Annotated in this window: 54 protein-coding genes and 2 pseudogenes (1 of these 56 only partly in view); 19 read left to right on the top strand and 37 right to left on the bottom strand. The window is 73.7% G+C overall.

Annotated elements, in window-relative coordinates:
* Both ABZY31_RS23740 and ABZY31_RS23735 read right to left on the bottom strand, forming a co-directional pair.
* A protein-coding gene (locus ABZY31_RS23740; RefSeq protein ID WP_356413444.1) for an MSMEG_6728 family protein crosses the window boundary here: on the bottom strand, positions 1–368 show its 5' portion. The gene continues 112 nt to the left of window position 1, outside the view; 368 of the gene's 480 nt are visible here — the first part of the coding sequence; the start codon lies at positions 366–368; its stop codon lies off the left edge, out of view.
* Positions 369–507: 139 nt separating this feature from the next.
* The gene (locus ABZY31_RS23735) at positions 508–1,863 is read right to left on the bottom strand and encodes an APC family permease (RefSeq protein WP_356413442.1); all 1,356 of its coding nucleotides are present in this window, start codon (positions 1,861–1,863) and stop codon (positions 508–510) included.
* 175 nt (positions 1,864–2,038) lie between these two features.
* Between ABZY31_RS23735 and ABZY31_RS23730 the strand changes: the two genes are divergently transcribed.
* A complete protein-coding gene (locus ABZY31_RS23730) occupies positions 2,039–2,722 on the top strand; it encodes a hypothetical protein (protein WP_356413440.1) in 684 nt (227 codons plus the stop codon).
* A gap of 65 nt (positions 2,723–2,787) precedes the next feature.
* On the opposite strand, the gene ABZY31_RS23725 is transcribed toward ABZY31_RS23730, so the two are convergent.
* Genes ABZY31_RS23725 through ABZY31_RS23715 form a run of 3 tightly spaced genes read right to left on the bottom strand, consistent with a single transcriptional unit; the run spans position 2,788 to position 5,417 of the window.
* On the bottom strand, positions 2,788–3,408 hold the full coding sequence (locus tag ABZY31_RS23725; RefSeq protein WP_356413438.1) for a hypothetical protein: 621 nt from the start codon (positions 3,406–3,408) through the stop codon (positions 2,788–2,790).
* Positions 3,405–4,673 carry a hypothetical protein gene (locus tag ABZY31_RS23720; RefSeq protein WP_356413436.1) on the bottom strand — a complete coding sequence of 423 codons (1,269 nt, stop codon included), beginning with the start codon at positions 4,671–4,673 and terminating at the stop codon, positions 3,405–3,407. The genes ABZY31_RS23725 and ABZY31_RS23720 overlap by 4 nt, the downstream gene beginning before the upstream one ends.
* 3 nt (positions 4,674–4,676) lie before the next feature.
* Complete coding sequence (locus tag ABZY31_RS23715) at positions 4,677–5,417, bottom strand: ATP-binding cassette domain-containing protein (RefSeq protein WP_356413434.1); 741 nt, start codon at positions 5,415–5,417, stop codon at positions 4,677–4,679.
* A gap of 205 nt (positions 5,418–5,622) precedes the next feature.
* Between ABZY31_RS23715 and ABZY31_RS23710 the strand changes: the two genes are divergently transcribed.
* From ABZY31_RS23710 to ABZY31_RS23700, 3 genes are all read left to right on the top strand, one after another.
* Positions 5,623–6,183: a GNAT family protein gene (locus ABZY31_RS23710; RefSeq protein WP_356413432.1), complete on the top strand. Its 561-nt coding sequence runs from the start codon at positions 5,623–5,625 to the stop codon at positions 6,181–6,183.
* 128 nt (positions 6,184–6,311) lie between these two features.
* Positions 6,312–7,145, top strand: a complete 834-nt coding sequence (locus tag ABZY31_RS23705; RefSeq protein ID WP_356413430.1) for a YhjD/YihY/BrkB family envelope integrity protein — start codon at positions 6,312–6,314, stop codon at positions 7,143–7,145.
* A 91-nt stretch (positions 7,146–7,236) separates the two neighbouring features.
* Positions 7,237–7,425, top strand: a complete 189-nt coding sequence (locus ABZY31_RS23700; RefSeq protein WP_356413428.1) for a DUF6381 family protein — start codon at positions 7,237–7,239, stop codon at positions 7,423–7,425.
* 93 nt (positions 7,426–7,518) lie between these two features.
* Here the strand turns inward: ABZY31_RS23700 and ABZY31_RS23695 are convergent, their stop codons facing one another.
* The 4 genes from ABZY31_RS23695 to ABZY31_RS23680 all read right to left on the bottom strand — a co-directional run bounded on the left by ABZY31_RS23695 (position 7,519) and on the right by ABZY31_RS23680 (position 10,027).
* Entirely contained in the window at positions 7,519–8,613 is a 1,095-nt protein-coding gene (locus ABZY31_RS23695; RefSeq protein ID WP_356413427.1) for an iron-containing redox enzyme family protein, read from the bottom strand.
* The gene (locus tag ABZY31_RS23690; RefSeq protein ID WP_356413425.1) at positions 8,610–8,942 is read right to left on the bottom strand and encodes a CDGSH iron-sulfur domain-containing protein; all 333 of its coding nucleotides are present in this window, start codon (positions 8,940–8,942) and stop codon (positions 8,610–8,612) included. Before ABZY31_RS23690 ends, ABZY31_RS23695 begins: the two co-directional genes overlap by 4 nt.
* Positions 8,926–9,618: a HemK2/MTQ2 family protein methyltransferase gene (locus tag ABZY31_RS23685; RefSeq protein ID WP_356413424.1), complete on the bottom strand. Its 693-nt coding sequence runs from the start codon at positions 9,616–9,618 to the stop codon at positions 8,926–8,928. The genes ABZY31_RS23690 and ABZY31_RS23685 overlap by 17 nt, the downstream gene beginning before the upstream one ends.
* Before the next feature lie 160 nt (positions 9,619–9,778).
* A complete protein-coding gene (locus ABZY31_RS23680) occupies positions 9,779–10,027 on the bottom strand; it encodes a DUF6479 family protein (protein ID WP_356413422.1) in 249 nt (82 codons plus the stop codon).
* Between the two features lie 146 nt (positions 10,028–10,173).
* Here ABZY31_RS23680 and ABZY31_RS23675 point away from each other — a divergent pair, with 146 nt between their 5' ends.
* Both ABZY31_RS23675 and ABZY31_RS23670 read left to right on the top strand, forming a co-directional pair.
* A complete protein-coding gene (locus ABZY31_RS23675; RefSeq protein WP_356413420.1) occupies positions 10,174–10,473 on the top strand; it encodes a WhiB family transcriptional regulator in 300 nt (99 codons plus the stop codon).
* 60 nt (positions 10,474–10,533) lie between these two features.
* Positions 10,534–11,679: a YihY/virulence factor BrkB family protein gene (locus tag ABZY31_RS23670; protein ID WP_356413418.1), complete on the top strand. Its 1,146-nt coding sequence runs from the start codon at positions 10,534–10,536 to the stop codon at positions 11,677–11,679.
* A gap of 158 nt (positions 11,680–11,837) precedes the next feature.
* On the opposite strand, the gene ABZY31_RS23665 is transcribed toward ABZY31_RS23670, so the two are convergent.
* Genes ABZY31_RS23665 through ABZY31_RS23655 form a run of 3 tightly spaced genes read right to left on the bottom strand, consistent with a single transcriptional unit; the run spans position 11,838 to position 12,921 of the window.
* Positions 11,838–12,104: a DUF4235 domain-containing protein gene (locus ABZY31_RS23665; RefSeq protein ID WP_356413416.1), complete on the bottom strand. Its 267-nt coding sequence runs from the start codon at positions 12,102–12,104 to the stop codon at positions 11,838–11,840.
* Complete coding sequence (locus tag ABZY31_RS23660) at positions 12,101–12,511, bottom strand: DUF3618 domain-containing protein (protein ID WP_356413414.1); 411 nt, start codon at positions 12,509–12,511, stop codon at positions 12,101–12,103. The genes ABZY31_RS23665 and ABZY31_RS23660 overlap by 4 nt, the downstream gene beginning before the upstream one ends.
* Positions 12,508–12,921 (bottom strand): phage holin family protein, encoded by a 414-nt coding sequence (locus ABZY31_RS23655; protein ID WP_356413412.1) that lies wholly within the window; start codon positions 12,919–12,921, stop codon positions 12,508–12,510. Before ABZY31_RS23655 ends, ABZY31_RS23660 begins: the two co-directional genes overlap by 4 nt.
* On the opposite strand from ABZY31_RS23655, the gene ABZY31_RS23650 reads away from it, so the two are divergent.
* A complete protein-coding gene (locus tag ABZY31_RS23650; protein ID WP_356413410.1) occupies positions 12,855–13,541 on the top strand; it encodes a WhiB family transcriptional regulator in 687 nt (228 codons plus the stop codon). The two genes, ABZY31_RS23655 and ABZY31_RS23650, sit on opposite strands and share 67 nt — an antisense overlap.
* On the opposite strand, the gene ABZY31_RS23645 is transcribed toward ABZY31_RS23650, so the two are convergent.
* From ABZY31_RS23645 to ABZY31_RS23625, 5 genes are read right to left on the bottom strand one after another with little or no spacing between them, the layout of a single operon-like run.
* Positions 13,499–14,245, bottom strand: coding sequence for a metallophosphoesterase (locus ABZY31_RS23645; RefSeq protein WP_356413409.1), 747 nt, complete (start codon positions 14,243–14,245; stop codon positions 13,499–13,501). The two genes, ABZY31_RS23650 and ABZY31_RS23645, sit on opposite strands and share 43 nt — an antisense overlap.
* On the bottom strand, positions 14,242–14,496 hold the full coding sequence (locus tag ABZY31_RS23640) for a hypothetical protein (protein WP_356413408.1): 255 nt from the start codon (positions 14,494–14,496) through the stop codon (positions 14,242–14,244). Before ABZY31_RS23640 ends, ABZY31_RS23645 begins: the two co-directional genes overlap by 4 nt.
* A complete protein-coding gene (locus tag ABZY31_RS23635; protein ID WP_356413406.1) occupies positions 14,493–15,173 on the bottom strand; it encodes a nucleotidyltransferase family protein in 681 nt (226 codons plus the stop codon). The genes ABZY31_RS23640 and ABZY31_RS23635 overlap by 4 nt, the downstream gene beginning before the upstream one ends.
* Before the next feature lie 59 nt (positions 15,174–15,232).
* Positions 15,233–17,617 (bottom strand): phosphoketolase family protein, encoded by a 2,385-nt coding sequence (locus tag ABZY31_RS23630; protein WP_356413404.1) that lies wholly within the window; start codon positions 17,615–17,617, stop codon positions 15,233–15,235.
* A complete protein-coding gene (locus tag ABZY31_RS23625; RefSeq protein ID WP_356413460.1) occupies positions 17,614–18,624 on the bottom strand; it encodes an NAD-dependent epimerase/dehydratase family protein in 1,011 nt (336 codons plus the stop codon). The genes ABZY31_RS23630 and ABZY31_RS23625 overlap by 4 nt, the downstream gene beginning before the upstream one ends.
* A gap of 293 nt (positions 18,625–18,917) precedes the next feature.
* Here ABZY31_RS23625 and ABZY31_RS23620 point away from each other — a divergent pair.
* A pseudogene (locus tag ABZY31_RS23620) lies at positions 18,918–19,908 on the top strand (glutathione S-transferase C-terminal domain-containing protein).
* A 42-nt stretch (positions 19,909–19,950) separates the two neighbouring features.
* On the opposite strand, the gene ABZY31_RS23615 reads toward ABZY31_RS23620, so the two are convergent.
* The 4 genes from ABZY31_RS23615 to ABZY31_RS23600 all read right to left on the bottom strand — a co-directional run bounded on the left by ABZY31_RS23615 (position 19,951) and on the right by ABZY31_RS23600 (position 24,432).
* Positions 19,951–20,643: a hypothetical protein gene (locus tag ABZY31_RS23615; RefSeq protein WP_356413403.1), complete on the bottom strand. Its 693-nt coding sequence runs from the start codon at positions 20,641–20,643 to the stop codon at positions 19,951–19,953.
* A gap of 3 nt (positions 20,644–20,646) precedes the next feature.
* Entirely contained in the window at positions 20,647–21,702 is a 1,056-nt protein-coding gene (locus tag ABZY31_RS23610) for an SCO0930 family lipoprotein (RefSeq protein ID WP_356413402.1), read from the bottom strand.
* A 127-nt stretch (positions 21,703–21,829) separates the two neighbouring features.
* Positions 21,830–23,278, bottom strand: coding sequence for an NADH-ubiquinone oxidoreductase-F iron-sulfur binding region domain-containing protein (locus ABZY31_RS23605; RefSeq protein ID WP_356413400.1), 1,449 nt, complete (start codon positions 23,276–23,278; stop codon positions 21,830–21,832).
* Positions 23,275–24,432 carry a hypothetical protein gene (locus tag ABZY31_RS23600; RefSeq protein ID WP_356413398.1) on the bottom strand — a complete coding sequence of 386 codons (1,158 nt, stop codon included), beginning with the start codon at positions 24,430–24,432 and terminating at the stop codon, positions 23,275–23,277. The genes ABZY31_RS23605 and ABZY31_RS23600 overlap by 4 nt, the downstream gene beginning before the upstream one ends.
* Positions 24,433–24,788: 356 nt before the next feature.
* Here ABZY31_RS23600 and ABZY31_RS23595 point away from each other — a divergent pair, with 356 nt between their 5' ends.
* Positions 24,789–25,952 (top strand): helix-turn-helix domain-containing protein, encoded by a 1,164-nt coding sequence (locus ABZY31_RS23595; RefSeq protein WP_356413397.1) that lies wholly within the window; start codon positions 24,789–24,791, stop codon positions 25,950–25,952.
* 143 nt (positions 25,953–26,095) lie between these two features.
* Here the strand turns inward: ABZY31_RS23595 and ABZY31_RS23590 are convergent, their stop codons facing one another.
* Positions 26,096–27,475 carry a DUF1996 domain-containing protein gene (locus ABZY31_RS23590; RefSeq protein ID WP_356413395.1) on the bottom strand — a complete coding sequence of 460 codons (1,380 nt, stop codon included), beginning with the start codon at positions 27,473–27,475 and terminating at the stop codon, positions 26,096–26,098.
* A 9-nt stretch (positions 27,476–27,484) separates the two neighbouring features.
* Positions 27,485–28,162, bottom strand: a complete 678-nt coding sequence (locus ABZY31_RS23585) for a DUF4142 domain-containing protein (protein WP_356413458.1) — start codon at positions 28,160–28,162, stop codon at positions 27,485–27,487.
* A gap of 297 nt (positions 28,163–28,459) precedes the next feature.
* Between ABZY31_RS23585 and ABZY31_RS23580 the strand changes: the two genes are divergently transcribed.
* Together ABZY31_RS23580 and ABZY31_RS23575 are read left to right on the top strand one after the other, a co-directional pair.
* Positions 28,460–29,086, top strand: a complete 627-nt coding sequence (locus tag ABZY31_RS23580; RefSeq protein WP_356413393.1) for a hypothetical protein — start codon at positions 28,460–28,462, stop codon at positions 29,084–29,086.
* Between the two features lie 80 nt (positions 29,087–29,166).
* Positions 29,167–29,838, top strand: a complete 672-nt coding sequence (locus ABZY31_RS23575) for a DUF6445 family protein (RefSeq protein WP_356413391.1) — start codon at positions 29,167–29,169, stop codon at positions 29,836–29,838.
* Between the two features lie 41 nt (positions 29,839–29,879).
* Here the strand turns inward: ABZY31_RS23575 and ABZY31_RS23570 are convergent, their stop codons facing one another.
* Positions 29,880–32,150, bottom strand: a complete 2,271-nt coding sequence (locus ABZY31_RS23570; RefSeq protein WP_356413389.1) for an ATP-binding domain-containing protein — start codon at positions 32,148–32,150, stop codon at positions 29,880–29,882.
* A 155-nt stretch (positions 32,151–32,305) separates the two neighbouring features.
* Positions 32,306–32,677 (bottom strand): SH3 domain-containing protein, encoded by a 372-nt coding sequence (locus ABZY31_RS23565; RefSeq protein ID WP_356413387.1) that lies wholly within the window; start codon positions 32,675–32,677, stop codon positions 32,306–32,308.
* A gap of 190 nt (positions 32,678–32,867) precedes the next feature.
* On the opposite strand from ABZY31_RS23565, the gene ABZY31_RS23560 reads away from it, so the two are divergent.
* Both ABZY31_RS23560 and ABZY31_RS23555 read left to right on the top strand, forming a co-directional pair.
* The gene (locus tag ABZY31_RS23560) at positions 32,868–33,473 is read left to right on the top strand and encodes a dihydrofolate reductase family protein (RefSeq protein WP_356413385.1); all 606 of its coding nucleotides are present in this window, start codon (positions 32,868–32,870) and stop codon (positions 33,471–33,473) included.
* 87 nt (positions 33,474–33,560) lie between these two features.
* Positions 33,561–33,935 (top strand): restriction endonuclease, encoded by a 375-nt coding sequence (locus ABZY31_RS23555; RefSeq protein WP_356413383.1) that lies wholly within the window; start codon positions 33,561–33,563, stop codon positions 33,933–33,935.
* Positions 33,936–33,955: 20 nt separating this feature from the next.
* Here the strand turns inward: ABZY31_RS23555 and ABZY31_RS23550 are convergent.
* The 3 genes and pseudogenes from ABZY31_RS23550 to ABZY31_RS23540 form a co-directional block, all read right to left on the bottom strand.
* Positions 33,956–35,167 (bottom strand): annotated as a pseudogene (locus ABZY31_RS23550) (Gfo/Idh/MocA family oxidoreductase); the annotation flags it as partial.
* 180 nt (positions 35,168–35,347) lie between these two features.
* Entirely contained in the window at positions 35,348–36,313 is a 966-nt protein-coding gene (locus tag ABZY31_RS23545) for a 2-oxoglutarate and iron-dependent oxygenase domain-containing protein (RefSeq protein WP_356413381.1), read from the bottom strand.
* Between the two features lie 73 nt (positions 36,314–36,386).
* On the bottom strand, positions 36,387–37,424 hold the full coding sequence (locus ABZY31_RS23540; RefSeq protein WP_356413379.1) for a PHP domain-containing protein: 1,038 nt from the start codon (positions 37,422–37,424) through the stop codon (positions 36,387–36,389).
* Positions 37,425–37,575: 151 nt separating this feature from the next.
* Between ABZY31_RS23540 and ABZY31_RS23535 the strand changes: the two genes are divergently transcribed.
* The gene (locus tag ABZY31_RS23535) at positions 37,576–37,947 is read left to right on the top strand and encodes a cupin domain-containing protein (RefSeq protein WP_356413377.1); all 372 of its coding nucleotides are present in this window, start codon (positions 37,576–37,578) and stop codon (positions 37,945–37,947) included.
* Here ABZY31_RS23535 and ABZY31_RS23530 read toward each other — a convergent pair.
* The 8 genes from ABZY31_RS23530 to ABZY31_RS23495 form a co-directional block, all read right to left on the bottom strand.
* The gene (locus tag ABZY31_RS23530; RefSeq protein WP_356413375.1) at positions 37,929–38,363 is read right to left on the bottom strand and encodes a PaaI family thioesterase; all 435 of its coding nucleotides are present in this window, start codon (positions 38,361–38,363) and stop codon (positions 37,929–37,931) included. The genes ABZY31_RS23535 and ABZY31_RS23530 overlap by 19 nt on opposite strands.
* 57 nt (positions 38,364–38,420) lie before the next feature.
* Positions 38,421–40,436, bottom strand: a complete 2,016-nt coding sequence (locus tag ABZY31_RS23525; protein ID WP_356413374.1) for an NADPH-dependent 2,4-dienoyl-CoA reductase — start codon at positions 40,434–40,436, stop codon at positions 38,421–38,423.
* 198 nt (positions 40,437–40,634) lie between these two features.
* Positions 40,635–43,661: a glycoside hydrolase family 38 C-terminal domain-containing protein gene (locus ABZY31_RS23520; protein WP_356413372.1), complete on the bottom strand. Its 3,027-nt coding sequence runs from the start codon at positions 43,659–43,661 to the stop codon at positions 40,635–40,637.
* A gap of 62 nt (positions 43,662–43,723) precedes the next feature.
* Positions 43,724–44,584, bottom strand: coding sequence for a carbohydrate ABC transporter permease (locus ABZY31_RS23515; RefSeq protein WP_356413370.1), 861 nt, complete (start codon positions 44,582–44,584; stop codon positions 43,724–43,726).
* Positions 44,581–45,402, bottom strand: coding sequence for a sugar ABC transporter permease (locus ABZY31_RS23510; protein ID WP_356413456.1), 822 nt, complete (start codon positions 45,400–45,402; stop codon positions 44,581–44,583). The genes ABZY31_RS23515 and ABZY31_RS23510 overlap by 4 nt, the downstream gene beginning before the upstream one ends.
* 185 nt (positions 45,403–45,587) lie before the next feature.
* A complete protein-coding gene (locus tag ABZY31_RS23505; RefSeq protein ID WP_356413369.1) occupies positions 45,588–46,910 on the bottom strand; it encodes a sugar ABC transporter substrate-binding protein in 1,323 nt (440 codons plus the stop codon).
* 337 nt (positions 46,911–47,247) lie between these two features.
* The gene (locus tag ABZY31_RS23500; RefSeq protein WP_356413367.1) at positions 47,248–48,168 is read right to left on the bottom strand and encodes a serine/threonine dehydratase; all 921 of its coding nucleotides are present in this window, start codon (positions 48,166–48,168) and stop codon (positions 47,248–47,250) included.
* An 85-nt stretch (positions 48,169–48,253) separates the two neighbouring features.
* Entirely contained in the window at positions 48,254–48,910 is a 657-nt protein-coding gene (locus ABZY31_RS23495) for a TetR/AcrR family transcriptional regulator C-terminal domain-containing protein (RefSeq protein WP_356413365.1), read from the bottom strand.
* A 193-nt stretch (positions 48,911–49,103) separates the two neighbouring features.
* Here ABZY31_RS23495 and ABZY31_RS23490 point away from each other — a divergent pair, with 193 nt between their 5' ends.
* From ABZY31_RS23490 to ABZY31_RS23470, 5 genes are all read left to right on the top strand, one after another.
* Positions 49,104–50,804 (top strand): ricin-type beta-trefoil lectin domain protein, encoded by a 1,701-nt coding sequence (locus ABZY31_RS23490; RefSeq protein WP_356413364.1) that lies wholly within the window; start codon positions 49,104–49,106, stop codon positions 50,802–50,804.
* 308 nt (positions 50,805–51,112) lie between these two features.
* Positions 51,113–51,433, top strand: a complete 321-nt coding sequence (locus ABZY31_RS23485) for a hypothetical protein (RefSeq protein WP_356413362.1) — start codon at positions 51,113–51,115, stop codon at positions 51,431–51,433.
* Positions 51,426–52,457, top strand: a complete 1,032-nt coding sequence (locus ABZY31_RS23480) for a polyprenyl synthetase family protein (protein WP_356413360.1) — start codon at positions 51,426–51,428, stop codon at positions 52,455–52,457. Before ABZY31_RS23485 ends, ABZY31_RS23480 begins: the two co-directional genes overlap by 8 nt.
* 86 nt (positions 52,458–52,543) lie before the next feature.
* Complete coding sequence (locus tag ABZY31_RS23475) at positions 52,544–53,755, top strand: oxygenase MpaB family protein (protein ID WP_356413358.1); 1,212 nt, start codon at positions 52,544–52,546, stop codon at positions 53,753–53,755.
* Between the two features lie 147 nt (positions 53,756–53,902).
* A complete protein-coding gene (locus ABZY31_RS23470) occupies positions 53,903–54,964 on the top strand; it encodes an alpha/beta hydrolase-fold protein (protein WP_356413356.1) in 1,062 nt (353 codons plus the stop codon).
* 17 nt (positions 54,965–54,981) lie between these two features.
* Here ABZY31_RS23470 and ABZY31_RS23465 read toward each other — a convergent pair.
* On the bottom strand, positions 54,982–55,155 hold a 174-nt coding region (locus ABZY31_RS23465), incomplete at its 5' end, for a putative Ig domain-containing protein (RefSeq protein WP_356413454.1).

Here is a 55,155-nt window from a genome sequence, read left to right as displayed (position 1 = left end):
GACTGATGGCTCCGGTGGAAGTCCGGCGCGCCCAGCCACGGCGGCAGGTCCCCGTCGGCGGCCAACTGCTCCTGTGTGCGGGGGGCGCCCCCCGGCCGCCAGGCTCCGAAGTCCTCGACCAGGGTGACGGCGCAGGTGTCGGCGCGTCCCTCGGCGGTCCAGGCCCCGCAGATCTGCAGCCCGTACCGGACGAGTGCCTCCTCGTAACCCGCCCACATCCGCACCGCCGGGTGCCTGCGCCATCCGTAACCCGGGACGACCAGACCGCGCAGCACCTGCACGGCCTCGACCCGCTGCTTGCCGAGCCTTCGTCCGTCCAGCACGGCCGCCGAGGCGTCGAACGACGGAAGCGGAAGGAACGTCTGCACAGGTCTTCTCCCTTGCATTCCACCTGCGGTGCGCCCCGCGACCCACTGCCACGAGCCCACAGTGCGAGCGTGGCAGAAGCGCCGGAGTCACGCTCCCGCACGCGCGGGGCGACAGCGCTCCGACGGCCGCGGCAGCAGGTCAGTGGCCGTCCGGGAGGGGTACTCCGTCCGCCGCCGGGACCCGGCGGCGGCGCTGCCACAGGACCAGAACGCCGAGGGCCGCTCCGACACCCATCAGGACCAGGCCCCGCACCCAGACCCTCGACTCGATCTGCGTCGCCAGGGCGAGGCACGACAGCGCTCCGAGTACGGGCACGGCCGTGGGGGCCCGGAAGTGGGGGGAGGCGGCGGAGCTCTCGCGTCGCAGGACGAGGACGGCGGTGTTCACGGTGAGGAAGACGGCGAGGAGGAGCAGGACGAGGGTGCCCGCGAGGACGTCGATCTCCCCGGTGGCCGCGAGCAGCGCGGACACGGCCGTGGTCGCGGCGATCGCTGTCCACGGAGTACGCCGGACCGGGTGCACGCGCGTGAGGAAGGCCGGGAGGAGGCCTTCCCCGGCCATCCCGTACGCCAGGCGGGAACTCATGATTCCGGTGAGCAGTGCTCCGTTGGCCACCGCGACCAGCGCGATGAAGGCGAACAGCTTCGGCGGCACGGCCCCGGCGGCACGGACGACTTCCAGCAGGGGCCCGTCGGAAGCCGCCAGGGTGCCCGTCGGCACGGCCGCGGAAGCCGCCGCGCCGACGGCGGCGTACATCAAGCCCGCGGTGGCGAGCGCCCCGAACAGGGCCCGCGGGTAGGAACGGGCCGGGTCTAGGGTCTCCTCGGCCACGTTCACCGATGTCTCGAACCCCACGAACGAGTAGTAGGCGAGCACCGCTCCCGCCATCACCGCAGCCACGGGTGATGCGGAGTCCGTCCCGAGCTGCGTCAGCCTGCCGACATCGCCGTCGCCCCGTACGACGACCCATGCGCCGAGTCCCACCACGAGGAGCAGCCCACCCGTCTCGACCAGGGTGGCCAAGGTGTTCACCCGGGTGGACTCGCGGATGCCGCGCGCGTTCAGAAGCGCCAGGAGGGCGAGGAAGACGACGGTGACGAGGACCACGGGCAGCGAGACGAGGGCGGTCAGGTACTCCCCGGCAAATCCGCGGGCGAGCGCCGCGACGGAGACGATGCCGGCCGCCAGCATGCAGTACCCGGCGAAGAACCCCACGGCGGGGCCATAGGCCCGGGTGGCGTAGTACGAGGCTCCGCCGGCCCGCGGGTACTTCGTGGCGAGCTCCGCGTACGAAGCGGCCGTCAGGAGCGCCAGGAGGAGGGCCACCGTGAGGGGGACCCACACGGCGCCCCCGGACTTCGCGGCGACCTCGCCGATCAGTACGTACACGCCCGCGCCGAGGACGTCTCCGAGGATGAAGAAGTACAGCAGGCGCGTGGTGAGCACCTTGCGGAGCGGCTGCTGCACACCGGTGCCGGCGGAACGGGAAGGCATGGGGGCTCGTCTGTTCTGTCGTGGGCCGGAAGGAATGGGGGCGGCGGGATGTCGGTCCGCCACTCCGGTCGGAACCATGGGTCTCCTGGCCGCGGAAAGCCGTTCCAAACGGGGGGCACCGACAATCGATCTCTGACATCGCAGCCCCGGCCCGCCGTCTCGGCAGAGGACTCCAGTGACCGACTCCGACCTGACCGCACTCACCCGCATCTGCCCCCCGCCCGCCACCGCGCCACGCCCCGTCGACTGGGCCGCCGTCGAAGCGGCACTGGACATGCGGCTCCCCCCGGACTACAAGACGCTCGCCTCCACCTACGGCCCCGGCCGCTACGCCGACTACCTCAGCGTCTTCCACCCGCACGGGGTCACCGAGTGGGTCAGCCTCACCGGACCCGTGCCCGCCACGGTCCGCGCGCAACTCCAGCAGGACCACGACGGCGGCACGCACCATGTGCCCTACGAGCCGCGGTTCCTGTGCGCCATCGGAGTCACCGACAACGGCGAGTACCTCTTCTGGATCACCGGACCGCAGGCCGCGCCCGACCAGTGGCGCATCGCCGTCAAGGAGGCCCGCGCAAGACGCTGGTTCACCTACGACGGCAACCTCACCGCCTTCCTCGCCGCCGTCCTGAGCGGGAAAACCACCGTCCCCCAATTCCCCGAGGACCTCCTCGACACCCCGCCCGCCTTCACCCCATCAGCCGCCCGCCCGTACGCACTCCCGCAGACCCCGGTCAGGGACCCCGTGGACACGGACACCATCCGGGCCTGGGCCAAGGCCAACGAATACGAGGTCCCCCTCCGCGGCCGACTTCCCGCGGGCGTCCTCCACGCGTGGGAGGAAGCGCATCCGGCCTGACCAACAGCGCCCTCGACGCACGCGGGCCACCGCGAACTGTTGCGCATAGCACGGACGAGGGATTGCTACCGCCAGGGGGTCAGGCGTGGCGGGAGGACCGTTCCGGGTGGGCGGAGTGCGCTGAGGCTGCAGCCGAGGGCCAGGGCGGCGCCGGTGGCGGCGAGGGCCGGGACGGAGTGGGGTTCGTGGAGGACCAGTGCCCACGGTTCGGCGCCGCCTGTGGTGCGCCGGCCGGCGGCCGCGCAGAGCAATGGGAAGGCAGCCGTCAGAGGCGCGGCGACGCGGTGGCCCACGAGGGGGTTGAGGATGAGCGCGATGCCGAAGTAGACGGCGGTGTTGCGGCCGACCGAGGCGGCGATGCCGGAGCCGGCGGAGTTGCCCGCGAGGTGCGCGGCTGCGGAGATCGCGAGGACCACTGCGGTCAGGGCTGCGGCGAGGGCGGTGTCCCAGCGGTGAACGGGCCGCACCGCGGTGGCCTCCACCGGTGATCCGGCGCGGCCTGTACCGCTGAGCCACATGACGGCGGGCAATACCGTGACCAGCTGTGCCAGAACGAAGTGGCCCGCTTGGCCCGTCAGTACGGGGACCGGAAGTTCGATGTTGCCGATGACGAGACCGGCGAGGGCTGTCAGCAGGGTGCAGGCGGTGAGGACGGTGACGGAGCGGGAGCGGAGCCACCAGATCACCGGGCAGCCCCGGGGATGTCCAGGCGCGGGGGCTGGTCGCAGGTGCTCAGGGCTTGGCGGTTCACTTCGTACCAGGCCAGCTGCGTCTGGCGGGGCTGGTCGAGGACGCTGCGGACGAGGGCCGTTTCCCGGGGGTTCGTGCGCCCGGGGTTCGGCGGAGTGTGGGTGGCGATGGCGATGACCCAGGCCATCAGCGGGGCGCGTGCCGGGTAGGCGGCGAACGTGCCGGTGGCCCTCGCACAGGCCGGGAGTGGCGGGAGAGCGGTACCGGCCAGGTTGGCGGCGACATCCTCGGGGGTGGGGTTCTCGTTGATGCCGAAGACGGCGGTGTCGGCGGCGGGTGCGGCTGTGCGGTTCTGGGTCAGGGTGGCGGGTACCGGCAGACCGGCCTCGGTGAGGCGCGTGGCGTACGTGCGGGTCTGCTGGATGATCGCGGCATCGTCGGCGACTTCCGGCCACAGGCAGATGTGCGGGCGGGCCTCGGCGTCGCAGACCAGGTCGGAGGCGTCGCGGGCGCTGACGGGTACGTAGCCGAGCGGCTTGGCCAGGGCGACAGCGCCCCCGGCACCCGCGGTAAGAAGGACGAGTGCGAGTGCTGCGTGACGGGCCGACCGGCGGTGCATGAGGGTCAGGGCGGCAGCGCACACGCCGCCGGCGAACAGGACCGCGGCCCAGATGGCCGTCGGGTCGATGACGCTGCCGATGGAGCAGCAGCTGCCGAAGCCGCCCGCGACGAGTTGGCGCGGCCAGGCCGCTGCCCAGGAGGCCGGAAACGCGGTGAACGAGAAGCCCGCGAGGAGGGCGATCGGGGCGGCGGCGATGCCGGGCAGGAGTGAGCCCAGTACGTAACCGGCCAGGGTGGTGGCGGCGAGGAGCAGTCCCAGGGCGGCCGCCATGCCCAGGTGTGAGAACGGGGGCACGGCGCCGGCGGCCGTGGCGGAGATGGCCAGAGCGATACCGAGGCCGACGACGCCCATCATCCACACGGGAACGAGGACGGGAAGGGCGATCGCGACCGGGCCACGGACGGGGGCCTGGTCCAGGATCCGTCCGCGCCTGAGCCGAGCCGCTTCCCACGCGGCGCTGCCGGCGCACACGGCAGCGGCGAACGGCAGCACCGTGGAGGCTTTCCCGAGCGCCGAGGGACCGTACCCGCGGGTCACGAAGCTGGTCAGTGTGTCGTTCAACAGCAGACCAATGAACGCGGCAAGGAGGACGGCCATGACGGTGGCGGAGGACGAACGGAGCAGTGTGCGGGTCGGCATCGCTCAGATCTCCTGCCCGACGAGCCGCGTGTAGGCGCTCTCCGCCCGCTCCCGGTCCCCGGTGGCATCCGGGGCGAGCGCCTGGAAGGCGGCGGGGCTTCCTTGGAAACGCACCGTGCCCTGATCCAGGACGATCACCTCGGCGTAGAGCGCTGCGAGGTCTTCCGTCTGGTGTGTCGAGACGAGCACCTGGACCGTCGGGGACAGTTCTTCGACGAGGTGGCGGAACATCTGCCGCTGTTGCGGGTCCAGTCCGGCGGTCGGCTCGTCCATCAGGATCAGCTCGCTGCGGTGGCACAGGGCGCCCGCGATGCCGGTCCGGCGCAGCTGTCCGCCGCTGACCCGGTGACTCTTGGTGTCCGCCAGCTTCCCGAGGCCGACCCGCTCAATCGCAGTAGCCGATGCCTCCCAGGCCGCGCCCCGGCTCATTCCCTTGAGCCAGCCCGCGTACGCGACCTGCTCCCGCACGGTCAAGCCCGGGACGGACGTGATCTGCTGGGGTATCCACGCGACGCTTTTGCGGTACGCGGCCTGTTTGCGCCCGCCAGGGCGCAACCGGTTGAACCCGAGCGCCCCGGCCGTTGGGGTCAGTTGGGAGGCGGCGAGGCCCAGCAGGGTGGACTTGCCCGCTCCGTTCGGTCCCAAGAGGACCGTCGCGGGCGCGGCGACAGTCAGCGATAACCCGCTGAACACCGGTGTTCGCCTGCCGTACCGGAACGTGATGTCATCGAATTCCAGAGCCATTTGTGCGACGCGCAATCCGCCACCCCTCGGCCGAGCGGGGGCGGCATGTCGTAGAACCATGGACCGGAGGGGTCTGTTGCCGACCGGGTGTTACGCAGTCGGCCGCCGCGCAGCACCAAGTCAGCCTGTAGATAACGACGTTGAGCGCCTCAGATCGGATGCGGTGGGGCCGTGCACCGCACGCCGCCGCGTGATCGAATGAGGGATGACATCGTTCTGGACCGGCGAGCGGGTGCGGCTGCGTGGGATCGAGCCCGGCGACTGGGAGGCGTTCATGCGCTTCGCCGTCGAGGAGGAGGGGTTGGGGGACGTGCTGCGCCCGCCCCGGTCCGCCGAGGGGTTTCGTGCCTGGGCGAAGGAGCAGGCGGTCGCCCCGTCCGACGGCGACTGTTTCCGGCTGGCCGTCGAAGCCGTCGGAACCGGGGAGATCGTCGGCACGGTCGGCTCGCACCACGCCGAACCGCGTGCGGGGTGGTTCGAGTACGGCGTCACGATGGGCGCCGGCCACCGGCGCAAGGGGTACGCAGCGGAAGCCGTGGTGATGTTGCTGCGCTTCATGTTCGCCGAGCGGCGCTACCACAAGTGCGGGGCGCGGATCTTCGCCCACAACGAGGCATCCCTGGCACTTCACCGGCGGCTCGGCTTCGTCGAAGAGGGGCGCCTCCGCGATCACGTGTTCTCCGGCGGCCGACACCACGACCTCGTCGTGATGGGCATGCTGGCCGGCGAGTTTGCGCGCCTGCACGCGGTGGATGGACGTGGCTGAGTCGAGCCTGACGGGGCGCGGAACCGTCGGTTGACCCGGGCCGGGGCTAGCGTGGGGGGAGCAGCACTGGGAGTGGCCATGTCCGTCGCGGCGATCTTGTACCACCCGCCCGAAGGTGCGCTGCGGAGATGACCGGGGCCGAGCGGTCCGGGTCCGGGAGTCCGTCGCCCCTCGGGCGGGTCGGCAGTGCGGTGCGCCGGGTGCGGGCCGGGCGGCGCTGGGGGCGGGTGCGGTCGGTGAAGCTGTGGCAGCGCTCGCTGGGATTCGCCGCGCTCGGGTTCCTGACGTTGGTGCCGCTGCTGGTCGTGGTCTCCGCCGCGGACGCCGGTGGCGGGCAGGGGTTCGCGCAGTGGCTCGGGGACGGGCTCGGGGTGTCGCCGCCCGCACGGCGGGAGATCGGACGGCTCTTCGCGCTGCCCGAGCAGGCCTGGCGGACCACGACGGCCTTCGGCCTCGCTGTGCTCACCGTCTTCGGCCTGTCCTTCGCGACCACTCTGCAGAGCGGTTACGAGCGGGTGTGGGACCTGCCGCCCGCCCGCTGGTGGGCCCGGTGGCGGCACGTGCTGTGGCTCGCCGTGCTGGTTGGCGCCCTCTACCTGTCGGCCTTCTCTCCGCCCTGGCGGAACTCGCCCGCCCGCGGCTTCGTCACGGTCGTCATCGGCGTCCTCTTCTTCTGGTGGTCACAGCGGCTGCTGCTCGCCGGGAGGGTCTCCTGGTCCGCCCTGTTCCCCGGGTCGGTGGCCACCATGCTGGGGCTCCTGGGCCTGCGGGTCTTCTCCCGGCTCGTCTTCTCGCCGCTCATCGCCTCCGGCGCGGTCACCTACGGCCCCTTCGGCACGGTCCTCGTGGTGCAGTCCTGGCTGGTGGGCGTCGGTGTCGTCGTCTTCGGCGGCGCCCTCCTCGGGCGGCTGCTCCACGACGAGATCCAGCGCCGCGCGAAGTCGGCGGATCTTCGTGGCTGAAAAGAGACCCCTCCGGCCGTCCACGGTGGCGGGCCCACTCCGGTCCTGTTTGGCTTGGGGGGAACGGACTCCCCCGAACCGAGGAGCGGTCATGAGCGACCAGAACCAGCCGAGCGAACAGGCCCGGCAGATGCGGGACAAGGCCGAGCAGCTGGAGCAGGCGGCGCAGCGCGCGGCGGACCCGGCGGAGCGCCGGCGGCTCACGGACAAGGCCCTGCACATCCGGGAGAAGAGCGAGCAGGAGAACGGCCCGGGCAGCGCGACCATGGACCCGATGTAGGGCCGGCCGCGGGGGCCTCAGGCCTCGGACCGTGCGAGCCCTCAGCCCCCGGGCTCCGGTCGCGCGGCCCCCGGGCTCCGGTCGCGCGGCCCCTCAGGCCTCCGGCAGGGGCCCCCGCAGCGCGCTGCGGCCCTGGTCCCAGGCCCCGCGCAGGTGGTCCGCGAGCCGGTCCTCCAGCAGGCCGGTCGCCGCGCAGCCGAAGGCCACGTCCGCCTCCAGCTCCGGCTCGTCGGCGAGCAGACCGCCGATGACCTCGTGGCGTACGACCTGCTCGTGGACGGCGTCGGCCTCGACGTGCTCGGCGTAGAAGTGCTCGGCGGCGGGCCCGGCGCCGCAGCGGCGCATGGCGTGCGCGAGCCGCCGGGATCCGGGCGACGAGGTGACCTCGACGGACGCGAAGTGGCCGACGAGGGCGCCGCGCAGGGCCCGGTGCAGCCCGAAGAGGGACATCAGGTTGACGGTCGCGAGCAGCGGCGCCGGGGCCAGGTCCAGGTAGCGGCCGTACGCCGGGTCCAGGCCGAGATCGGTCATGAGGTCCGCGAAGAGCCGCGCGTGCACGCGGTCGGCGCGGCCGGCGCCGAACTCGTCGTACTCGATGGCGACCATCGCGGCCTTGGCCCGGCCGGTGAGCCGGGGGATCACCCAGGCGTGCGGGTCGGCCTCCTTGAGGTGGTAGAGGGAGCGCAAGGCGGCGTATTCGCGCAACTGCCAGAGCTCACCCTCCGTTTCGAGGCGGTGGCTGAGGCTGCCGGAGAGGTCGACCGGCTCGACCAGCAGCGGGGCGAAGGCCTCCTCGACGGAGCGCGGGCCGTCGGCCAGGTCCGACCGCAGGGCGTGCAGGAAGCGGGCTTCGGCGTCCCGGCGCAAGCGCAGCAGGTCGGGATCCCATTCGAGCTCGTCGTCCACCCCGTCGAAGCCGCGGTAGTGCAGTTCGTACAGGAGGTACAGCGCGAGCTGGAGGTCCTCCCCCCAGGGGTCGGCCTGGAGCACGGCGCCCGGCGTGTAGGCCACCGGGCTGCCCGAGCGCAGGGCCCGCGTCACGGCGCGCGACAGCTCGCCCCGGGCCTCGGGGAGGCGGGGGCCGGCGGCGGGGCGCGCGGTGGCGGTCGCCGTCGCGGTCGGACCGGCCGCCGTCGGCGTACGCGGGCTCGTGGTCGGGCTCGGGGCCTGGCCGTGGGGTGGCATCACGGGTTCCTCTCCTGGGTCCTTTCCGGGGGCCGCTCTTGATGGTGCTGCCGGCGCTGCGGGGTGTTCCGCTCCTCCGGCGGCGCGGCCGGCCGTTCGCGGCGGCGGTGGCTGGTGTCACACCAGGGGTAGGTGCGGCTGCGTCGGCACGTGCACACCGCGACCTGGAACCGGTCGGACCGGGCGACGCTTCCGTCGTCCAGGACGATCTCGACCGGGCCCTCGATCAGGACCGGTCCCTCCCGGTCCACGGACACCCGGCGGGCGGGTGCCCCCGAGGTGCCGGAGGCGGCGGTGTCGGGGCCGGCGGCGGTGTCAGAGGTTCCGGGCACGGATGACCACCAGCTCTTCCCATTCCTCGGCCGCGGCCGCCAGGCCGCGCCGTTCCAGCCACGCGCGCCGCGACCGCAGGACCGGGCCCCACGGTACGGAGGCCCGCGCCGCGATCTCCCCGTCCAGCCCGCTCCGGGCCAGCCGGTCCAGGGTCTCCTCGGCCCCGGACATGGCGGAGTGCACCATGAGCAGGACGCCGCCGGGCCGCAGCATCGCCGGGGCGCCGGCGCAGATCCGGTCGATCACCCCGCGCCCGTCGGGACCGGCGTCCCAGGCCCGCTCCGGGCCGCGCTCGGGAAGCCGCTCCGCCGGAGCGGGGACGTAGGGCGGGTTCGTCACCACGACGTCGTAGCGGCGGCCCGCGGTGCGGGCCTCGAAGTCGCCGTGCACGACGCGCAGGGGCAGCCGGTGACGCAAGGCGTTCAGCCGGGCCGTGGTCACGGCCGTCCAGGAGACGTCCACGGCCGTGACCCGGGCGCCGCGCGCGGCGGCGGTGAGGGCGAGCGCGCCGGTACCCGTACCGATCTCCAGCACGTCCGTGCCGGGCCCGAGGTCCTCCTGCGCGAGGGCTTCGGCGAGCAGCCGCGTGTCCGCCTGGGGCTTGTAGACGCCCGGCGGGGCGATCAGGGCGGGGGGCAGCGCGCCCCTCGTCAGTGCCGTACTCGTACGGGTCACCTCGTACCTCCTGGATCGGGGCGCGGCCCGCGCCCACGGGCGGCTTTCCTGGACGACACGCAGCGCATGCCCCCGGCGGGGCGCCTCATCCCGCCTCCGATGATCTTCGGAGGATCAGACGGAATTCCGGGCGGCCCGTCGGCCGTCCGTCCGCCGGACGTCACGCGCGCGGCCCCTCCCGGCCGTCGCCCCGGCCGTCGCCCCGGGCGCCGTCCGGGGTCTGCCAGGAGTCCTCGCGCTGCTGGGCCACGGGATTCTGCTCGGTCGGCCGGGCCGGGGCCGCGCGCCGGGCGTTGCGCCGGGCGCCGTACCAGAAGGCGCCGATCAGCAGGACGACCACGACCACACCGGCGAGGACGAGGAAGAGGGAGCTTTGGCCTTCGGCCGCGAGATGTTCGGTAGCAATCATGACGCGCGCCTACCCACGATCCGCCGTCTTACGAGGCCACACCCCCGGACGACACGTTTCAGACGGGCCGCAGCGGCCAGACGAGCGTACGGACTCGCGCAGTAGCAGTACGCGCCACGACGGCCGGTGGTAGGAGAACGATGGGAATGGCGAAGGTGTCGCATCTGCCCGGGCGGGCGGAACACCACTGGATATGGCAGATGGACGCCGCGTGCCGCGGTGTCGGCTCGGAGGTGTTCTTCCACCCCGAGGGCGAACGCGGCCAGGAGCGTGCCGAGCGCGAGGAGGCGGCCAAGGCGGTGTGCGCGGCCTGCCCGGTGCGCGCCCGCTGCCTGGAGCACGCCCTGCGCGTGGCGGAGCCCTACGGCGTCTGGGGCGGCCTCTCGGAGAAGGAACGCCGCTCGGCCGTCGGCTCGGCGGACCAGGCGGACACGGCGGCGGCCTGACCCCAGGCCCGGTGGCGCCCGCGGTGACATGAGTTCCGCAGAACTGGAAATCCGCGGGGTATGACACGCATCGCGAAACCACACCGTGAGGGTGAGCAGGAGAACCCGGGGCCGGGCGGGCACGCGGCTGCGCCACCGGGGGCTCCGGACAACCGGACGGTCGGCCCGCCCGGCGAGCCGACCGGCTCCGACCATCGGACCGCCGAGCCGGGTGACTCCCGCGAGCGGATCGGCGACCGGATTGAGGCGGCCGAGGAGCGCGGTCCCGATCGGCCGACCGAGCTGCCGCGGCGGTCCTGGTGGGCCGTACTGCGGGGCACGGTGCGGGAGTTCTCCCGGGACGAGCTGTCCGACCGCGCGGCGGCCCTGACCTATTACGGGGTGCTGGCGCTCTTCCCCGCCCTCTTGGTGCTCGTGTCCGTACTGGGCATGACCGGTGAGTCGGCGACCCGGGAAGTGCTGGACGCGCTGCGCCGCGTGGCTCCCGGGGCCGCCGGGGACGTGATGGGCGACGCGGTCGGGCAGGTACAGGGCCGCAGCGGGGTCGGCTCGGTCGTGGCGGTCATCGGTCTGGTCGTGGCGCTCTGGTCCGCCTCCGGCTACACCGCCGCGTTCATCCGCGCGTCCAACGCAGTCTACGACGTGCCCGAGGGCCGCCCGGTCTGGAAGGTCCTCCCGCTCCGCCTTGCGCTCACGGTCACGCTGATGGTGCTGGCCTGCGCGAGCGCGCTCATCGTCGTCTTCACCGGGGCCCTGGCCCGTCAGGCGGGCGACCTGCTGGGCGTCGGCGAGAGCGCGCTGACGGTGTGGTCGATCGCGAAGTGGCCTGTGCTCGTGCTCCTGGTGACGGTGATGATCGCGCTCCTGTACTGGGGCGCGCCGAACGCCAAGGGCCGCGGCTTCAAGTGGGTGACCCCCGGCAGCTTCCTCGCCCTGCTGATCTGGATGGCGGCCTCGGCCGGATTCGCGTTCTACGTCGCGAACTTCGCCTCCTACAACAAGACCTACGGCGCCGTCGCCGGTGTCATCGTCTTCCTGGTGTGGCTGTGGCTCAGCAATCTCGCCATCCTGCTCGGGCTGGAGTTCGACGCGGAGATGGCCCGTCAGCGGGCGATCTCCGGCGGGCTGGCCAAGGGGGAGGAACCGTACGTCGAACCGCGCGACACGCGCGCCTGGACCGACGAGGACCGCCGCCGCATGGAGTGACCGTCGTGCAACGAACCAGGTGAAGGACCGCGGGCCCGGGGATTCCCGGGCCCGCGGCATGCCCGGGACTGCCGCCCCGCGGCACGCAACCGGCGCCGGTCCCCCCGCAGCGGGGGGACCAGCGCCGATGTGCGGTACAGCGTGCGGTACAGCGGATCTCAGCCCGGCCAGGTGCCCGTCAGGCGGCGGGTGGCCACGGCTCCGGAGCGGTCGACGGCGGCCTTCACGACGGCGAAGATCGCGCCCTGGAGGCCGGCGGCGATGAGGATCTCCTTCCAGGAGCGGTCCTCGTCGGTGGCGTCGGGGGCGTCCCCCTCCCCCTCGACCAGCTTCCAGACCTGCTTGAAGGCCATCCCGGCCAGCATGCCGCTGAGCGCGCCGAGGGCGAACCCGACCGGCTTGTACGCGACCTTGGACGCCTTCACTTGCGCCCCCGCGCGCGGCGCACGAGCAGGAACACGAGCACGGCGCCGCCGAGGGCCAGCAGCGGGGTGCGGTTGGTGCGCGCCGCGGCCACCGCCTGACCGGCCGTGTCGAGGACCGGGTCGGGGGTCTTCTCCTTCACCCGCCGCGCCGCGTGCTCCGCGCTCTCCCGGAGCTGGCCGGCGACCACCGCGGCCTTCTCCACGGCCTGGTCCTTCACGGCCACCGCCTTCCCCTTGGCCTCGGCCGTCTTCTCCTTGACCTGCGCCGTCTTCTCCTTGGCCTGCGCCTTCACATCGGCCTTGTGGGCGAGCGCCTCGACGGTGCGGCCCAGTTCCTCGCGGGTGTGCTCGATCTGGTGGCGCAGCTCCGCGGCGGTGGCCTCGTCGCTCTGCGACTGCTCGGTCATCGGTGTGTCCTCTCCTTGATCTCGGCCACGTCGGCCTTGACGCTGTCGATGGTCCGCTCGGGTACGGGCGGGCCGGCCCGCGTGATCCGCTTCTTGCCCACGCCCGCCAGTACGGCGGCGAGTGCCGCGAGCAGCGCGGCGAGGATCAGGGCCGAAGCCCACACCGGCAGCACCAGGGCCAGGGCCGCGATCGCGGCCGCCGTCACCGCCTGCGCCGAGAGGACACCGAGCAGGCCCGCGCCTCCGAGCAGGCCGCCGCCCTTCCCGAACTGTCTGCCCTTCTGTCCCAGTTCCGTGCGGGCGAGCCTCATCTCCTCGCGCACGAGGGTGGAAATCTGTTCCGATGCCCGCGAGACCAGCACGCCCACCGAGTCGTCCGCGGGGCGGGACTGTCGTTCAGCCGTACTCACGATGCGCACCCTTCTCTCCGTCTGCGTCGTCCTACCGGGGACCGCAGGTGACCGAAGGGGGGTCCGGACCCAGGGCGTGTGCAGCCCCGGGACGACCCGCCGTCCTGCCTTTTTCCGTTCGCGTGCTCGCGGCGGAGCGCGTCCGCCGCCTCCCGCGCGCCTGCCCCCGGCTCCGCGACTCATTCACCGGGCGGGGGTGGGCGTTTCAAGAGGGCGCGACGGGCCAGACGAGGGCGAGTACGGGGACGTACGCGACGTGGCGAAGGGAGCCCGGGGTGGGGCACGTGTCTCGTCCGCCGGAAGCCGGTGGAGGCCAGGGGCCGTGGCGGGAGCGGGCCGAGTGCCGTCGCCTCGGCGCGCGCCCGTTCTTCCGCGCGCGCCTCGACGCGCCGGCCGCTTCCCCCTCCGCCGTCGCCGCCGCGAAGGAGGTGTGCGCGCTGTGTCCGGTGCAGCCGCAGTGCCTGCGGCACGCCTTGCGCAGGGGCGAACCGGCCGGGGTGTGGGGCGGACTGGACCCGCGGGAACGCCGCCGCCTGCTCACCGCGCACGCGGAGGGCCCCGGCGCACCGCCGCCCGGTCAGGGGCCGGCGGCCGCCTCCCGGGGACTGCGCAGGTGGTAGACGGCGAAGGCGTTGCCGATGACGGGCATCGCCACGTTCCGCACCCGGATCCCGCCCGCCGTCATCCCGTGCTCGGTGCCCGCGTGCGCGTGCCCGTGGACGGCGAGGTCGGCCCCCGCCCCGTCCATCGCCTCGGCGAGGAGGTAGCTCCCGAGGAAGGGGTAGATCTCCAGCGGTTCGCCGGCGAGGGTGTCCGGCACGGGTGCGAAGTGGGTGAGGGCGATGCGCAGTTCGCTGCCGTCCTCCTCCAGCGCGCACAGGGCCCGTTCCAGGCCTTCCGCGCAGTCGCGGGTGTAGCGGATGAAGGCCTTCATCTCCGGTTCGCCGAACTCGCTGCCGCTGCGTCCGGCGAAGCCGCCGCAGAAGCCCTTGGTCCCGGCGACGCCGACCCTGGTCCCGTCGATGTCCAGGGTGACCCCGGTGCCCTCCAGGACGTGCACGCCCGCGGCGGCCAGCTCCGCCGTCACGGCCTTCTCCTGGTCGCTCTGGTAGTCGTGGTTGCCGAGCACCGCCACCACCGGCACGTCCAGCCCCGTGACCTCGGCGGCGACCACCCGCGCCTCCTCGACGGTGCCGTGCCGCGTCAGGTCCCCGGCCAGCAGCAGGAGGTCCGCCCGCTCGCCCAGGGTGTCGAAGGCGGGCCGCAGGGTCCCGTTGCTGCCGGGGCCGAGGTGGATGTCCCCGACCGCGGCGACCCGGATCACCACAGCTCCTCGGAGTGGTCGGGCGGTACCGGCCGGCAGACGGTGACGTCCTCGCGCCACTCCACTCCGGCGAGTTCCTCCGCGGCGATGCGCAGCACCTCGGCCCGGCACTCGGGGCTGGTGACGCTGCCCCGGACCATGGCGCCCGCCCCGTGGACCTCGACGCGCACGCCCAGTTCCGCGAGGTCCTCGCGGGCCAGCCGGTCGTACAGGCGCCCGATGCGGTACTCCGTCTGCTCGCGGCCGGTCATGACCTCTCCTCGGTGGCGGTGTCCGGAGCGGGCTCCCGGTCGCCGATGACCCGGAGCCTCTCCAGGAGGTGCAGGAAAGCGTCCGGCAGCGGCTCCGCCCGGTACGCCCGGTCCAGCCGGTGCCAGTCGATCTGCTCCCGCAGCATGCGGGCCATGGGCAGGAGGTCACCGAAGTCGCAGTAGTGCTCGCAGAGCGCGGCGAGGCGGCTGTCCATGAGGTCGGTGGGGGCGAGGACGGGCATCCACACCGAATCCACCGCCTTGAGGTGGGCGCGCTCCAGCAGTTCGGTGCTCACCGGGCGGCGGGCCAGTTCGAAGATCAGGTCGATCTCCTCGCCGCCCGAGCGCCCCTTGACCAGCCAGTCCTCCGGGGCGCGGCGCATCTCGATGCCGCCTGCTTCCAGGGCCTTGACCGCCGCCTCCGCGTCCTCGGGCCGGACGCAGAAGTCGGTGTCGTGCTGGAAGCGGGCGGGCAGGCCGTGCGCGAAGGCGGCCACGCTCCCGGCGAGCGCGAAGGGCAGCCCGGACCGCTTCAGAAGCGCGGCCACCAGTTTGGTGGTCTCCAGAATGGCCTGGGTGTGGTCCTTGGGCAGCGGGCCCGCGGCGGGAGCGGGCGGGCTCAGTCCGGGCGGCGGGGCCTGCCCCGGGGGTGCGTGCGGCGTCTCCACGGTCGTCATGGGAAGCGGGTACCCCCCACGCACGAGCGAAACACTCCCGGCGCCGCCGATCCGCGGCCTCATCCGGACCACGTCCACTCGGTGACCGCGGCCGGGTCCACCCCGGTGCGGCGCAGTTCCGCGCACAGCGCGTCGCGCTCGCGCAGGTACCCCGCCGCGAGGTCCCGGTACCGGTCGCGCCGGGCCGGGTCGTCGACCGGCAGGTGCCGCAGGACGGCGGCGGCGAGGTCGTGGCGGGAGGTTCCGTTGCGCACCAGCAGGTCGTAGGGGGTCGTGGTGGTGCCCTCCTCGACGTAGCCGCGGACGTGGAACCGGTCGGGGCGCGGGCGTCCGTGGAGCAGCTGGTGCACCGCCGAGGGGTAGCCGTGGAAGTCGAAGACGACGGGGGTCTCCTCGCCGAACAGGGCGCGGAACCGGTCGTCGGCCATGCCGTGCGGGTGCCTGTTCGGCGGGGCCAGTGCGCAGAGGTCCACGACGTTGACGAACCGGATCCGGGCTTCGGGCGCGTCGCGCCGCAGCAGGTCGGCGGCGGCGAGCGATTCGACGGTCGGGATCCCTCCGGCGCAGGCGAGGACGGCCTCGGGTGGGCGGCCCCCGTCCGTACCGGCCCAGGGCCAGGCGGCCGCGCCCGCGCGGCAGTGGGCGCGGGCGGCGTCGAGGTCGAGCCACTGCGCGGCCTCGTGTTTGCCCGCGACGACGGCGTTGACCTTGTCCGTCTCGTCCAGGAGCCGCTCCATGGTGACCAGGAGGGTGTTGGCGTCGGGCGGCAGGTAGACGCCGGTGACGGCGCTGTTCCGGTTCAGCAGGTTGCTGAGGAAACCGGGGCCTTGGTGGCTGTACCCGTTGTGCTCCTGGCGCCAGCCCTCGCTGCTGAGGAGGTACGTGAGGCTGCTCACCGGCGCGCGCCAGGGCACTTCCCGGGCCGCCTTCAGCCACTTCGCGTGCTGGTTGGCCATGCTGTCGACGACGGCGGCGAAGGCCTCGTAGGTCGGGAAGAGCCCGTGCCGTCCGGTGAGCAGGTAGCCCTGGAGCCAGCCCTGGCAGGTGTGCTCGGACAGCATCTCCATCACCCGGCCGTCGCGGCTCAGGTCCTCGGAGTACTCCTCCACCGGCCAGACGTACGCCCGCCCGCTGGAGGCGAGGACGGTGTCCAGCTTGTTCGAGGCCAGCTCGTCCGGGGAGACGATGCGGAAGTCGCTGTCCCCGGCGGTGGCGGGCATCAGCTCGGCGAGCCAGCCGCCGAGCACCCGGGTGGGGCTCGCGGTGGCCGTGCCCGGCCCCTTGCCGGCGTCGACGGCGTGCGGGCCGATCGGCGGCAGGGCGAGCGGGCGGCGCAGGACTCCCCCGTTGGCGGCGGGCTGCGCACCGATGCGGGCGGCCCCGTCCGGTACGACGGCGAGCACCTCGGGTACGGGCCGTCCCGCCGCGTCGAAGAGTTCTTGTGGGCGGTAGCCGCGCAGCCACGCTTCGAGCGCCCGCAGCTGCTCCGGGTCGTCGTGGACATCGGGCAGGGGCACCTGGTGGGCGCGGAAGGTGCCCTCGACGGCCAGGCCCCCGACCTCGGCCGGGGCGCCCTGCCCCTTGAGGCTGCGCAGTACGATCACCGGCCACGCGGGCCGGACCGGCTTGTCCCCCGAGCGCGCGCGGAGCTGGAGGGAGCGGATCGCCGTGTGGGCATCGAGCAGGGCCTTCGCGAGCGGGTCGCCGGGCGGGTCGCCGGTGACGTCCACGATCCGCGGGTCCCAGCCGTAACCCCGGAAGAGCGCGGTCAGTTCGTCGTCGGACATCGTCGCGAAGACGGTCGGCGAGGAGATCTTGAAGCCGTTCAGGTGCAGGACCGGCAGGACCGCTCCCCCGGACACCGGGTCCAGGTACTTCGTCGAGTGCCAGGCGGCGGCGGTGGGCCCCGTCTCCGCCTCGCCGTCGCCGACGATGCAGGCGACGATCCGGTCCGGCGCGTCCAGGGCCGCGCCGAAGGCCGTCGCCAGGGCGTAGCCGAGTTCGCCGCCCTCGTGCAGGGTGCCCGGCACCGCCGGGGAGAGGTGGCTGGGAAAGCCGTCGGGGGCGCAGTAGCGGCGCGCAAGTTCCCGCAGCCCCCCGGCGGTCCTGGCCAGGGCCGGGTCGTAGTCCTCGTGGGTGCCCTCCAGCCACAGGTTGGCGTGCAGGGCGGGCGCGCCGTGGCCGGGCCCGGTGACCAGGAGGACGTCCGCGCCGCGCTCCCTGACCAGGGTGTTCAGGGCGGCGTAGACCCGGGTGATGCCGGGGCAGGTGCCCCAGTGGCCGAGCAGCCGGGGCTTGAGGTGCTCCGGGCGCAGCGGGTCCCGCAGCAGGACGTTGTCCCGGAGGAAGACGAGGGCCGCGGCCACGTAGTCGGCGGCCCTGCGGTAGGCGGCCGGATCCGGCCGACGGGAGGGGTGGGCGGGCTCGCGGGCGGGCTCGTTCACGACGCGGCCCCGGCCCGGTCGGCGGCCAGCGGGGCGGTGTCCATGCCCGCCCCGGCCCGCAGGCCCGCGAGGAACTCCTCGATGGCCTCCACCGAGGTGTGCGCGGGTTCCCAGGACAGCTCCTCGCGCGCCCGGGCGGCGTCCATCAGCGGCAGCCGCAGGACCGCGTCGAACAGGTCCGGTGAGGCCGGTACGAGGTGCAGCCGCCAGGCGGCGGCGAGGGCCGCCCTGACGGGGCCCGCGGGCATCGACAGCTTCCGCGCGTCGAAGAGGCGGGCCAGCACGTCGGCGTCCACGGGCGGGTCGGCCGCCAGGTTGAACGCCCCCCGCACGGGCAGGGTGACGGCCGCGCGGTAGGCGGCGGCCGCGTCGTCCGTGTGCAGGGCCTGGAAGCGCAGGCCCGGCAGGTCGGGGACGGCGGGCAGCAGCCGGGGGCGGACCAGGCGGCCGGGGAGCAGCCGTCCCGCGAAGATCCGGCGCTGCTCGGAGGCGGACTGCCGTTTGAAGAGGAAGCCGGGGCGCATCCGGACCACGCGGATGTCCGGGTGCCGCTGCTCGTAGGCGTCCAGGACGCGTTCGAGGTAGGCCTTCTCGCGCGTGTAGGCGGCCTGCGGCCAGCCGTGCGTGGGCCAGGACTCGTCCACGGCCCGGTCTTTGGGGCCGGGCGAGTAGGCGCCCACGGACGAGGCGTGCACGAGGACGGGGACGCCCGCCCGCGCGACCGCGTCGAAGACGCGGATGCTCCCCAGGACGTTGGTGCGCCAGGTCTCGGCGGGGTGGTGGGTGGGCTGGAACTTCCAGGCGAGGTGGATCACCGCGTCCGCCCCGGCGAAGAGCGGTTCGAGGTCGGGGCCGCCCGGTTCGATGTCCACCGCGTGCCAGCGCGTCTTCGCGGGCCGCCAGTCGGGCACCCTGCGGGCCAGGCCCGTCACGGCCCCCACCGCGCCGTCGGCCGCGAGGGCGGCCACGACACTGGTCCCGACGTTCCCGGTGGCGCCGACGACCACGATGCGCGTCCCGCCGGGTTCTTCCGGACCACCCGGTCCTGGCTCCTGTTCGACGGTCGCGCCGGGGTCCGCTGCCGCCGGGGTACGTCGCGTCATCGCGTCGGCTCCTCTCCAGAGCGTGCTGCCGCTCACCGCGAGCAGGAGGGCGCCTACCCGGGCCGGCGGACCCCATTCCCGCCGGGTCCAGCAGCGGCCGGCGGCGGCCGGGCGCGTGTGAACGGGCCGTTCCCGGGCAGGGGCCCGGCGTCCCCTGTCGCCGAGCCGTGAACGGACGGAGGAGGCCCGTGAGCTACGTGAACCCCGGCGGAGCGTTCGCGCGGGACGACCGCTACCTGACCACCCGGATCACCCGCGACGGGCGACGGCTTCCCCGTCGAGCCGGGCCGCTACCGGCTGGTGGTCAGCCGGGCCTGTCCGTGGGCCGGGCGAGCGGTCATCGTCCGGCGCCTGCTCGGACTGGAGCGGGCCCTGCCGATGGCCGTGGCGGGCCCGACCCACGACGAGCGCAGCTGGCGCTTCGACCTGGACCCCGGTGGCCGGGACCCCGTGCTGGGCATCGAGCGGCTCCAGGAGGCCTACCTCGCACGCGACCCCGAGTACGACCGCGGCGTCACGGTGCCTGCGATCGTGGACGTGCCCACCGGCAAGGTGATCACCAACGACTTCCCGCAGATGACGGTCGACCTCTCCCTGGAGTGGACGGAGCACCACCGCGAAGGGGCGCCCGCGCTCTACCCGGCGGAGCTGCGGCCGGAGATCGACGCCGTGAACGAGGCGGTCTACGGGGACGTGAACAACGGCGTCTACCGGGCCGGTTTCGCCGGGTCGCAAGAGGCGTACGAAGCGGCGTACGCGCGCCTGTTCGCCCGCCTCGACCAGCTCACCGAACGCCTCGCGCGCTCCCGCTACCTGGTCGGCGACACGCTCACCGAGGCGGACGTCCGGCTGTTCACGACCCTGGTGCGCTTCGACCCGGTCTACCACGGCCACTTCAAGTGCAACCGGCAGAAGCTGTCCGAGATGCCGGTCCTGTGGGCGTACGCGCGCGACCTCTTCCAGACGCCCGGCTTCGGCGACACCGTCGACTTCGACCACATCAAGCGCCACTACCACCTGGTGCACAAGGACATCAACCCGGCCGGCATCGTCCCCGCCGGCCCCGACCTGTCGGGCTGGCTCGCACCGCACGACCGGGACCGGCTCGGCGGCCGCCCCTTCGGGGACGGCACCCCGCCGGGGCCGGTGGCGCCGGAGGAGGCCGTCCCGGGCGTGCCGGGCGCGTAGGCCTCCTCCGGCGGGCCGGGCCCGGCGGGAGCGGGTACGTCCTTACGCGTGCCCGGCGTGCGAGGGGTGCGCCGGGGTCGGGGAGGCCGCGGATCCGGAGGGCGCCGGGGCGGGGGGCGGCGCGGCGGGAGCCTCCGGGGGGCCGGTGTGGGGGCCCGTGTGGGCGCTCCCGGACTCGATGGTTCCGCCGAGGCGGGCGCGGGCGGGGGCCAGCGCTTCGGGTGAGGCGGCGGTGACGACCCAGCGGGCGCCGACCAGGTAGGCGCCGCCGTACGCCCGCGACTCGGCGAGCCAGGCCGCCCGGCCCGCGTCGGCGGCGAAGGTGGCGATGCGGTAGGCCCCCGGGCCCGAGCCGCAGGCGCCCTCGCGCAGCTCGTCCGCCTCCACCGTGACCTCGGCCGTGCAGCCGAGGGCGGCGGCGAGGTCCTGGAGCGTGGGCGAACCGGGCGGGAAGGGGGCGGGGGAAGCGACGGCGGGGGCGGCGGGGGCGCGCCGCGCCGACGGCTGCCCGGCGGGTGCACCGCAGGCGGCGCACAGCAGGGCGAGGGAGAGGCCGAGCCCGGCCGTCGCCGGCAGGAGGCGGCGGGCCGCGGGCCCGGGCGCGGGCGGCGGCCGCAGGGGGCGCGGCCGTGGCGGTGGCTGCGGGCGCGGCGGGTGCGGCGGCCGCGGTGGCTCCGGCGGGTGCGCCAGCTCCGGCAGCTCCGGCCGGAGCGGTGATGTCGGCGGTCGCGGCACGGCTCAGCCCGCCGCCGGGGCCTTCTTGCCCGCGTCGGTCACCGCGAACCAGAGCCCCTGCTTGTTGTGGCCGTTGGTCTGGCCGGGCGCGGTGTCACCGGTGAAGGTGTAGACGGGCCAGCAGTCGATCGTCAGCTGCATCGTGCCGTCGGGGCGCTTCACCGAGCCCACCAATGCGGCGGCAATTCCGTTCACCTTCTTCTTGTCCACGGCCGCGGCGGGCTTCCAGGTGTCGAGGCACGCCCCGAGGCAACCGAATTTCATCGGCCAGGCACTGTCGTTGTTGAACCGGTAAAGGGTGCGGCCCTGGCCGTCCATGAGAATGTTTCCGAGTTTCGCGTCGTTCATGACGGATAGTTCCGCACCCATCTGTCCCATGGACATGCCTTCCGCCGGTTTCGGCGCCGCCGGCTTCTGGTCGACGGCCTTCTTTCCGTCGGCCGCCAGCGCGTGCCAGGTTCCGCCGACCCCCTCGCCCTTCGCCTCGCCCGGCCGGCTGTCCTGCGCGTACCGGTACACGGGCCAGCCCGCCAGGGTCAGCTGGCGGGTGCCGTCCGGGCGGACGACCGCGCCCAGGAGGTTCGTGTCGATGCCCGCCGAGGCCGTGGCGTCATCCGCCGGAACCGCGGGCCAGGTCGTGGCGCAGCTGCCGTCGCAGGCGGACTTGGGCGGCTGGGCGGTGTCCTTGTCGAACCGGTAGAGGGTGGCCCCGGCGCTGTCGGTGACCACGTTGCCCACCGCCGGGACGGCGCGTACGGCCAGCTGCCCGGCCGGCGCGCCCTTCGCCCCGGCGCCGGCCGCGGAGCCGGAGCCGGCCGCGGGGTCCGCCGCGGCGTCCGCTCCGTAGCCGGAACCGGAGCCGGAACCCGAGCCGTACCCGGCGCCGTATCCGTCACCGTTTCCACTGCCGCCGCCCGGGGATTTGCTTCCGGCCGGCTGCGCCGCATTCGCGGTGCGGAAATTCTCGGTGTCACTTCCGCATCCGGCCGCCAGCAGCACCACGGCGGCCACCGATCCGAGCATTACCCCACGACGCTTGTTGTTCACGACTGCTCCCAAGATTTCCAGGATTCGGATGACGACCGGCGCTTTTCACGCCGTGTTCCATTCATAGGGCCCGCGGACCCCGTTCCCTTCGGATCTCCCGGAATTTGTCAGATCGCGCCAAACGGTGAACTGCTCCGGCCTACTCCTGAATACGCAGAGCGAGCGCCGGACAACGCCGGACCGCCCGCAGGGCCTTCGGGCGCAGCGGCGCGGGGACCTCCATGACCCCCTGAGCCGGATAGCCGTCGCCGTCGAGCCGCACGACGTCGGGCAGCAGGTCCACGCACAGGCCGTGGCCCTTGCACAGGGTCCAGTCCACGACGAGCCGTTCGGGGTTCGCGTCGGCGGGCAGCGGCAGGGCGCCCAGGACGCGGCGTCCGCAGCCGCTGCCGACCGCGTGGTCGCGGAACTCGTCGGGGAAGACGGCGAGCGCGGAGGCCACGAAGGACGAGGTGCCGTCGGGGTGGCTGCACGCGCCGCGGCCGCGCACCCCGCGCATCCGTGCCTCCACCGCTTCGAGGGCGGCCCGGCCGCCCCCGTTCACGAGGTCGGCGACGGCCCCGGCCAGCGAGGGCAGTCCGCGCACGCACGGACCGCACTGCCCGGCGGACTCCTCGGCCATCCAGCGCACCACCCGGGCCACTTCCCCGGCGGGGCAGGTGTCCTCGGGCAGCGGCAGTACGGCTCCCGCCCCGAGCACCGCGTCGAAGGCGGCGAGGGACTCGCGGGAGAGCACGGCGGCCAGCGCCGCGCCCGGGGTGAGCCAGCGCCCGTGGTAGCCGCCGACCAGCACGCCCTGGCCGGGCGCCGCGCCGCACAGCCCGAGAACGTACGCCAGCGAGGTGCCCATGGGCACCTCCACCACGGTGGATCCGGCGACCGTCAGCAGGGTGGTCCCCGGTTCCGCGGGCAGTCCGACCGCCCGGTAGTCCAGGGCGCCCAGCCGGGCGGCGACCGCGAGTTGGGCGTACGTCTCGGTGTTGGAGAGCAGGGTCGGCGCTCCACCCAGCCCGCGTTCGCTGGTGCGCACCTTCTGACCGGACGGCAGCGCCTTGCCGCCGTCGAGTCCGGCGATGAGGGCGGTGCTCTCCCCCGTGACGAACCGTTCGGGGAGCCGGGTGACGCGGACGCGCCGGCCGGCGGGGCCGCGTTCGGCGACGGCGGCGCGCGCCGAGCGCTCGACGTCCTCGCGGGTCACGCCGACGACCACGTCCTCGGTGCCCAGGGCGGCGGCGGCCAGCAGGGCGCCGTCGAGGACGAGGTGCGGGACGTGCAGCCACAGCGCGGCGTCCTTGAGGCAACTCGGTTCGCCCTCGGTGCCGTTGACGACGACGGCGGAGCGGCCCTCGCGGCCGCGGGCGGAGCGGGTGACGGCGCGGAGCTTGCGGGCGAAGGGGAAGCCCGCTCCGCCGCGCCCGCGCAGGTCGGTGTTCTCGGCCAGGGCGAGGAGTTCGTCGGGCCGGTAGCGGGGCATGCTGCCGTGCACGGCGAGGTGGCCGCGCCGGTCGAGCCGGTCGGCGGCGTCGAGCCCGGCCAGCAGCCGGGGCTGCCCCACGCAGCCGAGGGCCGGGTGGGGCGCGTCCGTCACTGCCGGCCCCGGATTCCGTCGAGCGGTCCGGCGGGCCGGTCACCGGCCACGACCCCGCCGACGCCCCACGGGGGGCCGTACGGCTGCGGTTCGGGCCAGGGCATGACCGGCAGCGGGGCGGGCGGCCCCACCGGCACCGACCGGCCGGCCACCACCGGCGCGGCCGCCGCCCGCGGGGTGAGCAGCGGATCGGCCGCCGCGGCCGGTGCGAACGGCGCCTCGGCCGGTACGAGCGGTGCCTCGGTCGGCGCGCCGCCGCGCCGGTCCGCCTGGCGCCCCGGGCGGGTGACCGGCCGGGCCGCGGCCGGTTCCGCGGGCTGGTGGAGGAACGACCGCGACGGCGCGGCCGAGCGCGGGCCGGGCACCCGGGCGGCGGACGGCGCCGGGGCGGCGGGCCGGACCGGCTGCGCGGGGCGGGCGCGCAGCCTGCCGCGCAGCCGCAGGGCGAGCACGCCGGCCACCCCGACCAGGCAGAGGGCGTACGAGACGGTCACCCAACCACTGGCGGAGCGGCCCGACTTGAGCCCGTGCACCAGGGACGCGCCCCAGGCCGGGTAGGCGCCCATGTGCAGGGCGCGCCACCACAGGGAGCGGCCCTTGGTGGCGAAGGCGCTGCGGACCGCGCCGGAGACCGCGACGGCCACGAAGAGGTAACCGGCCAGTGTGCCCAGCCCGATGAGGAGGGCCTGGTCGGGGTCGGTGAAGGGGACGGCGACCGCGGTCGCCGTGGTCCGCGACCCGGCCACCTTGACCCAGACGTGCAGGGCGAGGAAGCCGAGGCCCGCGACGGCGAGGCCGCGGTGCGCGCCCTGGGCGGCGATCCGGTGGCCCGAGGCGAACAGCGTGCGGTCCGTCGCGGCCAGGCCCCACAGGACGGCGGAGGTGAGCGAGACGAGCGAGAGCACGCCCGCCCCGTAGTCGAGGAAGTCCCACAGGTGGGACAGGGCGCCCGCCCGGGCGGCCACGCCCAGGGAGACCAGGGCGGCGAGGGCCGCGGCGGCCAGGGCGCCGGGGTGCGGGCCGCCGCCCGCGGAGAGCAGGGGCGGCCGTCGCAGGGCGCGGCGGCCGACCGCGGCGGCCGCCGCGGCGCCGGCGTGGCGTCTGGTGCGGTGGGCTCGGTGCGAGCGGGGCGCGCGGATCTGGGACAGGGGCATCGGGTTCTCCCATACGCCAGGACCGAGCACTCCACGTCACGCGCTCGGCGCCCGGGGTGATCGTCGGAACTGCTCGGCAGCGGGCGGCGGATGGGTGCCTCGCCGACCGGGGAGCGGGGGCCGGAGTGCAGAAGCATCGTGGAGCTTCGCAACGCCTCCACAGGATTTATCGAAACGTGACAAGTTCTGGTGCCCACAGCGTCATCGCATCGAGTATCCCCGGAAGATTCCCTTCCAGTGGTGCGGATGTGACCGGCCCGACGCGCGGTTCACCGCTACACAGGGGGAGGCGGGCCCCGTCGGGGCGTGCCACCCTCCCACGGGACAGGCCGTACCCCGGCATGAACGAGGTAACAATGTGCGAACTTCTCAACCGCATCTGGTCCCGCCCCCGCGGCGAATGGACCCGGGTCCTGCGAAAGGAACTGCCCGCGCTGGCCGCGGGCATGGTGGAGGAACTGCGCGACGGGCTCCCGGAGTTCTCCGCACTCGTCGAGGACCTCGGCGACGAAGCGGTCAGACAGCGGGTGGAGGCGGCCCTGCTCACGGTCCTCGGTTATCACGAGGGCGCCGGCCGCGCGCCCGGCGCCGAGCCGGAGTGCGATCCCGCCCTCGCCCCGGACCACCGGCGGCTCCCGGACCACCCCCGGATCCCCAAGCAGCGCGACGACGAGTCCCCGGTGCGCGCACCGCGGCCCGCCCTGACCGCCGTTCCCGCCCAGGGCATCGCCGCCGACCGTGCACGGCGGGAACTCTTCGCCGCGCTCACGGGTGACATGACCATGACCGACGCGGAGCTCGGCGAACTGGCCGCGGCGGCGCACTGGCCCCTTCCGGCCACCGTCCGGGCCGTCGCCGCGGCCACGCCGGGCGAGACCCAGCAGCTCGCCGCCGTCCTGGAGGACGGCCTCGCGGGTCTGGCCGGCGGGCAGCCCTGCCTGATCGTCCCGGCCCCCGACCCGGACGCCCGCGGCGCCCTGGAGGGCGCGCTGCGCGGCCGGTTCGCGGCCGTCGGCCACCCGGTCGCGCTGCGCGACACCGCCTCCTCGCTGCGCTGGGCGCTGCGCCTGCTCGCCCTCACCCCCACCCGCACCGGGCTGGACGCGCGGGCCGTCTTCGTCGACGACCACCTCTCGACCCTGCTGCTGCTCCAGGACGAGCCCCTGGCGCACGCGCTCGCCGCGCGCTGGCTGCGGCCCCTCAACGACCTCACCCCCCGCCAGAGCGAGCGGCTCGAAGTGACCCTCCTCGCCTGGCTCGAAGGCGGCGGCGCACCCGAGGCGGCCAAGGCGCTGAGCGTGCACCCGCAGACCGTCCGCTACCGCATGCGGCAGCTGGAGAAGCTCTTCGGCCCCGGACTGCGGGACCCCCGCACCCGCTTCGAGCTGGAGATGGCCCTGCGCAGCCGCCGCCTCATGGCCCAGGTGCGGCGCCAGCACTCGCGGGCGGGCCGCCGGGCCCGCGGCGGCGCCCCCGACTTCCGCCCCCTGGACGTGATGGCCCGCGTCAACGGCCTCTGAGCCGACGGCAGAACGCGCCGCCCCCCACACACCACAGGCCCCGGCCCCTTCCCCGCCCGTACGGCGGAGGAGGGGCCGGTGCCACGCCCGGGGCGGCGCCGGGGAGGTGGGAGGGGGAGCGCCGCGCCGGGGGTCACAGGGGGTCAGCGGCAGGCGCGCCCGCCGTTGATGCAGCGGACCGCGTTCGCCATCAGCCCGTCCGACATCACGTTGATGAAGTCACCGTGGTCGGTCACCGGCTTGTGGAGCTGCTCCGGGAAGCTGTCCACCGCGAACCGGGCGCCGGGGGCCACGCCGTAGACGATCCGCTGCACCAGCTGCGGGATCGCCTTGAACCCGGCGGGGCAGGCCCCGTCCTTCCCCGCGAAGGCCACGTGCGTGCGGTGGTTGGCGCTGTCGGTGTTGCGGCCGTCCCAGCAGCTCTGGAAGCTGAAGGTGCGCACGACGTCACTGCCCTTGGGACAGATCGGGTACTTGTCCTTGAGCTGGCGGTTCTCGAAACCGGTGCAGCTCCAGGACGCGTTGGCGTTGGCGGGTCCGTTGGTGAAGGCCTTGGCGTCACCCGTGATGATCCGCAGGAACCGCGGCATGGCCGTCACCTTGGCGGCCGCGCTGCCCTTGAACTCGGTCGTCACCTGCTTCGGCTTGAGGATCGTGCCCACGTTGGCGTCCTGGCCCCCGCCGGGCGCCTTGGCGTCCTGTTCGGCCCGGCCGTCGCGCAGCCGCAGCACCGGCCAGTAGTAGGTGGACTGGTCGCCGTTGGTGCAGGTGGTCCCGGCGGCGGCCAGGCTCTTGTTGGTGGAGAAGGCGTCCGTCGTCTTGTTGCCCACGTAGTCGTGCATGTGGTGGGCGCCGTTGCCGACGCCGGGGGCGACGATCACGTTGTCGGGGTTGAGGTGGCGGTTCTCGTTGCGGCCGCAGTTCACCGTGAGGGATCCGGTGGAGGCGCGCGAGGAAGCCGCCGGGGGGCGCACGTTCGGCCGTACGGTGTTGATGGCGACGAAGTCGCTGCGCGCCGGGCCGCCGCCCGCGCCGCTCTTGCGGGCCAGGGCCTGGGCGTCGCCGCCGGCGGCGGGCTCGTCCGCCGGATCGGCGGCCGCGGCCTGCTTCATCGTGCACGTCCCCAGCGCCTCCAGACCCGCGGGGCGGGCGGACGCCTTGCCGAGCGTGTCGGAGATCCGGCCGATCGTCGTGCCGCGCTGCTGCTTCAGGCCGGCGAGCAGGGCGTCGCCGCGGGCCCGGCCCGTGGCGAGCTCCGCGTAGGCGTCGGCGACCTGCCCGTCCAGCTGCGCGAGGTCGCCGTCGACCGCGGAGCGGGCCTGTTCGGGGACGTCGCGGAGGGTGTCACCGACGTCGGGACAGTCGATGGTGGCCGTCACCGGGGCGCTGCGGGCGGCGTCCTGGCCCGCCGAGGCCTGCTGGGTGACGATCACGACTCCCCCGCCGCCCAGGGCGAGGGCGCTGACCAGGGCGAGGGCCTTGTACCTCGGCCGGAGACGGCGTTTGTGGCCGTTCTTGCTCATGCGATCACTTCACTTCGTCGGTCGGGGGACGGTGGAGGGGGCGGGCGTGGCGTCGGCGAGCCCGTCGAAATCGACCAGCCCGCTCGCTTCGAGGACCTCGATGTGGTCCAGGACGGTGGTGTTGGCGTCCGTGGCCAGCCCCCGGACCATGGAGTTGCGGGTCTGGGCCCGCACTTGGGCGACGAGGGCGAACACCTTGCCGTGCGCCCGGCGCAGCAGCTGGACGAACAGCCGCTCGTACTCAGCCCCTTGGGCCCGGTCCAGCTGGTCGAGCCAGCCCTGCTGCTGTGCGCTGGGCCGGTCGGGCAGGTCGACGCCGAGGGCCTCGCCCACCTCCCGGACGCGCCGGTCGAGTTCGGTGTGACCCTCGACGAGGTGCTCGCCGGCGGTGTGCACCGCCGGCCGGGTGCCGCGCTGCTGGGCCTGGCGCCCCGCGGGCAGCTCCCACAGTCCGGCCAGCCGCACCTTGCGGACGAAGTCCCGGTCCTGGGGGCTCAGCGGGCCGAAGGCGGTGCTCAGGGTCCCGGCCCCGTCGTCGTCGGGCGAGGGGGACTTGGCGGTCGCGGCGGCCGCGCCGGCGGTGGTGCCCGCGAACTTCTGCACCGGGATCAGCAGCGCGATCAGGGTGCAGGCCAGGGCGCCGATCACCACGACCGTACCGATCACCTGGCGCGAAGCGCCGGACATGCTGCCGACGGACGAGCGGCGGAATGACAGCACCGTGCCTCCTTGTGCGTGGTCCGGGAAAGCCGCGCCGTGTCTGCCTGTCGGCGCGGTGCCCCCGGGTGCCAAGGGACGCTAGGCGAGTGGGACGGCCCGTACGGAAGGCCCCTCACGAACGGATAAAGTTCCGGGCGGCGCGGCGGGCGGATGGTACGGTTCCGCCCGGCCGCCCCGGATCGGGCCCCGCGAATCCGGCGGTTCTCAACTACCGTGCGCGCACGCGTGGTTAGGGTGTACCGACGCTGCGACAGGAGATGCGTGATGCGCCGGTACGGACCCGCCCGCCCCGCTCTGGCCGCCGCCGCTCTCGCGCTGGCCCTCGCCGCGGCAGGCTGCGGCGGCGGCCGCGGCGGGACCCGGGAGGTCTCCCAGGAGGGCAGGGGCGGGTACCCCTGGGTGGCAACGGACGAGATCTGCAACGCCCTGCCCTACGGCAAGCTCGCCGACCCCTTCGGCAGCCGCGAGGAGGTCGCCGACCGGGCCAAGCGCTCCGGCGGCGGCGCCCCCGGCTTCATGTGCACCCAGCCGCTGGTGCCGAAGGGCGGCGGGTACAAGGGCGTCAAGGTCGAGGTGGACTTCGCCTTCACCGAGAGCGTCGGCTTCGCCAAGGACGTCTTCGCCTCGGGCAGGAAGGACAACGGCGCCACCGAGCCCGCGGGCGGTGGGGCCGACGTCGCGGGCGTCGGCCGGGAGGCTTACCGGTTCGCCTACACCAAGCCGAACGACCTGCACCAGGTACGCGAACTGCGCCTGCGGGACAGCAACCTGCTGCTGGGTGTGACGGTCACCGCGGACGCCCCCGCGCTGCCCACGCCCGAGACCCTCGGCGCCATGGACCGCACGGTCGACGCCTTCGCCCGGGGCGTCCTGGACACCCTGCGGAAATAGCCGCCGATGGGGAACACTTGACGCAAGGTTGACCGCTCCTTTCGACCACCCTGGCGGAGTCGGCCGTTACGTTCCCTCCCATGCCCCCACGACCCGCTCCCCTGCCCGTCCTCCCCTACCGCAAGCCCACCCGCGGCCGCGACTACTGGGTCCTGGACGACGTGCTGCCCGACCCGGCCGCGGTCCGCGAGCGCGCGCTGGCCCGGGACGACTGGACCGAGGGGTACCCGCACAAACCCGAGAGCTGGCCCGGCCTGCGGGCCATGCCCGGGCTGGACCCCGGCGAGCTGGAGCGGGTGGAGCGGCTGGTCCGCACGGCAACGGGCGCCCGCGAGCTCTGGGCCGAACGGCCGTCCGGGGGCGGCACGTTCAACCACAACTGCGTGCAGGTCGTCGGCAAGGGCGAGTGCGAACCGCGCCCCCATACCGACTCGCGCAGCCTGTGCCGCTACGCCGCCGTGCTGTACCTCAACCCCCTCGTCCCGAAGGGGTGCGGGACCAGCTTCTACCGCCAGAGCCTGCCCGGCGGGGTCCTCGGCGGCAACCAGGTGACCGCCCCGCACAACACCCTGGTCGACGCGCTGGGCACGCGGTTCGTGGCGCCGGACTCCTTCGTACCGGACGTCGAGGTCCCCCACCGCGCCAACCGGCTGCTCCTCTACGCCGCGAACATGATCCACAGCGCCACCGACTACTGCGGCACCACCCTGGAGGACAAGCGGATGACCGCAGTCTTCTTCTGGAAGGCCTGACCCGCTCGGGCCCTCCCCGGCCCCTCTCCGCGAAGCCCCGTTCAGCCCAGCCCCGCCGGGAGCCGTCCCGTGTGCAGCACGCCGAGCGTCTGCGTGGCGCGCGTCAGCGCCACGTACAGGTCGCTCGGCGCCTGGTCGGCGGGCTCGACCACGATCACCGTGTCGAACTCCAGTCCCTTGGCCTGGCGCGGGTCGATCAGGACGGCCGGCCGGGTCAGGTCCGGTTCCTCCCCCGCCCGCACCTCCACCCCGGCCCCGCAGAGCGCCTCGGCCAGCGCCGCGTGCAGCGGCCGCGGCGCGATCACCGCGAGCCTGCCCTCCGCCCCGCGGTGCTCCACGACCGCCTCCGCGACGGCGCGCGGCAGGTCGCCCGTCTCCCGGATCCAGGGCGCCACCCCGGTGGACCGCACCGAGCTGGGCGGCTCGAACCCCGGGTGGTGGGCCCGCAGTACGGCCGCCGCCAGCTCCATGACCTCCGCGGGGGTGCGGTAGTTGACGCCGAGCCGGGCCAGTTCCCAGCGCTCGCCGACGTACGGGGCGAGGATCCGCTCCCAGGATCCGCAGCCGGCCTCGTCGCCCGTCTGCGCGGGGTCGCCGACCAGGGTCATCGACCGGGTCGGGCAGCGCCGCATCAGCAACCGCCAGGCCATTTCGGACAGTTCCTGCGCCTCGTCGACGATGACGTGCCCGAAGGCCCAGGTCCGGTCGGCAGCCGCCCGCTCGGCCGTGCTGCGGTGGTCGTCCTCCTCGTGGCGCTCCGCCATCCGCTCGGCGTCGATGAGGTCGTGCGCGGCGAGGAACTCGCTCTCCTCGTCCTCGAATTCGTAGGACTCGGACCCCTGCGAGAGGTCCAGCACGCCCTGCGCGTAGGCGACGCGCCGCTCCCGCTCGCGCTCCTCGGCGGCGCGCAGCGCACTGTCGTCCGTCCCGAGCAGCTCGGCGGCCTCGTCCAGCAGCGGCACGTCCGCCGGGGTCCACCCGCCGCCGGTGCGCCGGACCAGTGCGGCGTCGTCCGGAGTCAGGTGCGTGGGGTCGGCGAGGAAATCGGCGACCAGCTCCTGCGGGGTGAGGGCGGGCCAGAGGGTGTCGATGGCTGCGTGCACCGCGCTGCTGGTGGCGATCTCCTTGCCGAGCTGGGCGATGTCGTCGGGGCCGAGGAGGTTGGGGCCGCCGTACGGGTCCGCGCCGAGGCGGTCGGCGAGCTGCTCGGTGAGCGCGTCGATGATCCGGAAGGCGAAGTAGGGGCGCGCCAGGTTGTGCGGCAGGCCGGTGGCGCGGGCCCGGTCGCGGGCCTCGTGCGCCATCGTGCGGTGGAGCAGCAGGGTGCCGTAGTCGTCGTGGTCGATCTCCAGGGCGGCCTCGGGGACGGTGTCGTAGTCCTCGCCGAGCCCCGCCGGCACCTGCTCCGGCAGTGTCTGGCGGTCGGTGACGACCCGGGACAGTACGTCGGCCATCGCGGCGCGGCCCTTGACGGCCGCGGCGCCGGGCCGGTCGGCGGCGGTGGCGTGCACGCCGGGGAAGAGTTCACCGACGGTGGCGAGCAGCACGCCGGTCTCGCCGAGGGCGGGCAGGACCTGCCCGATGTAGCCGAGGAACGCGGGACCGGGGCCGACGATCAGGACGCCGCGCTTGGCCAGCAGCTCGCGGTGCGCGTACAGCAGGTACGCCGCCCGGTGCAGGGCGACGGCGGTCTTGCCGGTGCCCGGGCCGCCCTCGACTACCAGCACCCCGCGGTGCGGCGAGCGGATGATGCGGTCCTGGGCGGCCTGGATGGTCCGCACGATGTCGTGCATGCGGCCGGTGCGGGCGGCGTCGAGCGCGGCGAGCAGGACGGCGTCCGCGTCGGATCCCTCGTGGCCGGTGCGCTCGGCGTCGGTGAGGTCGAGGATCTCGTCGTGCAGGGCGGTGACCCGGCGGCCCCGGGTGGTGAGGTGGCGCCGGCGCCGCAGGCCCATCGGGTGGTGGCCTGTGGCGAGGTAGAAGGGACGCGCCGCGTCCGCGCGCCAATCCAGCACGAGGGGCGTGCGGTCGGCGTCGTCCTCGCGGATTCCGATGCGGCCGATGTGGTGGTCGCGCCCGTCGGAGAATTCGAGCCGGCCGAAACAGAGGCCGTTCTCCCCCGCGTTCAGGGCGGACAGCAGGCCCGATTGTTCCGCGACCAGCACATCGCGCTCCAGGCGGGCCTGGAAGCCGGTCCCGATGTCGCGCAGGGCGCCGCGTACGGCGCGTTCGGCCTGATCGCGCAGGGCGTCGAGCCGGTCGTACAGCTCGGTGATGAATTGCTGTTCGTTCTCGAATTCCGCGGTTGACAATTCCACTCCCGACGCGATACAGTGTTCCCATAAGCTTCTTCGCGGATTCGCCACGCTTGGCGGTGTTGCGAACGCGCGAAACAATAAATATACGCAGAGAAATACCCCGGTCGTCAATCCGACCGGGGTATTTCTTTTGCTCTGGGCCCTGGCTCTCAGAGACGGCACCACTGCACGGGCGTCAGGTCCTTGACGTACCGCGCCGCGACCCAGGCCTCCTGCTTGGCGTGCAGGCGGTACCAGAGGCGGTTGCCCGCGACGTTCTCGCCGCGCTCCTTGCACTCGATGCGGAGCTTCTGGCCGGGGTGGACCCGGCCCAGGTTGCCCGCGTGGGTGCTCGGCCCGCTGCGGACGGTCAGCGGGCCCCTCGACACCACCTCGCCGATCGCGTACTCCCGGTCCTGCGGCGAGGCCGGACCGTCGTCGGCCACGGCGGTGCCGGCGCCTGCGAGACCGAGCAGCAGGCTGCCCGCGGCCAGGGCGAGGACCGTCCCGGCGGACTTCGACGTGATCGAGGTGAACGGCATGAGCGGCTCCCGTACGAAGACTTCCGGCGACCCGTCCGGTCGCCCGGGACGACTATGGCGACGCCGCCCCGGGCCGCCGGGCAGGCGCACCGCCGTGTCCTCCCGATCCCCCGGATCTCATCCGATTGACCCGTTGGCCGATGAGTTTGCGGCGGCCCCGCGGTCTACCCGTCGACGAAAGGAGCGCACCATGCGCAAGCTCATCATCTGCACCTTCCTGACCCTCGACGGCGTCATGCAGGCGCCGGGCGGGCCGGACGAGGACGCGGAGAGCGGGTTCGACCACGGCGGCTGGCAGAAGCCGGTGGCCGACGACGAGGTCGGCGCGGCCATCGCCGGCTGGTACCAGCACTCGGACGCGATGCTGCTCGGCCGCAAGACCTACGAGATCTTCGCGTCCTACTGGCCGGGCGCCGATCCCGGCAACCCGTTCACCGAACGGATGAACACGACGCCCAAGTACGTGGCGTCCCGCACCCTGACGTCCCTCGCGTGGCAGAACTCCACGCTGCTGGAGGGCGACGTCGTCGATGCCGTGCGCGCGCTGAAGGCGTCCGACGGCGGCAACATCAACATCGTCGGCAGCGGCGACCTCGCGCAGACCCTCATGCGGCACGGCCTCGTCGACGAGTACCGGCTGACCATCCACCCGGTGATCATCGGCAGCGGCAAGCGGCTGTTCGCCGACGGCGCGGTGCCCAGCGCACTGGAGCCGGTCAGCGTCACGACGACGAAGGGCGGCACCGTCGTCGGCGTCTACCGTCCGACCGGTGAGCCCGGCTACGACGCCTACTAGCGGATCCGGGCGAGCGGCCTGCGCTCCGCCATCGGACAGCTCGACGGCCTCCACCACCGGGCCTTCGAGTTCGCGGTCCGGGACCTGATGCGGCGCGACGGCTGTACGGACGCGCGGCAGGTCGGCGGCCGCGGTGACAACGGCGCCGACGTCAAGGCCACCGCCCCCTACGGCCGACGCTGGGTCATCCAGTGCAAGCACCGCAAGGCCGGCTGGTCCGGCAAGCCCGTCGGCGCCCCCGACCTGCACGTGCTCAACGGCACCGGCAGGCAGGTGCACCACGGCGATGTCCTGGTCATGCTCACCAACGGCCGCATCACCGCCAACGCGGCCGCCTTCGCGACGTCCCAGCGCCTCCACCTGGTCGACCGCCACCTCCTCGCCGAATGGGCCGGCGGCTCCCGCCCCTTGTGGGACCTCTTGCGCGCCCTCCCCCCGGCCGGCCGGCGGCTGACGGGCTGATCCGGTACGTCGACCGGGGCGCCGAGGGCGCGGGCGCGTTCGGCGGCCCAGACGAGGCGGTGCGTGGCCAGGCTGGTGCGGGGGCCGGAGAGCAGGAGGTCACGGTCGCCCGTCCGTACCGCGGCCAGGAAGGCCTCGGTCAGGGCCAGGTCACCGCCGCCGTGCCCGCCCAGCGGTTCCGGTCCGGCAGTGTCGACCAGTTCCTCGCGGCCCGTGCGGAAGTCGGTGATCCGCAGGGTGGCGCCGTCGCCCTCGATGTGGCCGTGGGTGCCGAACAGCCGGGTGCGCCGGTCCGCCATGGGGGTGAAGGCGCTGACGGTGAAGGTGGCGGTGGCGCCGTCGGCGAATTCCATGGCGACGACCTGGTGGTCGGCGGCGTCGTTGTCGCAGGCGTACACGCAGCGGCCGTACGGTCCGGTGCGCAGCGCCTCCCGCACCGCGGCCTCGGTCGCCACGGGCGTCACCGCGGACAGCGGCCAGAACTCGCGGCGCGGATCGCCGAGGCAGCCGAGGTAGAGGCGGGGCGCGGAGTAGGGGCAGTCGGGCTCGGCCGTGCAGTCGGTGCAGCGGGCGGCGGCGCCGGGCGGGGCGCCCTCGGGCCGGAAGTGGGTGCGGCGGCCGTAGGACATGACGGTGCGCGGGGTGCGGCCGAAGAGGTGCACGAGCCAGTCGAGGTCGTGGCAGGCCTTGGTGAGCAGCAGCGGGCCGGAGGTGTCCGAGCGGCGCCAGTTGCCGCGGACGAAGGAGTGCGCGAAGTGCCACCAGCCGACGGGCTCCAGGTGTTCGGCGCCCACGAGGCGGCCGATCCGGCCCTCGTCCAGCAGGGACCTGAGGGTGCGGGTGTAGGGGGTGTAGCGCAGCACGTGGCAGACGGCGAGGAGGACGCCGTGGCGCTCGGCGGCCTCGGCGATCCGCTCCGCCTCGCTCTCCTCCGCGGCCATCGGCTTCTCCAGCAGGAGGTGGTGGCCGGTGGCCGCGAGGGCGACGGCGGGCGCGGTGTGCATCCGGTCCTGGGTGGCGATGATCGCGGCGTCGGCGTGCCGCCCGGCCGCCACCAGGTCCCGCCAGTGCGGGTGGACCCGCTCGGGCGGTACGCCGAACTCGGCCGCGCCGGCCGCGCGGCGGCCCGGGTCGGGCTCGGCGAGCGCGGTGATCCGTCCGGCTCCCGTGGCGTGCGCGTGCCGGGCGTACGTCAGGCCGCGCAGCCCGGCCCCGACCAGGGCCAGGGTCACCGGCGCGGCGGCCGGGCGGGGCGCCGGGAGCGTCGCCCGGGCCTCCGGGTGGGGTTGTCGGGTCACGGGACCTCCGGGTGAGGGGCGGGCGGGCCGCGGGGCGGGGGTGCCCGGGCTCCTGTGCAGCCCTGCCCCGCCCGGGCGGTCCCGAAGCGCGCCGCCGCCCCCCGGTGGCCGCGGTCAGGTGACGGTGATCGCGTCGAGTTTCGCGCGCAGGTAGTGGTGGGAGTCGACGGGCGCGTGGACGACGCGGCCGGTGGGCGCGGGCAGCGACTCGACCCGGGTGTGCGGGTCGCACTCGTAGAAGTAGACGAGGGAGAGGAGTTCCTCGGACGGCGCCTCGGCGGGCGGCGGCAGCACCCGGTGGCGGCCCGCGCGCCAGCGGTCGCCGGTCCAGCGGGCCATCAGGTCACCGATGTTGACGGTCAGCGCGCCCGGCTCCCAGGGTGCGTCCTGCCAGCCGCCCGCGTCGGTGTGGATCTGCAGACCGCCCGCGCCCGGTTCGCGGTCCAGGGCGGTGAGGGTGCCGAAGTCGGTGTGCGCGCCGATGCGGTACTGGCCGGGCAGCGGCGGGCCGGTGCGCTCGGCCCCCGGGTACCAGTTGACGTTGAATCCCCAGGTGGGGTGACCGGTGTGACGGGTGAAGAGGTCCCGGTCGGCGCCGAGGGCGGCGGCGAGCAGTTCCAGCAGCTCGTCGGACAGGGCCCGCATCCGGGTGAGGTACGCGGTGACCAGGGCGTGCAGGGCGGGGACTTCGGTGGGCCAGACGTTGGGGCGGAACCACTCGGCGTCCACCTCGGGCCGGCCCGTGGGGTCGTCGGCGGCGCAGGACCAGGACTCCTTGAGGTCGGGCGGGGAGGGGGCGCCTTCGGCGTGGCTGTTGGCCTCGGCGCCCGGTCCGAGCCAGCCCCGGCCGCCGACGGACACCGCGTAGGGCTCCTTGACGGCGGCGGGCAGGTGGAAGAAGGCGCGGGCGGCCGTCCGGATCCGGGCGGGCAGGCCGGGGTCGACGCCGTGCCCGGTGACCAGCAGGAACCCGGCTTCCTGGAGGGCCCGGTCGACGCGGTCGGCGGTACGGGCGCGGGCGCCGGGGTCGGCGGAGCGCCAGGGTGCGAGGTCGATCACGGGGACGGGCGAACGCGTCATCTGCGGCCTGCTTTCCGATCGGTGCCGGGGCGGGGGCGGCCGGGTATCCGCAGCACGCCTGGGCGCGGGGGCGTCACGGGGGGCGGCGGGTGCGGGTCCATGCTCGCAGCTCGTCCGCCGGCCAGGTGTTGACGACCCGGTCGGCGCTCACCCCGCACTCCACGGCCCGTTCGCAGCCGAGGAGCTGCCAGTCGAGCTGACCGGGGGCGTGCGCGTCGGTGTCGATCGCGAACAGGGTGCCCGCGGCCACGGCCTCGCGCAGCAGCGTGCGGGGCGGGTCCAGCCGCTCCGGCCGGCTGTTGATCTCCACCGCGGTGCCGGACTCGGCGCAGGCCGCGAAGACGGCGGCCGCGTCGAAGGTGGACGGCGGGCGGGTCCGGCCGGTCACGAGCCGTCCGGTGCAGTGGCCGAGGACGTCCACGAGGGGGTTGCGCACGGCCGCCAGCAGCCGGCGGGTCATGGCGGGCGACTCCATGCGGAGCTTGGAGTGCACGGAGGCGACGACCACGTCGAGGGAGTCCAGCAGCTCCGGTTCCTGGTCGAGGGAGCCGTCGTCCAGGATGTCGCACTCGATGCCGGTGAGCAGCCGGAACGGCGCCCAGGTGGTGTTGAGTTCCGCCACCACGTCCAGTTGTTCGCGCAGCCGCTCCGGGCTGAGGCCGCGGGCGACGGTCAGCCGGGGCGAGTGGTCGGTCAGGACCGCCCACGCGTGGCCGAGGTCCGCCGCGGCCCGGCCCATGGCCTCGATGGGGCTGCCGCCGTCGGACCATTCCGAGTGCATGTGGCAGTCGCCGCGCAGGGCCGCGCGCAGGGCGGTGGCCGCGGGGCTCGGCGGCGGGCCGCCCTGGGGGTGGGCGGCGACCTCGTCCTCCAGTTTCTGGAGGTAGCCGGGGACCTCCCCCGCGACGGCCTCCTCGATGACCCGGGCGGTCTTGGGGCCGATCCCCTTGACGGCTTCCAGGGTGCCCGCGGCGGCCCGCTCGGCCGCCCGTGCCTCCCCCATGGCGGTGACCGCCTCGGCGGCGCCGCGGAAGGCGCGTACCCGGTAGGTGGGGGCCTGGGCGCGTTCCAGCAGGAACGCGATCCGGCTCAGTGCCGCGACCGGGTCCATGCGCCACCTCCTGCCGTGCCGGCGTGTCCGCGGCGGTCGGTGTCCGCGGCGGCCCGCTCCCCAGTGTGGCAAGGGACGCGCGGCCGGGCACCCCGGGCGCGCGTAGGCTGGAAGGCGGACTCGGGGACGTTCCGCCTGGAAGCGGTGGATCATGACCGGAATGCTGCGCCGGAGCTTCGACTCCGCGGACGAGACGAGGCCGTTCGAGGACGGCAAGGGCAGGCTCGACCTGCTGACGACGGACGGCGGCCCGGTGGGGCGCGCCGTGTTCGAGCCCGGCTGGCGCTGGTCGCAGCACGTGAAGCCGCTGGCGGGCACCGAGAGCTGCGAGTCGGGCCACACCGGGTACGTCGTGAGCGGCCGCATCAACGTCGTCATGGACAGCGGCGAGAGCGAGGAGTTCGGCCCGGGCGACTTCATGCAGATCGCGCCCGGGCACGACGCCTGGGTGGTGGGCGAGGAGCCCTGTGTGGTCGTGGACTGGACGGGTTACGGAACCTACGCTCAGCCCAGCAGCGCGTAGACCGTGGAGGCGGTCGCCGAGGGTTCGGCGGCGCCCTCGGGGGTCATGGTGACGTCCGCGAAGGCCATCCGCTTGCCCAGTTTGGTGACGCGGACGCTGATGAGCACGTCCGCGTCGACGACGGGGCGCTGGAAGCTGGTGGACTGCTGGACGGTGGTCATCGGCCCGTACCCGCCGCGCGCCGCCGAGACGGCGATCACGGTGGCGGTGTCGGCGGCCGCCATCAGGGCCTGCCCGCTGAGGCCGCCGCCGTCCCGGGCGAGGCGCTGCGACCAGGGCAGGCGCAGCACGGTGCGGTCCGGGCCGGTCTCCTCGACGGCGAGGCCGAGGTCGAGGACCCAGGGGGCGAAGTTCTCGGCGAGGATCTTCTCGCCGTCTGCCGGGGTGAGGGGCGTGGTGCCGGGGTTCACTGTCACAGGGTGATTGTGGCGGCCGGTCCCGGCCGCCACAACACCCCGGTCGGGCGCGAACCGTCAGAGCGTGGCGGCGAGTTCGGTGCCCTGGCGGACGGCCCGCTTGGCGTCGAGTTCGGCGGCCACGTCGGCGCCGCCGATGAGGTGGGCGTCGATCCCGGCCGCGATCAGCTCGTCGAACAGGCCCCGGCGCGGCTCCTGTCCGGTGCAGAGCACGATGGTGTCGGCGGGAACCAGGCGCTGCTCGCCGTCGACGGTGATGTGCAGGCCGTCGTCGTCGATGCGGTCGTAGGCCGCTCCGGCCACGGAGACGACTCCCCGGTGCTTCAGCTCGGCGCGGTGGATCCATCCGGTGGTGGTGCCGAGCCCGGCGCCGACCTTGGTGGTCTTGCGCTGGAGCAGGTGCACCTGGCGCGGGGAGGCGGGGCGCTCCGGGGCGGCCAGGCCGCCGGGGCCGGTGTAGGCGGTGTCCACGCCCCAGTGCCGGAAGTAGACGGCGGGGTCCTGGCCGGCGCCCTCGCCGCTGTCGGTGAGGTATTCGGCGACGTCGAAGCCGATGCCGCCGGCGCCGACGACGGCCACGCGCTCGCCGACGGGTGCGCCGTCGCGCAGCACGTCGAGGTAGCTGACGACCGAGGGGTGGTCCACGCCCTCGATGGCGGGGGTGCGGGGGGTGACGCCGGTGGCGACGACGACCTCGTCGTAGCCGGTCAGGGCGGCGACGTCGGCGCGGGTGTCCAGCCGGACGTCGACCGCGAGGTCCGCGAGCCGGGTGGCGTAGTAGCGGATGGTCTCCGCGAACTCTTCCTTGCCCGGGATGCGGCGGGCGATGTCGAGCTGGCCGCCGATGTGGCCGGAGGCCTCGTAGAGGGTGACGGCGTGGCCGCGTTCGGCGGCGGAGACGGCGCAGGCGAGTCCGGCCGGGCCGGCGCCGACGATCGCGACGCGCTTCTTCGAGCGGGTCGGCGAGAGGACCAGTTCGGTCTCGTGGCAGGCGCGCGGGTTGACCAGGCAGCTGGTGATCTTGCCGCTGAAGGTGTGGTCGAGGCAGGCCTGGTTGCAGCCGATGCAGGTGTTGATGGCCTCGGGGCGCCCGGCGGCGGCCTTGGCGACGAAGTCGGCGTCGGCGAGGAAGGGGCGGGCCATCGAGACGAGGTCGGCGCGGCCGTCGGCGAGCACCTCCTCGGCGGTCTCGGGGGTGTTGATGCGGTTGCTGGTGACCAGCGGCACCGAGACCGCGCCCATCAGCCGCTTGGTCACCCAGGTGTAGGCGCCGCGCGGGACGGAGGTGGCGATGGTGGGGATGCGGGCCTCGTGCCAGCCGATGCCGGTGTTGATGATGGTGGCGCCGGCCGCCTCGATCTCCTTGGCGAGGTGGACGACCTCGTCGAGGGTGGAGCCGCCGGGGATCAGGTCCAGCATGGAGAGCCGGTAGATCAGGATGAAGTCCTCGCCGACGGCCTCGCGGACGCGGCGGACGATCTCCAGCGGGAAGCGGACGCGGTTCTCGTACGAGCCGCCCCAGCGGTCGGTGCGCCGGTTGGTGGCGGCCGCGGTGAACTCGTTGATCAGGTAGCCCTCGGAGCCCATGATCTCGACGCCGTCGTAGCCCGCGAGGCGGGCGAGGCGGGCGGCGCGGACGAAGTCCTCGACGGTCTCCTCGACCTCGGCCTCGGACAGCTCGTTCGGGACGAAGGGGCTGATGGGGGCCTGGAGGGCACTGGGGGCGACCAGGTCGGCGTGGTAGGCGTAGCGGCCGAAGTGGAGGATCTGCATCGCGATCTTCCCGCCTTCGGCGTGCACCGCTTCGGTGATCACCCGGTGCTCGGCGGCCTCGTCCTCGGTGGTGAGGCGGGCGCCGCCTTCGAAGGGGCGGCCCTTGTCGTTGGGCGAGATCCCGCCGGTGACGATGAGGCCCGCGCCGCCGCGGGCGCGCTCGGCGTAGAAGGCGGCGAGGCGCTCGAAGCCGCGCTCGTGCTCCTCCAGGCCGGTGTGCATGGAGCCCATGATCACGCGGTTCGGCAGGGTGGTGAAGCCGAGGTCCAGCGGGCTCATCAGGTGCGGGTACTGGCTCATGCGGGGGCGCCTCCTCGCGCGGGGGTGATGCCCCTGTTGTAGCGAGCCGGGGAGGCTTTTGCAACTAGGTGCATAACAGTCCGCGGCGCCCCGGAACCCGTCGTCCCGGGCCGGGCGGGCCCGGCGGGCGGACGCTGTGGCGGACCTCACGCCCCGCTCCGCCCCCGCCCGGCCCCGGTCCCGCCCCGCGCGGGGCCGTCAGGCCCGGCGCAGGCGCACGGTGAGGATCTGGAACGGACGCAGCCCGAGGGCGACGGACCCGCCCGCCCCCGGGCCGGTGACCGCCGGGCCGGGCGGCAGCGGGCGCTCCAGCAGGTCGCTCTCCACCGCGTCGGCCACGGCGAAGCCAGGGGTCAGGATGGCGCTCGCGCGCCCGCCGCGGGATTCGTAGAGGCGGACGACCACGTCGCCGCTGCGGTCCTCGGCCATCTTGACCGCCTCGACGACCACCGCGTCGTCGTCCACCGCGACCAGCGGTGCGACCGGGCCCGCCCCCGTACGGACCCGCTCGGGCAGGTTCAGCCAGTGCCCCTCGCGCACCGCGTCCCCCACCTCCGCGCCCGGGGCGAGCGAGAAGCGCAGGGTGTGCTCGCCCTGGTCGGTCTCCGGGTCGGGGTAGCGGGGGGCGCGCAGCAGGGACAGCCGGACCGTGGTGGTCTGGCCGCCGTCCGGCCGTACGTCGCGCGTGACGTCGTGGCCGTAGGTGGAGTCGTTGAGGACCGCGACGCCCCAGCCCGGCTCCTCGGCGTGGATCCAGCGGTGCGCGCAGATCTCGAACTTCGCCGCCTCCCACGAGGTGTTGGTGTGGGTCGCGCGGTAGACGTGCCCGAACTGGGTCTCGGACGCCGTCCGTTCGGCCTTCACGTCGAGCGGGAAGGCGGCCTTCAGGAACTTCTCCGTCTCGTGCCAGTCCACCTCGGTGACGATGTCGACGGTCTTGGCGCCGGCCCGCAGGGTCAGCGACTGGACCGCCTTCGAGGCGCCGAAGGAGCGGGTGACGCGGACCGTCACCGCCTGCGGACCCTCCTCGGCCAGCTCCAGGGAGTCCAGCTCCACCAGGTCGGTGACGTTGTTGCGGTAGAACGCGTCGATGTCCCAGGCGTCCCACATGTTGGGGAAGTCGGGGTGGATCTGGAGCAGGTTCGCGGCCGCGCCCGGGGCGAGCGCCTCACGGCCCGCTTCGAGGTCGTACGCCGAGACCAGCAGCCCGCGCCCGTCGACGGCGATCCGCAGCCGCCCGTTGTCCAGGACGTGGCCGCCGCCGTCCCGCTCGTGCGCGGTGACCGGCGTACGGGCCTCCTCGGCCGGGGCCGCGCCGCCGGCCGGGACGCCGTGGCGGGCGTGCGGGGCGCAGTTGAAGACCAGCTCGCTGCTCCCCCGGCCGGCCAGGGCGCCCTGCGCCGCGTCGGTGATCGCCTCCAGCTGCGCCCGTACCTCCGCGTAGGTGGCGCGGGCCTCGCGGTGCACCCAGGCGATGGAGGAGCCGGGCAGGATGTCGTGGAACTGGTGGAGCAGCACGGTCTTCCAGATCCGCTCCAGGTCCGCGTGCGGATAGCCGAACCCGGGGACCCGGACGGCGGCGGTGGCCGCCCACAACTCGGCTTCGCGCAGGAGGGATTCGCTGCGCCGGTTGCCCTGCTTGGTCTTGGCCTGGGAGGTGTAGGTGCCGCGGTGCAGTTCGAGGTAGAGCTCTCCGGCCCAGACGGGGGCGTCCTCGTACTCCGCGTGCGCCTTCTCGAAGAAGGCGTCGGGGCGCTCGATCTCGACCCGGGGCGAGCCCTCCAGGTCGCGCTGGCGCCGGGCGCGGGCGAGCTGTTCGCGGGTGGGTCCGCCGCCGCCGTCGCCCCAGCCGAAGGGGGCCAGGGAGCGCGAACCGCGACCCTTCTCCTGGTAGTTGCGGGCGGCGTGGGCCATCTGCTCGCCGCCGAGGTCGCTGTTGTAGGTGTCCACGGGAGGGAAGTGGGTGAAGACGCGGGTGCCGTCGATGCCCTCCCACCAGAAGGTGTGGTGGGGGAACTTGTTCACCTGGGACCAGGAGATCTTCTGGGTCAGGAACCACTTCGAGCCGGAGAGCTTGACGATCTGCGGCATCGCGGCGGTGTAGCCGAAGGAGTCGGGCAGCCAGACGTTGTGCGTCTCGATGCCGAACTCCTCCAGGAAGAACTTCTTGCCGTAGAGGAACTGGCGGGCCATGGCCTCGCCGCCGACCATGTTGGTGTCCGACTCCACCCACATGCCGCCGACCGGCACGAACTGCCCGTCGGCGATCTTCTTCTTGATCCGTTCGAACAGCTCGGGCCGGTAGGTCTTGATCCAGTCGAGCTGCTGGGCCTGGGACATGGCGAAGAGGAACTCGGGGTGCTCGTCCATCAGGGCCAGCATGTTGGACGCGGTCCGGGAGACCTTGCGGACCGTCTCGCGCAGTGGCCACAGCCACGCCGAGTCGATGTGCGCGTGCCCGATCGCGCTGATCCGGTGGGCCGAGGCGTGGGCCGGTGCCGCGAGGACCGCGGCGAGCCGGCCGCGGGCGGCGGGCGCGCTCGCCGGAACGTCGGCGAGGTCGAGGGCGTCCAGGGCGGAGTCGATGGCGCGCAGGATCTCGTAGCGGCGGGCGTCGCCCTCGGACAGCTCCACCATGAGGTGGTAGAGGACCTCCAGGTCCTGGACGAGGTCCCAGACCTCGGTCTCGAAGACGGTCAGCTCCATCCGGGCCAGCCGGTAGAGGGGCTGGTCGCCGCTGGTCGGGAGATCGCCCTCGTAGGTGACGCGGTGGTCGACCAGGACGGGGTTGGAGGCCGCCTCGACGTACCACTCGACGCGCTCGCCGCCCTCGGCCCGGTCGGTGACGCGCACCCAGTCGTTGTAGGGGTTGAGCGCCTTGACCTCGGCACCGTCGGCCGTGTGGACCAGGCCCTCGCACTGGAAGCCGGGCATCATCCGGTCGAAGCCGAGGTCCATGACGGCCTCGACGGTGCGGCCGGCCCACTCGGCCGGGACCGTACCGGTGACCCGGAACCAGGTGGTGCCCCAGGCCGGCCCCCACGCGTCCCCGACCGCGCAGGGCCCGTACGCCGCGGCCAGGCCCTCGGCGACGGGGACGGGCTCGCCCGGCGCCTCCCAGCGCTCCACGGTCAGCGGGACGGCGAGGGAGTGGACGGCGGGCTTCACGCGCTCCTTGAGGACGCGGCGCAGGCGGTGCTCGGTGATGCTGCGGTCGTCGTGCATGACGGCTGCTCCAGGGAGGGGTGGCGGGTGCGTGGGGAGGCGGCGCGGCGATCGGGGCGCGCTCAGGTCTTGACGGCTCCCTCGCCGACGCCCTTGAAGAAGAAGCGCTGGAGGGCGAAGAAGAGGAGCATCATCGGGATGAGCGCGGCCATCGCACCGGCGGCGATGATCCGCTGGTCGTTGACGGTGGTCGCGCCGGCCAGGGACTTCAGGCCGAGTTGGAGGGTGTAGTGGTCGCTGTTGGTGAGGACCAGCAGGGGCCACAGGAAGTCGTCCCAGGCGCCCATGAAGCTGGTGATGCAGACGACGGCGAGGGCGCCCTTGGCGGCGGGGAGGAAGATCCGGGTGAAGCGGGCCCACTCGTTGGCGCCGTCCAGCACGGCGGCCTCCTCGATCTCCTTGGGCACGGCGAGGAAGGAGGCCCGCATGATCATGATGTTCAGGACGGAGACGGCGCCGGGGAGCCACACTCCGATCAGGGTGTCCACCAGGCCCATTTCGCGGACCGTGAGGAACATCGAGATCATCACGGACTCGAAGGGGAACATCAGGGTCGCCACGAGCACCGTGAAGACGGCCTTGCGGCCCTTCCAGCCGGCCCGGGACAGGGCGTAGCCGCCCATCGCGGCGAAGAGCATGTTGGAGGCGATGGCGAGGACCGCGACGGTGAGCGTGTTGCCGACGTACTGCACCAGCGGGAACGATTCGGCAACCCGGGCGTAGTTGTCGAGCGTGGGCCGTGAGGGGAGGACGCCGTCGTAGACGTTCTCCGTGCGGCCGCGGATCGAGGTCAGGAACTGCCAGACGATCGGTCCGAGCATGACGACGAGCATCAGGAGCAGCGTCAGGTAGCGGGCGGCCAGGCCGAGCAGGTGGCGGGTCAGGTCGGCGCCGGTGCGCCGGACGGCCGGGGCGGCGCTCAACTCTCGTCTCCCTTCGACAGACGGCGGCCCAGCAGGCTGAAGACCAGCGTCAGGAGGAACAGCAGGATGGAGATGGCGGCCGCGTAACCGGTCTCGCCGGAGAAGCCGAGGCCGACCTGCCGGATCAGGAAGGGCAGGGTGCGGGCGCCGCCACCGGGGCCGCCGCTCTCGCCGCCGAGGATGTAGATCTCGGTGAAGACGCGCAGCGCGGAGATCGCGGACAGGGTGCCGACCAGCAGCATCATCGGCTTCACCTGGGGGACGGTGATGCTGAAGAACCGCCGGAGCGGCCCGGCGCCGTCGATCGCGGCCGCCTCGTAGAGGGAGGCGGGGACGTTCCCGAGGGCGGCGAGGTAGAAGACCATGTAGTAGCCGAGGCCCTTCCACACCGTCACGATCATCGCGGAGACGAGCAGCATCGCACTGTCGGTCAGGAACGGGATCGGCTCGGAGATGACGCCGATCTGCTGGAAGACGGTGTTGACCAGTCCGTCGCTGCGCAGCACCCACTGCCAGATCAGGCCGACGACCACGGCCGAGGCGATCACCGGGGTGTAGAAGGCCGACCGGAAGAAGCCGATGCCGGGAACCTTCGTCCGCACCAGGACCGCGAGGGCCAGCGGCAGGAGGACCAGGCACGGGACGACGACGACCAGGTACAGCACGCTGTTGCCGGTGGCGACCCAGAAGTCCGGGTCGGCGAAGGCGCGGCGGTAGTTGGCGAAGCCGACGAAACCGCCCCCGCGCAGGATCTGGGCGTCCGTGAAGGAGAGGATCACGGTGTTGACGAAGGGCCAGAGGCTGAACAGCACGACCATGGCCAGGCCGGGCGCGAGGAAGAGGTACGGGGTCCACCAGCTGCGGTGCACCAGTCCCGGCTCGGCCTCCGCGTCCCGCCGCGCCTTCCGGCCGCGGCGCCCCCCGGACTGCCACCGCCCCGTACCGAGGGGCGACGGACCCTCCTGCCGCGGGAGCCGCCGCTCCAGGAGGGTCCGGGGCGCCGTCACTTCTGCACCGTCTTGGCCAGCAGTTTGTTGGCTTCCTCCTGTGCCTTGCGCACCGCGGTCCGGGCGTCCTGCTCGCCGTTGATCGCCTTCTGCACCTCCCGGACCACCGCGTCGCCGACCTGGTTGGTCCACTGCACCGGGGTGTTGGCGTCGAGCTGGGCCGTCTTCAACGATTCGGCCCCGATCGCGCGGGCGGTCGTCTCGGCGTCGGTGCCGTCGCCCCGGTCCGAGAAGTAGGGGTCGGCGAGGCCCTTGGCATTGGACGGGTAGATCGTGGCGTTCTTGGAGAAGGCGACCTGGTTGGGCCCGTTGGTGACCCACTTGGCGAACTCGGTCGCCGCGTCCAGGTGCTCGGTGTCCTTCTTGATGCCGAGGGACTGCGCGTAGATGCCGATGTGGCCGAGGGTGCCGGTCACCGTACCGGCGACCTGGGTGTGCGCGTAGACCTGCGGGGAGTTCTGCTTGACGTCCTTGATGAAGCCCGGGGAGCCGGGTCCGAAGACGAGCTTGCCCGCGCCGTAGAGCTGGCTGATGTCGTCCGACTTCAGCAGGGACTCCTTGGGCATCGCGCCCTTGGCGTAGAGGTCCTTCATCCGCTCCACCCAGGCGACCGCCTTGTCGGTGTCGAAGACGAAGCCGTCCTGGCGCTCGTTGAGGATCGGGACGCCCATCTTCTGCCAGTCCCCCGGCAGCCGGCCCTTGGGGTCGGCCATGAAGGCGGAGTACCGGCCGCCCGATCTGGCGGCGATCTGCTCGGCGTAGTCGAAGAACTGCTCGACGGTGGCCGGCGGCTTCGCGGGGTCGAGGCCGGACTGGACGAACAGGTCCTTGTTGTAGGTGAGGATCTCGGGGGTGACGTACCACGGGTAGGCGTACACGCCGTCGCCCTTGCCCGGGAGTTTGAACTGCTGCCAGGCGCCCGGCACGTAGTCCTTGGCCACGTCGCCGTCGAGCTTGGCCACGTCGGCGAGCATGCCGCGGTCGCCGAGGAGCTGGAAGGAGTCGGTGGACAGGTTCACGACGTCCGGAAGCGCCCCGGCCTGGGCGTCGGCGACGAGCTTCTCGTTGTAGCCGTCGCCCGGCACGTCCTCCCACTTCACCGTGGCGTCCGGGTACTTCTGCTCGAAGGCGTCGATGACGCCCTGGACGTACCCCGTGAACTTCGGCTTCAGCTGGAGGGTCCGGAAGGTGATCTCACCGGACACCTTGCCGGTCTTGTGCGCCTCCTTCACGTCCGCGCCGCCGCTCAGACCGCACGCGCAGAGGGCGCCGCTCAGGAGGACGGCCATGGTCAGACGGGCCAGGTTCGAACGGGTCATCGTCGCCACCCTTCGGGGAGTTCCGGCCTCGCTGCCGGAGAGCGATGCCCACGGTCGTCCGAAAAGAAGATCGCGTCAATGTGTCCAAGGTCCCGAAGGGGGCGCGGACTTACGTCCGGAAATCGCGGCGGCTCCGCTCCATACCGCGCGAAACCCGCTGAATCAATAGCGGCGTGACCTGGACTGATGCGCTTTAGTTCCCATTCACCTCGGCGCGGTATCGATTCGATAACGAACCCGTCGGCGCGTCACCGTGGGGCCACTTCCGGACAGTTCGGGGTGGGCACGCACTAATGCGCTTTACCAAGCGCGACGAAAAACCGCTTTACCCCGTCCCTCACAGGTCCGCGGGGTCGGTGTTGGCGCCGCACAGGACGACGGCGACGCGCTCGCCCGGCGGGGCGGGCAAGGCGCCCAGCGCCGCGAGGGCGGTCGCCGCGCCCGCCTCGACGACGATCCGGTGGTCCTCCCACAGGGCCCGGCGGGCGGCGGTGATCGCCGTGTCGGGGACGAGGACCGAGGTGACGCCGTCGTGGCGGGCCGCGGCCAGGGCGTCGGCCGAGACGCGGGTGGCGCCGAGCGAGTCGGCGGCCACCGACCCCACGGGCACGTCGACCGGCCTGCCGGCCGCCAGGGCCGCGTTCAGCGCCCGGGAACCCTCGGGTTCGGCCGCGATCACCCGTACGCCGTGCTCGCGCGCGGCGGTGGCCACACCGGCGAACAGCCCGCCGCCGCCGACGGCGACGACCACCGCGTCCAGCCCGGGCAGCGCGGCCCGGATCTCCTCCAGCAGCGTGCCCGCGCCCGCCGCGATCAGCGGGTGGTCGTAGGCGTGGCTGCTCAGCGCGCCGGTGGCCGCGGCGAACTCCCCGCAGGCGGCGAGCGCGTCGGCGTAGCGGTCACCGACGAGCCGGACCTCGGCCCCGTACCCGCGCAGCCGCTCGACCTTGACGCGCGGCGCGGTCTCCGGGAGGAAGACGGTGGCCGGAACGTCCTGGGCGCGGGCGGACCAGGCGCAGGCGAGGCCCGCGTTGCCGCCGGAGGCTATGGTGACGCCCGCCTCGGGCAGGGCGGCGGCCTCGCGGTGGGCGGCGAGGAAGTTGCGGGCGCCGCGCGCCTTGAAGGACCCGGTGTGCTGGAGGTACTCCAGGGCGTACCAGAGGCCCTCGGCGGCCGGGACGACGGCGGCGGGGCGCACGGCCCCGGCGATCCGGTCGGCGGCGGCCCGGACGGCGGCGTAGTCGAGCTGCGTTTCCATGCGGGTGGTGCTCCGTTCAAGGGGGGCGGCGAGGCGCGGGAGCGCGGCGGGGAGAGAACGCGCGGGACGGCGACGGCCGGACGGCTCAGGGCCGGTTCCCGGCGCGGGCGGGGTCGGCCGCCGCGATCAACTGGCGCAGGGCGCCGTAGTACACCTCGTGGTCGGTGAGGCAGGGCAGTACGTCGGCCACCGCGCCGCTCAGCGCCGGGAAGCGGGCCGGGTCGAGCGCGGCCAGCGCGGCGCGGGAGGCCTGGGTCGCCCCGGCCGGGTCCCGGTGGTCGACGAAGGCGGCGCTGCCGAGGGTCAGCAGGTACATCCGGCGGTAGCAGGTCATCGCCTCGGCGGCGGTCATGCCGACGGCGACGCTGTGGGCGATGGAGGGTTCGACGAGCCGGGCCAGCAGCTGCCGACCGAGCCAGGGTCGGCCGCCGCGCAGCACCAGCAGCCCGGGGTGGGCGGTGAGCAGCTCGTAGAAGCGGCTGAAGCGCAGCTCGGTGGCTTCGGCCCAGCCGGCGCCCTCCTCGATCTCGGGCAGTTGGGCCGCGAGGTGTTCCGTACACAGGTCGAGCAGGCCGGCGAGGTCGTTGCAGCGGCGCTGGACGGTGGCGTGCGAGACGCCGAGCCGGTCGCCGAGGGAGCGGAAGCTCAGGGCCGCGGGGCCTTCGTCGTCGAGGATCCGCAGCGCGGCCACGGCGATGACTTCAGGGGTGGCCCGGTCCAGGGCCATGGAGCGTCTCGGCATGCGTTACAACGTAACATACGACGTATCAGAACGGGCGCGTCAACCGCCCACCTCCCTCCGGCACGTCCGGATTGCGGCCATATTGCTGGTCATGGAGCCGCACACATCGACATATGTTGACACCGCGTAACACCGCCGCTGCACTGAGCGCACGACAGTCCCTGTCGGGTACGTCCGACGTCAAGGAGTTCCCGTGCCGCCTCGCCTGCGTGCGTCGCTCCCCTCTCTCATCGCGGCCGCCCTGCTCGCGCTCCCCCTCGCGTCCGGCCCCGCCGCGGCCGAGCCCGCCGAGCCCACCGCCACCTCCGACACCCCGCTCGCCCTCACGCCGCCCATGGGCTGGAACAACTGGGCGCACTACATGTGCGACATCGACGAGGGGACCGTCGTGGCCAACGCCGACGCCCTCGTCGCGACCGGCCTCGCCGCCAAGGGCTACGACACGGTCACCGTCGACGACTGCTGGATGACCAGGGCCCGGGACGCGCGGGGCGACCTGGTCACCGACCGGGACAAGTTCCCGCACGGCATGGCCTGGCTCGGCGAGTACCTCCACGGCAAGGGACTCAAGTTCGGCATCTACGAGGACGCCGGCCACCTGACCTGCGAGCGCTACCCCGGCAGCGGGACGCCCGAGGGCGGCGGCGCGGACCACTTCGCCCAGGACGCGCGCCTGTTCGCGTCCTGGAAGGTCGACTACGTGAAGATGGACGGCTGCAACCTCTACGTGCCGCCCGGCACCACGAAGGAGCAGGCCTACCGCGACGCGTACGCGGCCGCCGCCCGCGCCCTGCGCGCCAGCGGCCGCGCGATGGTGCTCTCCGCCTCCGCCCCGGCCTACTTCCAGAAGGGCGAATGGGGCGGCGCCGACTGGCACAAGGTGCTCGACTGGGTCGGCGAGAGCGGACAACTGTGGCGCGAGGGCAAGGACATCCAGGTCTACAAGCCGGCCGCGCCCAACGCCTCGCGCTGGGCCTCGGTGCTGGGCAACTACGGCTACAACCGCTGGCTGACCCGCTACGCGAGCCCGGGCAACTGGAACGACCCGGACTTCCTGCTCGCCGGCGCGCCCGGCCTGACCGATGCGGAGGGGCGCAGCCAGGTGTCCCTGTGGGCCATGATGGCGGCGCCGTTCATCATCTCCTCGGACGTCTCGCGGCTGAGCCCGGGCGGGCTCGAAGCCCTCGGCAACGACGAGCTGATCGCGCTGGACCAGGACCCGATGGGCCGTCAGGGGGCCGTCGTATCCTCCAGCTCCAGCTTCGACGTCCTGGTCCGCCCGCTGCAGAACGGCGACCGCGCCGTGGCCGTGCTCAACCGCACGGGCAGCGCCCGGGACGTGGTGCTGCCGCTCGCCGACCTCGGCCTGGACGGATGCGCGGTGAGTGCGCGGGACCTGTGGTCGGGGGCGCGGGAGAAGGTCGCGCACACCCTGGGTGCCACGGTGGGCGCGCACGACACGGCGCTCTGGCGGCTGACCCCGGACCGCGGCTGCGGCGACGCCGTGCCCACCGGGCAGATCACGGGCGAGGGCGCCCGCTGCCTGGACGGGGGGAACACCGCGGGTGTCGGCGCGGTCGTCATGTCGCCCTGCACCGGCGGGGACGACCAGCGGTGGGTCATGGGCGAGGACGCCACGCTGCGGCTGGCGGGCAAGTGCCTGACCGCGGATCAGGCCGACGCGGCGGTGACCCTGGCTGCCTGCCCGTCCGGGGACACCGTGACGACGGCCCGCAGCACGCGGCACTGGATGGCGCAGCACGACGGCTCCCTGGTCGAGAGCGGCACGGGGCTGTGCCTCCAGGCGCCGGGCGCGGCCGATTCCACCGGGCTGCTGCGGCTGGCCGCCTGCGGCGACCACCGGCCGGACCAGCTCTGGGCGCTGCCCGTCTGAACCGGAGCCGGCCCGTCTGATCCAGCGCCGACCCGCGGGAACCGGGCCCACGGATACACCACCGGACCGGTGGTGATCACCCCATACGGTGATCGTCACCCTCCCGTGGGAATCTCGAAACACGTGCGGGGGAGAGGGGCGGATCCGGTTGGCCGGGCGGCCCGCGGTCCGGGTTCACTGACCCGGAGACGATCAGGGGCGGCCACCGGAGGCATCCGGTGGCCGCCCCTTGCGACGCCCGTGCGTCCGCCTTCGCCTGTCCTTTCCTTCCCGCACGCCCCCTTCCCTCGCCACAGGAGTGAGCGCCCATGTCCGAGACCGAGCAGGAGCGGCCGGGTCCGGCGGGTCCGGCCGCCGACGGCGCGCGCAAGCCCGCCGCCGCCCTGGAACTGCTGACCTTCCTCGCCGCCGGAGTCGCCGACCTGGCGCTCGACCAGTTACGCCAGTCCAGCGAGCGGGCCCAGGACGTGATGCGCCGTTCCGACCTGCGCGAACTCCTCACCGACGGCGTCGTCGAACTGCGCAAGCGCGGCGAACTGGCCACCCAGCGGGCGGCCGGCGGCTCCGAGAACTACCTGGAGACCATGGCCCGCCGGGCCGCCGAGCGGGCCGGTCACCCGCGTGCATGACCACACCGGTTTCAAGGGCCGGATCGACGAGGTCCTGGTCCGCCTCGCCGACGAGGAGGAAGCCGCGCTCCTCGGCCTGCACGTCGAACTTTCGCCGCTGTCCGAGCAGTTGCGCCGCTCGCTCGCCCGGGGGAAGCGGATCCGGGCCGCGTTCCTGTACTGGGGCTGGCGGGCTGCGGGCCAGCCGGACTGCGAGGGGGTGATCCGGGCAGCGGCCGCGATGGAGCTGGTCCACGCCGCCGCCTGCACCCACGACGACATCATCGACGACAGCCGCATGCGGCACGGCCAGCTCACCGCGCACGCCGCCTTCGCCGCCTCCGGACAGCGCTCCACCGCCCTCGCGATGATCCTCGGCGATCTCCTGATGGGCTACGCGGGGCACGTGTTCGCCTCGTGCGGCCTCCCCGGCGCCTACCTCGCCCGCACCGGGCCGCTCTGGTCGGCACTGCTGCGCGAGACCATGGCGGGCGAGTTCCTGGAGGTCCTGCGCACCGACGCGCCCGAGCGCCCCCTCCAGGTCGCCGAATCCCTGGAGGTGGCCCGGTACAAGACCGCCAAGTACACGGTGGAGCGGCCGCTGCACCTGGGCGCCACGCTCGGCGGCGGTCCCCGGGCCCTCATGGAGGCCTTCACCGCCTACGGGCTCCCCCTCGGCGAGGCCTTCCAGCTGCGCGACGACCTCCTCGGCACCTTCGGCGACCCGGCCGAGACCGGCAAGTCGAACCTCGACGACCTCCGCGACGGCAAGCCGACCGCGCTGCTCGCGCTCACCGCGGCGGCGGCCGACGAGGACGACCTCAGACTGCTCGCCAAGCTCGTCGGCAACCCCGATCTCGGCGAGGAAGAGGCAGCGGCCGTACGGGAGTTGATGGAGCGCTGCGGCGCACTCCGGCAGGTCGAGTCGATGATCGGCGAGCGCATCGCCCGGGCCGCGGGCGCGCTGGACACCGTACCGATGCCGGCCGAGGCCCGGTCGGCGCTGCGCGGACTGGCCGAAACGGCGGCCCGGCGCACGATCTGACGTCCCGGGCCCGGCCCCGGGACGCGGCCGCCCGTACCCCGGCCCCCGGCCGCCCTCCCCCGCACCGAAGACAAGGACCCACGCACGTGAACGCGCACACCACCGCACCACCGCGCCCCCGTTACGACGACGCCGCGCTCGACGCCCTGCGCACGCAGGGTGATCCCCTCGCCGACGAGACCGTCGCCGCGATGTTCGCACGCAAGGAGGTGGGCGACCTCAACACCCTGATGCGGTTCTTCTCCACCACCGGGGACAAGCTGCCCGAGAAGCTCCCGGCCGCCGCCGCCGCGTACTTCGAGGCGACCGCCATGCCCCCCGCCTGGGTGGACTGGGACGTCATGGAGCAGGCGCGGCTCTTCTTCATGGACAACGCGGCCCACATCAACACCGGGCTGTCCTTCTCCGCGATGCCCGCGACCTACGCGATCCCCCGGCTGTCCCGGCTGCTCTCCTCGACGCACTCGCTGTCGTACCCCTCGCGGCGGATGGCGAACACGGGGCAGTTCGTCACCTACCTCATGCAGACCAACTCCTTCGCCGAGGGCAGCAAGTTCATCCCGGCCGCCCAGAAGGTACGGCTGCTGCACGCGGCGGTCCGCCACCACCTGCGCAGCGGCGGCCACTGGGACGTCGCCCGGGACGGAATGCCCATCTGCCAGGAGGACATGATCGGGGGTCAGATCTGCTTCTCGATCCTGGTCCTCGACGCCATGCACCGGCTCGGCGTGCACATGAGCGAGGAGGGCGCGGACGCCTACTTCTACGCCTGGCGGGTGGTGGCGCACATGCTCGGCTGCGACATGTCCGCGGTGCCGGAGACCCTGACCGAGGCCCGCGCCTACTGCGACCTCTACCTGCTGCGCAACCTCGGCCCCTCCCCCGAGGGCGTCGCGCTCAACGCCCAGCTGATGCGGATGTACGAGGACGTGGTGCCGGGCACCCTCTTCGACCCGATGGTGCCCGCCACCATCCGGTTCCTGGTCGGGGACACCATCGCCGACTGGCTGGAGATCCCGCGCAGCGGCTGGGACACGGCGGCCAAGGCCGTGCCCGTCGTGCTCGGGCTGCTGGAGACCCTCGAGGACAGCAGCCCCTACGCCGAGTGGGCGCTCGACAAGGCCGGCTCCCTGCTCGCGGGCTTCGAGCTGACCACGCTGACCCGGGGCCGGGTCATGCACCACGCGATCCCGGCGGAGCTGAAGTCCGAGTTCGACGTGAAGCCGCCGCGCACGGGCCGCTGGGTACCGCCGCCGCCGACCGCCGCGGGCCTGACGGGGACGGCACGGGGCAGGTAGCCACCCGCGTCCGGCGGCCGTCGGCGTCCGTGCGGTCCCGTCGGCGCCCCGCGCGAGCGGTGGGTCCGCGCGCCCGCCGCGCCTGGGGCGCCCGCCCGTCGTAGATTGGCAGGACACGCGTGTCCCCGCACGTCAGGAGCCGAGGCCGTGGAGCTGACCAGCACGTCGTTCCTGGCCGTGCTCGTCGGCGTCACCGCGCTCGCCATGCTGGCCGCGCTGCTCCTGTGGAACCGGGTCCCCGGCCCCGGCTGGGTGCGGTGGCCCGCCCGCGCGGTGATGCTCGGGCTGTGCCAGCTGACCGCCATCTGCGTCGTGGCCGCCTGGATCAACGGCAGCTACGGGCTCTACGCGTCCTGGGACGACCTCCTCGGCACCGGCCGGGCGGCGTCCACGATGACCGGACCGCCGCCCGGCCGTGCCGCGTTCACGCGGGGCGGGGACGGCACCCTCAGCACCTACTTCCGCGTAACCCGGTCCCGGCTGGCCGGTCAGGTCATCGTGTGGGCGCCCCCGGAGTACGACGCCCCGGGCTCGGCGAAGACCCGCTTCCCCGTGCTGACGTTGCTGCACGGCTACCCGGGCTCGCCCCGGTCCTGGGTCGAGCTGGGGTCCATGCCGGCCGCGCTGGAGCAGCTGGTCCGGCTGGGCGCGGCGCACCCGTACATCCTGGTGATCCCGGAGATCTATCCGGGCGGGGTGAACACCGACTGCAGCGACACCCCCGGGCACAAGGTGGCCACCTGGCTGGCGGAGGACGTCCCGGCGCTGGTGGCGCGGCACTTCCGTACGCTGCCCGGGCCCAAGGGGTGGGGGCTGATGGGGGTGTCGACGGGAGGGTTCTGCGCGGCGAAGCTGCCGCTCCAGTACCCGAAGGTGTTCGGGGCGGGCGCGGCCCTGGACCCGGACCCGCTGACCGGGGATCCCGAGGTGCTCGCGGATCCCGCCCTGCGGGAGCGCAACAGCCCGATGTGGCTCGTCCGCCGCGCGAGGACGGCGGACGTGGGCCTCTTCCTGGCCACCTCCGCCCAGGACAAGGACAGTCCGCCGGGGCAGCTGGACGCCTTCGCCCGGGCCGCGGCGGGCACCCGCGTCCGGGTCAAGACCCTCGTCCGTCCCGAGGGCGGTCACAACTTCCAGACCTGGAGCGGGATGTATCCGGACGCCCTGGGCTGGCTGAGCACGGAGCTCTCGCCGCCCGGTGGTGGCTGAGCGGTACGGATCCCGCCTCAGAACCAGGTGGTGGTGAGGGGGAAGGTGGTGGTGGCGCTGGTGGGGGTGGTGTCTGTGGCGGTGATGGTGATCCGGGTGGTGCCGGTGCTCCAGGGGGTTCCGGTGATGCGTCCGGTGGTGGGGTCGAGGGTGAGGCCGAAGGGGAGGCCGGTGGCGCTCCAGCGGAGCGG

This window comes from Streptomyces sp. NPDC006529, from assembly GCF_040611795.1.
Taxonomy (GTDB): Bacteria; Actinomycetota; Actinomycetes; order Streptomycetales; family Streptomycetaceae; genus Streptomyces.
Note: the sequence above shows the minus strand (reverse complement) of the source record. Positions and strands in the feature narration are given on the sequence as shown.

Excerpts from the sequence above, each read along its gene's own strand:
- ABZY31_RS23710 (WP_356413432.1), top strand. The coding sequence starts at position 5,623 with ATGACATCGTTCTGGACCGGCGAGCGGGTGCGGCTGCGTGGGATCGAG.
- ABZY31_RS23505 (WP_356413369.1), bottom strand. The coding sequence starts at position 46,910 with ATGACCCGTTCGAACCTGGCCCGTCTGACCATGGCCGTCCTCCTGAGC.
- ABZY31_RS23525 (WP_356413374.1), bottom strand. The coding sequence starts at position 40,436 with ATGAGCCAGTACCCGCACCTGATGAGCCCGCTGGACCTCGGCTTCACC.
- ABZY31_RS23500 (WP_356413367.1), bottom strand. The coding sequence starts at position 48,168 with ATGGAAACGCAGCTCGACTACGCCGCCGTCCGGGCCGCCGCCGACCGG.
- ABZY31_RS23545 (WP_356413381.1), bottom strand. The coding sequence starts at position 36,313 with ATGACGCGTTCGCCCGTCCCCGTGATCGACCTCGCACCCTGGCGCTCC.
- ABZY31_RS23540 (WP_356413379.1), bottom strand. The coding sequence starts at position 37,424 with ATGGACCCGGTCGCGGCACTGAGCCGGATCGCGTTCCTGCTGGAACGC.
- ABZY31_RS23495 (WP_356413365.1), bottom strand. The coding sequence starts at position 48,910 with ATGCCGAGACGCTCCATGGCCCTGGACCGGGCCACCCCTGAAGTCATC.
- ABZY31_RS23485 (WP_356413362.1), top strand. The coding sequence starts at position 51,113 with ATGTCCGAGACCGAGCAGGAGCGGCCGGGTCCGGCGGGTCCGGCCGCC.
- ABZY31_RS23520 (WP_356413372.1), bottom strand. The coding sequence starts at position 43,661 with ATGCACGACGACCGCAGCATCACCGAGCACCGCCTGCGCCGCGTCCTC.
- ABZY31_RS23575 (WP_356413391.1), top strand. The coding sequence starts at position 29,167 with ATGCCCCCACGACCCGCTCCCCTGCCCGTCCTCCCCTACCGCAAGCCC.
- ABZY31_RS23720 (WP_356413436.1), bottom strand. The coding sequence starts at position 4,673 with ATGCCGACCCGCACACTGCTCCGTTCGTCCTCCGCCACCGTCATGGCC.
- ABZY31_RS23585 (WP_356413458.1), bottom strand. The coding sequence starts at position 28,162 with ATGTCCGGCGCTTCGCGCCAGGTGATCGGTACGGTCGTGGTGATCGGC.
- ABZY31_RS23510 (WP_356413456.1), bottom strand. The coding sequence starts at position 45,402 with ATGGTCGTGCTGTTCAGCCTCTGGCCCTTCGTCAACACCGTGATCCTC.
- ABZY31_RS23600 (WP_356413398.1), bottom strand. The coding sequence starts at position 24,432 with ATGCCCCTGTCCCAGATCCGCGCGCCCCGCTCGCACCGAGCCCACCGC.
- ABZY31_RS23590 (WP_356413395.1), bottom strand. The coding sequence starts at position 27,475 with ATGAGCAAGAACGGCCACAAACGCCGTCTCCGGCCGAGGTACAAGGCC.
- ABZY31_RS23675 (WP_356413420.1), top strand. The coding sequence starts at position 10,174 with ATGGCGAAGGTGTCGCATCTGCCCGGGCGGGCGGAACACCACTGGATA.
- ABZY31_RS23580 (WP_356413393.1), top strand. The coding sequence starts at position 28,460 with ATGCGCCGGTACGGACCCGCCCGCCCCGCTCTGGCCGCCGCCGCTCTC.
- ABZY31_RS23565 (WP_356413387.1), bottom strand. The coding sequence starts at position 32,677 with ATGCCGTTCACCTCGATCACGTCGAAGTCCGCCGGGACGGTCCTCGCC.
- ABZY31_RS23650 (WP_356413410.1), top strand. The coding sequence starts at position 12,855 with ATGCCCGCGAGACCAGCACGCCCACCGAGTCGTCCGCGGGGCGGGACT.
- ABZY31_RS23680 (WP_356413422.1), bottom strand. The coding sequence starts at position 10,027 with ATGATTGCTACCGAACATCTCGCGGCCGAAGGCCAAAGCTCCCTCTTC.
- ABZY31_RS23555 (WP_356413383.1), top strand. The coding sequence starts at position 33,561 with ATGCGGCGCGACGGCTGTACGGACGCGCGGCAGGTCGGCGGCCGCGGT.
- ABZY31_RS23715 (WP_356413434.1), bottom strand. The coding sequence starts at position 5,417 with ATGGCTCTGGAATTCGATGACATCACGTTCCGGTACGGCAGGCGAACA.
- ABZY31_RS23705 (WP_356413430.1), top strand. The coding sequence starts at position 6,312 with ATGACCGGGGCCGAGCGGTCCGGGTCCGGGAGTCCGTCGCCCCTCGGG.
- ABZY31_RS23670 (WP_356413418.1), top strand. The coding sequence starts at position 10,534 with ATGACACGCATCGCGAAACCACACCGTGAGGGTGAGCAGGAGAACCCG.
- ABZY31_RS23640 (WP_356413408.1), bottom strand. The coding sequence starts at position 14,496 with ATGACCGGCCGCGAGCAGACGGAGTACCGCATCGGGCGCCTGTACGAC.
- ABZY31_RS23735 (WP_356413442.1), bottom strand. The coding sequence starts at position 1,863 with ATGCCTTCCCGTTCCGCCGGCACCGGTGTGCAGCAGCCGCTCCGCAAG.
- ABZY31_RS23635 (WP_356413406.1), bottom strand. The coding sequence starts at position 15,173 with ATGACGACCGTGGAGACGCCGCACGCACCCCCGGGGCAGGCCCCGCCG.
- ABZY31_RS23595 (WP_356413397.1), top strand. The coding sequence starts at position 24,789 with ATGTGCGAACTTCTCAACCGCATCTGGTCCCGCCCCCGCGGCGAATGG.
- ABZY31_RS23660 (WP_356413414.1), bottom strand. The coding sequence starts at position 12,511 with ATGACCGAGCAGTCGCAGAGCGACGAGGCCACCGCCGCGGAGCTGCGC.
- ABZY31_RS23560 (WP_356413385.1), top strand. The coding sequence starts at position 32,868 with ATGCGCAAGCTCATCATCTGCACCTTCCTGACCCTCGACGGCGTCATG.
- ABZY31_RS23535 (WP_356413377.1), top strand. The coding sequence starts at position 37,576 with ATGACCGGAATGCTGCGCCGGAGCTTCGACTCCGCGGACGAGACGAGG.
- ABZY31_RS23700 (WP_356413428.1), top strand. The coding sequence starts at position 7,237 with ATGAGCGACCAGAACCAGCCGAGCGAACAGGCCCGGCAGATGCGGGAC.